The sequence below is a fragment of the Gammaproteobacteria bacterium genome (assembly GCA_016705365.1).
In the GTDB taxonomy this organism is placed as follows: Bacteria; Pseudomonadota; Gammaproteobacteria; order Pseudomonadales; family UBA5518; genus UBA5518.
The window spans coordinates 1891325-1948995 of record JADIYI010000008.1 but is presented as its reverse complement, the minus strand read 5'-3'; the positions used below and the strand labels follow the sequence as shown (position 1 = coordinate 1948995).

The 57671-nt window shown below is 63.3% G+C and carries 55 protein-coding genes, 1 tRNA gene and 1 pseudogene (2 of these 57 running past the window's edge); 20 read left to right on the top strand and 37 right to left on the bottom strand.

Annotated features, from left to right (window positions below):
• From IPF49_16555 to IPF49_16530, 6 genes are all read left to right on the top strand, one after another.
• On the top strand, positions 1–391 hold the 3' end of the coding sequence (locus IPF49_16555; protein MBK6289211.1) for a U32 family peptidase. It extends 608 nt beyond the left edge of the window; only the last 391 of its 999 coding nucleotides appear in the window; the start codon falls outside the window, past its left edge; its stop codon occupies positions 389–391.
• A gap of 13 nt (positions 392–404) precedes the next feature.
• Positions 405–1331, top strand: coding sequence for a U32 family peptidase (locus IPF49_16550; GenBank protein ID MBK6289210.1), 927 nt, complete (start codon positions 405–407; stop codon positions 1329–1331).
• On the top strand, positions 1328–1834 hold the full coding sequence (locus IPF49_16545) for an SCP2 sterol-binding domain-containing protein (protein ID MBK6289209.1): 507 nt from the start codon (positions 1328–1330) through the stop codon (positions 1832–1834). Before IPF49_16550 ends, IPF49_16545 begins: the two co-directional genes overlap by 4 nt.
• Positions 1835–1932: 98 nt before the next feature.
• Positions 1933–2379 (top strand): hemerythrin domain-containing protein, encoded by a 447-nt coding sequence (locus tag IPF49_16540; GenBank protein MBK6289208.1) that lies wholly within the window; start codon positions 1933–1935, stop codon positions 2377–2379.
• The gene (locus IPF49_16535) at positions 2376–2627 is read left to right on the top strand and encodes a DUF2249 domain-containing protein (protein ID MBK6289207.1); all 252 of its coding nucleotides are present in this window, start codon (positions 2376–2378) and stop codon (positions 2625–2627) included. The genes IPF49_16540 and IPF49_16535 overlap by 4 nt, the downstream gene beginning before the upstream one ends.
• A complete protein-coding gene (locus tag IPF49_16530) occupies positions 2624–3898 on the top strand; it encodes a hypothetical protein (GenBank protein MBK6289206.1) in 1275 nt (424 codons plus the stop codon). Before IPF49_16535 ends, IPF49_16530 begins: the two co-directional genes overlap by 4 nt.
• A gap of 7 nt (positions 3899–3905) precedes the next feature.
• On the opposite strand, the gene IPF49_16525 is transcribed toward IPF49_16530, so the two are convergent.
• Both IPF49_16525 and IPF49_16520 read right to left on the bottom strand, forming a co-directional pair.
• Positions 3906–4511, bottom strand: a complete 606-nt coding sequence (locus IPF49_16525; GenBank protein MBK6289205.1) for a hypothetical protein — start codon at positions 4509–4511, stop codon at positions 3906–3908.
• Positions 4512–4771: 260 nt separating this feature from the next.
• A complete protein-coding gene (locus tag IPF49_16520; GenBank protein ID MBK6289204.1) occupies positions 4772–5065 on the bottom strand; it encodes a hypothetical protein in 294 nt (97 codons plus the stop codon).
• Positions 5066–5475: 410 nt separating this feature from the next.
• Between IPF49_16520 and IPF49_16515 the strand changes: the two genes are divergently transcribed.
• The 4 genes from IPF49_16515 to IPF49_16500 all read left to right on the top strand — a co-directional run bounded on the left by IPF49_16515 (position 5476) and on the right by IPF49_16500 (position 8960).
• Complete coding sequence (locus tag IPF49_16515) at positions 5476–6363, top strand: MOSC N-terminal beta barrel domain-containing protein (protein MBK6289203.1); 888 nt, start codon at positions 5476–5478, stop codon at positions 6361–6363.
• Between the two features lie 15 nt (positions 6364–6378).
• Positions 6379–6786, top strand: coding sequence for a RidA family protein (locus tag IPF49_16510; GenBank protein MBK6289202.1), 408 nt, complete (start codon positions 6379–6381; stop codon positions 6784–6786).
• Between the two features lie 313 nt (positions 6787–7099).
• On the top strand, positions 7100–7609 hold the full coding sequence (locus IPF49_16505) for a response regulator transcription factor (GenBank protein MBK6289201.1): 510 nt from the start codon (positions 7100–7102) through the stop codon (positions 7607–7609).
• Positions 7610–7991: 382 nt separating this feature from the next.
• On the top strand, positions 7992–8960 hold the full coding sequence (locus tag IPF49_16500) for a phosphotransferase (protein ID MBK6289200.1): 969 nt from the start codon (positions 7992–7994) through the stop codon (positions 8958–8960).
• Positions 8961–8987: 27 nt separating this feature from the next.
• Here the strand turns inward: IPF49_16500 and IPF49_16495 are convergent, their stop codons facing one another.
• From IPF49_16495 to IPF49_16475, 5 genes are all read right to left on the bottom strand, one after another.
• Positions 8988–9644, bottom strand: a complete 657-nt coding sequence (locus IPF49_16495) for an OmpA family protein (protein MBK6289199.1) — start codon at positions 9642–9644, stop codon at positions 8988–8990.
• Positions 9645–9864: 220 nt separating this feature from the next.
• Entirely contained in the window at positions 9865–11022 is a 1158-nt protein-coding gene (locus IPF49_16490; protein MBK6289198.1) for a capsular biosynthesis protein, read from the bottom strand.
• A gap of 60 nt (positions 11023–11082) precedes the next feature.
• A complete protein-coding gene (locus IPF49_16485; protein MBK6289197.1) occupies positions 11083–12231 on the bottom strand; it encodes a cytochrome P450 in 1149 nt (382 codons plus the stop codon).
• A gap of 6 nt (positions 12232–12237) precedes the next feature.
• Entirely contained in the window at positions 12238–13332 is a 1095-nt protein-coding gene (locus tag IPF49_16480; protein ID MBK6289196.1) for a tellurite resistance/C4-dicarboxylate transporter family protein, read from the bottom strand.
• A gap of 151 nt (positions 13333–13483) precedes the next feature.
• The gene (locus IPF49_16475) at positions 13484–14935 is read right to left on the bottom strand and encodes an MmgE/PrpD family protein (protein MBK6289195.1); all 1452 of its coding nucleotides are present in this window, start codon (positions 14933–14935) and stop codon (positions 13484–13486) included.
• A gap of 318 nt (positions 14936–15253) precedes the next feature.
• Between IPF49_16475 and IPF49_16470 the strand changes: the two genes are divergently transcribed.
• Positions 15254–17779 carry a hypothetical protein gene (locus tag IPF49_16470; protein MBK6289194.1) on the top strand — a complete coding sequence of 842 codons (2526 nt, stop codon included), beginning with the start codon at positions 15254–15256 and terminating at the stop codon, positions 17777–17779.
• Positions 17780–17907: 128 nt separating this feature from the next.
• On the opposite strand, the gene IPF49_16465 is transcribed toward IPF49_16470, so the two are convergent.
• The 10 genes and pseudogenes from IPF49_16465 to IPF49_16420 all read right to left on the bottom strand — a co-directional run bounded on the left by IPF49_16465 (position 17908) and on the right by IPF49_16420 (position 24603).
• Positions 17908–18903, bottom strand: coding sequence for an enoyl-CoA hydratase/isomerase family protein (locus IPF49_16465; GenBank protein MBK6289193.1), 996 nt, complete (start codon positions 18901–18903; stop codon positions 17908–17910).
• A gap of 164 nt (positions 18904–19067) precedes the next feature.
• Positions 19068–19331 carry a Txe/YoeB family addiction module toxin gene (locus IPF49_16460; protein MBK6289192.1) on the bottom strand — a complete coding sequence of 88 codons (264 nt, stop codon included), beginning with the start codon at positions 19329–19331 and terminating at the stop codon, positions 19068–19070.
• Positions 19328–19570, bottom strand: coding sequence for a type II toxin-antitoxin system Phd/YefM family antitoxin (locus IPF49_16455; GenBank protein MBK6289191.1), 243 nt, complete (start codon positions 19568–19570; stop codon positions 19328–19330). Before IPF49_16455 ends, IPF49_16460 begins: the two co-directional genes overlap by 4 nt.
• Positions 19571–19770: 200 nt before the next feature.
• Entirely contained in the window at positions 19771–20052 is a 282-nt protein-coding gene (locus IPF49_16450; protein ID MBK6289190.1) for an XRE family transcriptional regulator, read from the bottom strand.
• A 27-nt stretch (positions 20053–20079) separates the two neighbouring features.
• A pseudogene (locus IPF49_16445) lies at positions 20080–20394 on the bottom strand (type II toxin-antitoxin system RelE/ParE family toxin).
• Positions 20395–20888: 494 nt separating this feature from the next.
• Positions 20889–20978 (bottom strand) — tRNA-Ser (locus IPF49_16440).
• 107 nt (positions 20979–21085) lie between these two features.
• A complete protein-coding gene (purC, locus tag IPF49_16435; GenBank protein MBK6289189.1) occupies positions 21086–21799 on the bottom strand; it encodes a phosphoribosylaminoimidazolesuccinocarboxamide synthase in 714 nt (237 codons plus the stop codon).
• Positions 21800–21831: 32 nt separating this feature from the next.
• A complete protein-coding gene (locus IPF49_16430; protein MBK6289188.1) occupies positions 21832–22587 on the bottom strand; it encodes an MBL fold metallo-hydrolase in 756 nt (251 codons plus the stop codon).
• A complete protein-coding gene (gene bamC, locus IPF49_16425; protein ID MBK6289187.1) occupies positions 22587–23696 on the bottom strand; it encodes an outer membrane protein assembly factor BamC in 1110 nt (369 codons plus the stop codon). The genes IPF49_16430 and bamC overlap by 1 nt, the downstream gene beginning before the upstream one ends.
• Before the next feature lie 16 nt (positions 23697–23712).
• Positions 23713–24603 carry a 4-hydroxy-tetrahydrodipicolinate synthase gene (locus IPF49_16420; GenBank protein MBK6289186.1) on the bottom strand — a complete coding sequence of 297 codons (891 nt, stop codon included), beginning with the start codon at positions 24601–24603 and terminating at the stop codon, positions 23713–23715.
• 175 nt (positions 24604–24778) lie between these two features.
• Between IPF49_16420 and IPF49_16415 the strand changes: the two genes are divergently transcribed.
• Positions 24779–25279, top strand: coding sequence for a DUF3806 domain-containing protein (locus IPF49_16415; protein MBK6289185.1), 501 nt, complete (start codon positions 24779–24781; stop codon positions 25277–25279).
• A 108-nt stretch (positions 25280–25387) separates the two neighbouring features.
• Here IPF49_16415 and IPF49_16410 read toward each other — a convergent pair whose 3' ends face one another.
• From IPF49_16410 to IPF49_16400, 3 genes are read right to left on the bottom strand one after another with little or no spacing between them, the layout of a single operon-like run.
• Entirely contained in the window at positions 25388–26149 is a 762-nt protein-coding gene (locus IPF49_16410) for an SDR family oxidoreductase (protein ID MBK6289184.1), read from the bottom strand.
• 29 nt (positions 26150–26178) lie between these two features.
• Entirely contained in the window at positions 26179–27081 is a 903-nt protein-coding gene (locus tag IPF49_16405) for an alpha/beta hydrolase (protein ID MBK6289183.1), read from the bottom strand.
• A gap of 31 nt (positions 27082–27112) precedes the next feature.
• The gene (locus IPF49_16400; GenBank protein ID MBK6289182.1) at positions 27113–27817 is read right to left on the bottom strand and encodes an EthD domain-containing protein; all 705 of its coding nucleotides are present in this window, start codon (positions 27815–27817) and stop codon (positions 27113–27115) included.
• 319 nt (positions 27818–28136) lie between these two features.
• On the opposite strand from IPF49_16400, the gene IPF49_16395 reads away from it, so the two are divergent.
• The 6 genes from IPF49_16395 to IPF49_16370 all read left to right on the top strand — a co-directional run bounded on the left by IPF49_16395 (position 28137) and on the right by IPF49_16370 (position 39428).
• Complete coding sequence (locus IPF49_16395; protein ID MBK6289181.1) at positions 28137–29942, top strand: thiamine pyrophosphate-binding protein; 1806 nt, start codon at positions 28137–28139, stop codon at positions 29940–29942.
• 87 nt (positions 29943–30029) lie between these two features.
• Positions 30030–32201, top strand: a complete 2172-nt coding sequence (locus IPF49_16390; protein MBK6289180.1) for a TonB-dependent receptor — start codon at positions 30030–30032, stop codon at positions 32199–32201.
• Positions 32202–32212: 11 nt separating this feature from the next.
• Positions 32213–33034, top strand: a complete 822-nt coding sequence (locus IPF49_16385; protein ID MBK6289179.1) for a hypothetical protein — start codon at positions 32213–32215, stop codon at positions 33032–33034.
• The gene (locus IPF49_16380) at positions 33031–33852 is read left to right on the top strand and encodes a hypothetical protein (protein MBK6289178.1); all 822 of its coding nucleotides are present in this window, start codon (positions 33031–33033) and stop codon (positions 33850–33852) included. The genes IPF49_16385 and IPF49_16380 overlap by 4 nt, the downstream gene beginning before the upstream one ends.
• Entirely contained in the window at positions 33849–34808 is a 960-nt protein-coding gene (locus IPF49_16375; protein MBK6289177.1) for an ABC transporter substrate-binding protein, read from the top strand. Before IPF49_16380 ends, IPF49_16375 begins: the two co-directional genes overlap by 4 nt.
• Before the next feature lie 24 nt (positions 34809–34832).
• A complete protein-coding gene (locus tag IPF49_16370; GenBank protein MBK6289176.1) occupies positions 34833–39428 on the top strand; it encodes an EAL domain-containing protein in 4596 nt (1531 codons plus the stop codon).
• A 43-nt stretch (positions 39429–39471) separates the two neighbouring features.
• On the opposite strand, the gene IPF49_16365 is transcribed toward IPF49_16370, so the two are convergent.
• The 16 genes from IPF49_16365 to IPF49_16290 form a co-directional block, all read right to left on the bottom strand.
• Positions 39472–40245 (bottom strand): glucose 1-dehydrogenase, encoded by a 774-nt coding sequence (locus IPF49_16365; protein ID MBK6289175.1) that lies wholly within the window; start codon positions 40243–40245, stop codon positions 39472–39474.
• A gap of 211 nt (positions 40246–40456) precedes the next feature.
• Complete coding sequence (locus IPF49_16360; protein ID MBK6289174.1) at positions 40457–41899, bottom strand: M48 family metalloprotease; 1443 nt, start codon at positions 41897–41899, stop codon at positions 40457–40459.
• A complete protein-coding gene (locus tag IPF49_16355) occupies positions 41896–42540 on the bottom strand; it encodes a hypothetical protein (GenBank protein ID MBK6289173.1) in 645 nt (214 codons plus the stop codon). Before IPF49_16355 ends, IPF49_16360 begins: the two co-directional genes overlap by 4 nt.
• Positions 42541–42614: 74 nt before the next feature.
• Positions 42615–42803: a hypothetical protein gene (locus IPF49_16350; protein MBK6289172.1), complete on the bottom strand. Its 189-nt coding sequence runs from the start codon at positions 42801–42803 to the stop codon at positions 42615–42617.
• Complete coding sequence (locus tag IPF49_16345; protein ID MBK6289171.1) at positions 42800–43630, bottom strand: undecaprenyl-diphosphate phosphatase; 831 nt, start codon at positions 43628–43630, stop codon at positions 42800–42802. The genes IPF49_16350 and IPF49_16345 overlap by 4 nt, the downstream gene beginning before the upstream one ends.
• Before the next feature lie 2 nt (positions 43631–43632).
• A complete protein-coding gene (locus tag IPF49_16340; GenBank protein MBK6289170.1) occupies positions 43633–44391 on the bottom strand; it encodes an SDR family oxidoreductase in 759 nt (252 codons plus the stop codon).
• Positions 44392–44558: 167 nt separating this feature from the next.
• Positions 44559–45716 (bottom strand): L-lactate dehydrogenase, encoded by a 1158-nt coding sequence (locus tag IPF49_16335; protein MBK6289169.1) that lies wholly within the window; start codon positions 45714–45716, stop codon positions 44559–44561.
• Positions 45717–45883: 167 nt separating this feature from the next.
• The gene (locus tag IPF49_16330) at positions 45884–47077 is read right to left on the bottom strand and encodes a sulfotransferase (GenBank protein MBK6289168.1); all 1194 of its coding nucleotides are present in this window, start codon (positions 47075–47077) and stop codon (positions 45884–45886) included.
• Complete coding sequence (locus IPF49_16325; GenBank protein MBK6289167.1) at positions 47067–48203, bottom strand: DUF1214 domain-containing protein; 1137 nt, start codon at positions 48201–48203, stop codon at positions 47067–47069. Before IPF49_16325 ends, IPF49_16330 begins: the two co-directional genes overlap by 11 nt.
• 55 nt (positions 48204–48258) lie before the next feature.
• On the bottom strand, positions 48259–49206 hold the full coding sequence (locus tag IPF49_16320; GenBank protein ID MBK6289166.1) for an NAD(P)-dependent oxidoreductase: 948 nt from the start codon (positions 49204–49206) through the stop codon (positions 48259–48261).
• Positions 49207–49322: 116 nt separating this feature from the next.
• A complete protein-coding gene (dmpG, locus tag IPF49_16315) occupies positions 49323–50345 on the bottom strand; it encodes a 4-hydroxy-2-oxovalerate aldolase (protein ID MBK6289165.1) in 1023 nt (340 codons plus the stop codon).
• Positions 50346–50505: 160 nt separating this feature from the next.
• Positions 50506–51420 carry an acetaldehyde dehydrogenase (acetylating) gene (locus tag IPF49_16310; protein MBK6289164.1) on the bottom strand — a complete coding sequence of 305 codons (915 nt, stop codon included), beginning with the start codon at positions 51418–51420 and terminating at the stop codon, positions 50506–50508.
• Positions 51421–51475: 55 nt separating this feature from the next.
• Entirely contained in the window at positions 51476–52261 is a 786-nt protein-coding gene (locus IPF49_16305; GenBank protein ID MBK6289163.1) for a fumarylacetoacetate hydrolase family protein, read from the bottom strand.
• On the bottom strand, positions 52258–53085 hold the full coding sequence (locus IPF49_16300; protein ID MBK6289162.1) for an alpha/beta fold hydrolase: 828 nt from the start codon (positions 53083–53085) through the stop codon (positions 52258–52260). Before IPF49_16300 ends, IPF49_16305 begins: the two co-directional genes overlap by 4 nt.
• A gap of 37 nt (positions 53086–53122) precedes the next feature.
• Positions 53123–53536, bottom strand: a complete 414-nt coding sequence (locus tag IPF49_16295) for a hypothetical protein (protein ID MBK6289161.1) — start codon at positions 53534–53536, stop codon at positions 53123–53125.
• Complete coding sequence (locus IPF49_16290; protein MBK6289160.1) at positions 53529–53927, bottom strand: TM2 domain-containing protein; 399 nt, start codon at positions 53925–53927, stop codon at positions 53529–53531. Before IPF49_16290 ends, IPF49_16295 begins: the two co-directional genes overlap by 8 nt.
• A 116-nt stretch (positions 53928–54043) precedes the next feature.
• Here IPF49_16290 and IPF49_16285 point away from each other — a divergent pair, with 116 nt between their 5' ends.
• Positions 54044–56737: a GNAT family N-acetyltransferase gene (locus tag IPF49_16285; protein MBK6289159.1), complete on the top strand. Its 2694-nt coding sequence runs from the start codon at positions 54044–54046 to the stop codon at positions 56735–56737.
• A gap of 26 nt (positions 56738–56763) precedes the next feature.
• On the opposite strand, the gene IPF49_16280 is transcribed toward IPF49_16285, so the two are convergent.
• Positions 56764–57246: a thioredoxin family protein gene (locus IPF49_16280; protein MBK6289158.1), complete on the bottom strand. Its 483-nt coding sequence runs from the start codon at positions 57244–57246 to the stop codon at positions 56764–56766.
• 103 nt (positions 57247–57349) lie between these two features.
• On the opposite strand from IPF49_16280, the gene IPF49_16275 reads away from it, so the two are divergent.
• Positions 57350–57671 carry the 5' portion of a nuclear transport factor 2 family protein gene (locus tag IPF49_16275; GenBank protein ID MBK6289157.1) on the top strand. Its footprint extends 71 nt past the window's final position, so the window shows 322 of its 393 coding nt (coding positions 1–322); the start codon lies at positions 57350–57352; its stop codon lies off the right edge, out of view.

Sequence of the window (57671 nt, the reverse complement as noted above, 5' to 3'; positions counted from 1 at the left end):
AACACCCGAGGGACTGGAGTCGCGCCTCAACGGCGTATTGATCGACCGCTACTCGAGCGGCGAAAAGGCGGGCTATCCCACCCTGTGCAAGGGGCGTTTCGATGTCGGTGATGATCACGATTACTACGCCATCGAGGAACCCACCAGCCTGAACACACTGGAATTGCTGCCGCAACTGCAGAAGATGGGGGTGCGCGCGATCAAGATCGAAGGCCGCCAGCGCAGCCCGGCCTACGTGGCCCAGGTCACCAGGGTGTGGCGCGAGGCGATCGACCATTGCCTGGCGAACCCGCATCGCTACTCACCCAGGCCACAATGGATGAGCAACCTGGACATGGTAGCCGAAGGCCAGCAACACACCCTTGGCGCTTATCACCGTCCCTGGAAATGAATACGATCGCAGCATGAAAATTTCCCTCGGCCCATTGCTTTATTACTGGCCACGAGAAACCATCCTCGAATTCTACGAGTCGATGGCCGCTACCCCGGTGGATCTGGTGTATCTCGGCGAAGTGGTGTGTTCACGCCGCCACGAGTTGAAGCTGGCCGATTGGCTGGGCATCGCCGCGCGTCTGCGGGAAGCCGGAAAATCGGTGGTGCTGTCGACCCAGGTCTTGCTGGAGTCCGGCGCCGAAGTGAGCACCATGCACCGCATCGTCGAGAACGGCGCATTCGAGGTGGAGGCCAACGACATGGGCGCCGTCAGGTGCCTGGCGGGCAAGCTGGCGTTCGTGGCCGGTCCGCACCTCAATATCTACAACCAGCCGACGCTGCAATGGATCGCCTCGCTCGGCGCCAGCCGCTGGGTGATGCCGCTGGAAATGAATCGTGACGACCTGGCGCTGATGCAGCAGGACAGGCCACCCGGCCTGCAGACTGAAGTTTTTGCCTGTGGCCGGATGCCGCTCGCGTTTTCGGCGCGCTGTTTCACTGCGCGCCATCACAACCTGCCCAAGGACGATTGCCGCTTCCGCTGTATTTCGAACCCGGACGGTTTGCTGCTCAAAACACGTGAGGACGAGGAATTCCTGGTGCTCAACGGCACCCAAACCCAGTCCGCGCGGGTCTACAGCCTGGTGGACGCGCTGGGCAATATGCAGGACCTGGGGGTTGACGTGGTCCGTCTGAGCCCGCAATCGAGCAACATGGCGCAAATCATTGGCGTGTTCGACGCGGCACGATCGCAGGCGCTGGCGCCGCACGAGGCCGTTGCGAGTTTGCAACCCCTGCTGGCCGGCGACACCTGCAATGGCTACTGGCACGGCCGTCCCGGACTGGATCAGGTGGAGCTTGCCGCCGTGCGCGGCCCGGCCGCAAGGAGCATCCCGTGAACCCATCGCCACATTTCCTGCTGCCGGCCCCGGTGGGCGATTTGCTGTCGCGACTGCCCGAGTACCCCGGCTCCCTGATACTGGCGAGCGCGCTCAACCGCCTGCTGGCGCCACTGCTGCCCGCCGATGTGCGCGCGTTGCTGAACGGAAAGAACCTGCGCATCCAGGTACGCGATGCACGTTTGGTCTTTGATTTCAGCTACACGGGCGAACGTTTCGTGGCCCAGACAAGACAGCCGCGCACCGATCTGATCATCAGCGCCAGTGCCCAGGATTTCCTGCGTCTGGCGCGGCGCCAGGAAGATCCGGACACGCTGTTCTTCAGCCGGCGCCTGTCGATGGAGGGCGACACCGAGCTGGGACTGGTGGTGAAAAACACGCTCGACGCGCTGGATCTGCCGGTGTTCGACTGGGAACAGTGGAAGCCTGCCCGCGTGCTTGCACGACTTGGCCCCGCAAACACTGGCACCGCGCATCGTCACGAACCGGGAGACCCCGGATAAGCAAAATCGCGCGGCTTCAGGATCCGCCGCGAAGCCGCTCGGCAGCGAACGCCAGGAGGCATTTCGACATTTCCGCCTTTTTACCAGCAGGAGTCATCATGACCAGTATCCGCGATTTCATGAGTGACGATCACCGTCGCTGCGACGATATCTTCGCCGCCATCGAGCACGCGCTCGGCAACGCGCAACCGGCCGAGGCCCGCGCCGCCTTCGCCCGCTTTCGCAGCGCCATGCTGGCGCACTTCGACAGCGAGGAGAGCACCCTCTTCCCCGCCTTCGAGGCGCGCACCGGCATGAGCATGGGGCCTACCCAGGTCATGCGCATGGAACACGTGCAGATGCGCTCGCTGCTCGACGATGCCGGCGAGGCGCTCGAGGCGGGCAATACGGATGACTATTTCGGCATCGCGGAAACACTGCTGATCATGATGCAGCAGCACAACACCAAGGAAGAAAACATGCTCTACCCGATGTGCGACCAGCACCTTGGGGGCGACGGCGCGCCAGTGCTCGCGCAACTCAGGTCGGAACTCGCCGTGCCATGAGCGATCGGCGCACGCAGCACGTCGTGGATGCGCGCTTCATGGCGCCGCCCGAGCCCTTCGAGGCGGCGACGGCGATGCTCGACACGCTGCAGCCGGGCGACACGATGCTGTTGCGGCTCTATCGCGAGCCGCACCCGTTGTACAAGGCGCTGCTCCGCCAGGGTCACAGTTACCGGACCGAACTGCTGCCCGACGGCACTTTCGATATCCTGATCACCCGCGGGACCGCCACGCAGCCGCCGGCATGAAGGCATTGCTGTCCTTCGACAAGGCACCGCCGTTCGCGGCACCGCTGCGTTTCTTTCTGACCGCACCGCTGTTCGGAGTGATGGCCGGCATGCTGCTCGCGATCGACTCGGGTGCGGCGCTCGGTTCGCGCTGGACACCATCGGCACTTGCCCTGACTCACCTGCTGACCGTCGGGTTCATGCTGCAGATCATGTTCGGGGCGCTGATCCAGATCCTGCCCGTGGTGGCCGGCGCCAGCCTGGCGCGGCCGCTGCTGGTGGCGCGGGTGGTACACGGTGGCCTGACGCCAGGGGCCCTGCTGCTGGTCGCGGGTCTGCGCTTCGGTCAATTACGGCTGCTCGAATGGGGTAGTTTGCTGCTCGCGGCAACGGTGCTGGTATTCCTGGTCGCGGCCGCGCTGGCGTTGTGGCGCGTGCCCTCCACCAGCCCGAGCATCCGCGGCTTGAAACTGGCGCTGGGAGCGCTCCCGGTCGTGGTTGGGCTGGGGCTGCTGCTGGCGTTCACGCTCGCCCGTGGTTGGCCGCTTCCCGTGCGCGAACTGGCCGATCTGCACGCCGGCTGGGGCCTTGGAGGCTGGGCCGGTGTGTTGCTGGCGGCCGTGGCCTTCGTCGTGGTGCCGATGTTCCAGCTCACGCCGGGATATCCGGCGCGCCCCGGCTGGCTGTTCCCGCTGGCGATCATGCTGACCTTGCTGGTGTGGAGCGCCGCGTTGCTGTTCGATCTGCCGGCGCTGGTTCGCATGGCGCAACTCGCCCTCGCCGCCTCCGGCATCGCCTTTGCGCTGCTGACCCTGCAGCTGCAATCCAGACGGCGACGGGCGCGTGCGGATACGACCTTTCGCTACTGGCAGCTTGGCCTGATGGCAAGCGCGCTCGCCCTGCTGATGCCGTGGCTCGCGGTGGCATTTCCTGTCCTCGCCGCGCGGGCGGCGTGGGCACCGTCATTCGGCATTCTGCTGATTGTCGGCGGATTCCTCTCCTTCATCACCGGCATGCTGTACAAGATCGTGCCGTTCCTGGCCTGGCTCCATTTACAGCAACGGGCACAGACCAAGGTGCCACCGATGAACAGCTTTCTTGCCGAAACCGCCATGCATCGGCAATGGCAGGCCCATCTGGCCGCGCTGGTATTGCTGCTGGGCACGCCGCTGTTGCCGTGGCTGGCGGTCCCCGCAGGGCTGGCGAGCGCGCTGGCAAGCGCCTGGCTGGGATGGAACCTGTTGCAGGTCGTACGTCGTTATCGCCGTCTGGTGGCGACTATCCCGCGCTGACTTTGGTTCAATGAAGGATCTCGAATACCGCCGGATCGTCGGCGTGCTCGAGCAGCAATGCGCGCACGCGAGACTGCCACAGCGCACGAAAGCGGTTGGCCTCCTCGGGCGATGCGCTACCGTCAAGACAGCGGGGCATCAGTTGCGAGGTGTGCGGATCACCCGGCACGCGATCGAGGCGCGCCGAGGCATCGACGGACTCGCCGCTGTCCAGACGGGTCAGGCGCATCTGCGCGGGAATGTCGGCGCCGAAGAACAGCAAGCCGCGACGATCGAAGTGCCCACCGATGCCCTTGAAGCCGGTGTCTTCGGTGGCACCGGTCAGCAGGGTCAGCACGCTGGCAAATACTCCGTTCACGCCCTCGAGCCGTGCGCCGCGCAACTCGACGCGTATCGAGCCACGCTGCGCCAGCGCCTGCGGATACAACGCCGCCAGCGCCGCGCGGGTCAGCAGGAAGGCCGATGCCACGGTCGGGCAGGAATGCCCGGCCAGCTTGACCACATCGGCATAGACGTACTCGAACACGCCGTCCTGCGCGGCACCGAGGAAATCGGCCAGCGGGTCGAACACGCGCAGACGCGGACTGGCTGCGAAGAATTCCGGCAAATGCATTTGCATACCCACCTCAGGTCCTGTTGCGCACATCGCGAGTCAGCACCACCTGCCGCGCACACCATCGAGCGCGGCAAACCGGCGAGTTCCCGATCCAATGCCGACGCAGGCCGTCTTGAACACCGATCGTCATCAAATTACCGAAACATGCATCGGCGGCCATTGATATCGATCAATCGCCAGGCGAGTCAAACAGCGCGATGATCGCGCGGGTGAACGGCGCAACCCGATACCGGGATAGGCGCCTCAGCGCATTTCGATCAGGCGTCCAATGATTGCGCGGGGCACAACAACTGTTCGGTGACGAACAGCTTTGCCTCGACCGTCAGATAATTCCTTTGCAACCACCAGCAGCCGCCCACCTGCAATGAATGGGAGCCACGCCGCTCCGTTGCGAGGCCTCCGCTTTCTTCTCCCGACGCAGCTGCGTCAATACGATCGGCGCGGCGCTTGCCCATGGCGCGCGGATCGTCAAAGATCGACTCGAGCGTGGCGGATTTCGGTTCCTGCTGGACCGGGAATTGAACAGACTGCTTGCGCATACTCATCGCCATGTGATGTCTCCGCTCGAATTGGTTCGTGAATCATGGTTGCTCGGCATCGCAGGCCCGGAACCGGCTGTGAGAGCTCCGCATCAGCATCGCCACAGCCTTGTAAGCAAGCGATATGCCAGCAATAAATATTAATGATAATCAACAGGTTGTAGCAATATAGGCAGTGAAGCTATCCCAATCTGTAAGATTTTCCGGCGCCCCGGACCGGACAAAGAGTCAATGCATGTCATGACCTGTTCTTGCGAGCGCGATGCCGCAGAGCAGCGCCTCATTGATCGCTGGAGGCCGGCGGCCGGCACACCAGGATCGTTGCCAGATATATTGCCGGTGTATTTTTTGGATGCGTGGAATTCCTGCGCTGGCATTGGTTATCATGGCCAACGATCCATTGCCACGGACCGGATTCGATCATGCATGTTGGCACCGTTGTCGAGATCTGGCGCTACCCCGTCAAGAGCATGGGCGGCGAGCGACTCGATGCCGCCCTTGTTGGCCGCAGCGGCCTCACCGGCGATCGCCACTGGGCGGTGATCGATACCCCGACGGCAGAAATCCGCAGCGCCAAGCGGTGGCCGGAATTGCTGCGCTACAGCGCCAGCTTCAGCGGCAGCGGCGTTCCCGGTGCCGATGACTACGACACGCAGGTGCAGGCGGTGACGATCACGGCCCCCGACGGCCAGTCGTTGAGCAGCGAAGCGTCCGGGCGCGATCGGCAACTCGGTGCCTGGCTTGGGCGCAGCGTGACGCTTTGCCGACGCCGCCCCGCCAGCGAGCGCGACCACTACCGCCTGGCGCGGGTCCGTACCGAGGAATCCATCGCCGCCGAAATAAGCCTGCTCGAGGGCGAGGCACTCCCGGACTACAGCGACATGTCGCTGGAAGTCATGAGCACCCTGGCCGATTGCGTCACCCCACCGGGCGTCTATGTCGATGCTTTTCCGTTGCACCTGCTCAGCCGCAACGCTTTGGACTGGCTGGCGCAGTGCAGCGGGCTCGATACCGATGCGCGACGTTTTCGCCCCAATTTGCTGGTCGAGGTGGACGGCGCCGGCGCCCGTGCGGCGGAGAACGATTGGGTTGGCGCGCGCCTCGGCATCGGCGAGGCCATTCTGCGCGTGGATTCGCGTACCGTGCGCTGCTCCATGCCGGGTCGTACCCAACCCCTGTCCGGTCTCGAGGAGCAGCCCGGCCTGGTACGCGCCATGGTGGATCACAGCCAGCGCCGTCTTGGCCTCAACATCGTCGTTGAGCGACCAGGCCAGGTCCGTGCCGGCGATCCGATCATCCGTCTCGACTGAAGCACAGGAGTCATCATGCCAGCGATCGAACACATCAACCCGCCAGGGCTTTTGCAACTCGATGCCTTTAGCCAGGTCGTGGTGGTCAGCGGCGGACGCACCGCCTACATCGCCGGGCAGGGCGCCTTTGACCAGAACATGAAGCTGATTGGACCCAATGATCTACATGCCCAGACCGTGCAGGCATTCCGCAATCTGCGCACCGCTCTTGCCGCATTGGGCGTCGGGCCGGAGCGGGTGGTTTCCAGCACCATGTACGTGGTGGATCTGGATGATGCCAAGGCCGGAATTCTTGTTGCGGCGATGAACGTGGCTCTCGATGGCGCGGCATTTCCGCCCAACGCATCCACCCTCGTGGGCGTCACGCGTCTCGGCATGAGCGGCATGCTGGTGGAAGTTTCGGCGGTGGCACTCCTCGACTAGCGATGTGCCCGCGCGCCGGCATTTCCGCTGCGTGCGCGTGCTGCCACCTGCGCGTGCCCGGGATTCCACTGCCGTGGTGATCGGCCTGTGACGCGGTGAAACCCGGCACCGCGCCGCCGCCGGAGTGATCCGGGCAGCTGCCCGGACCGGTCAATTGGTCATTTTTGCGCAAATTCAGGGAGCATTTTTTGCGCGAGTGCTGCACTCTTTGATCCAGGTCGGACTGCGGGTCGCGGCCGGATGGTAGAATTTTCGGCAACACAGGGGGGAACCTGCCCGTGTTGTGTGCAATGACAGGTAACAGGAGATACGCATGAGTGCAACAATTCCCGCGGTTCTGCTGGTTGACAGGGAAGGGATGATTGCCTCGCAGAATCTCGCGGCACAGGTTCTTGTTGGCCGGGCGAAGGGTCGGATGTGTTGGCAAACTGTCGGCACTCTTGCCACTTGCCCCCACCTGCCCTGCGCTGTTGATTGCGTGCAGAGACTGCTGGGCAGGGGTCTGGAAGGCGTGCAGCCCACCTATGTCACGATTGCCGGCCAACGCCATGAAATGACCTGTGTTCCTGCGGACAATCACGTCGTCTGCACCCTGCGTCATGCAACGGGAAAGACGCCGGACGGCTGGGAGGCTCTGACCCGGCGCGAACGCGAGGTGCTGGGTCATCTGGCTTGCGGTGACACCACCACATCCATTGCCAACAGTCTGGGCGTCAGCGAAGCTACCGTGCGCACGCACGTCGAGAAGATGCGCCTCAAGCTCGGTGTTGCCACCCGGGCCGCCTTGGTCGCCAAGGGTTTTCAACTGGGTTACCTGGACTGAAGCCCATATCTGGTTGCGCCGCCGACCCCTGCCGCAGTGTATCAAGGACGGCACGGTAACCGGGCAAATGATACGCAACGAAATGTTGCTGGATCCTGTTCGCAAGGACGCTCCCGGTGTACTGAGCAAGGTACCGCCCCTGGCTGCGATCCATCCAGTTTGCCATCCACGGGCTATCACCATGAGCTTCCCGAAGATCCCGGGCGACTCGTGGCGCCACTGGTGTTGGCAATCCCGGTCGCCCTGTTCTTGATTGCGGGCGCAACGCGGCGACACGATCGCGATCGAGAACCGGTGCGCGTACGAGGAGACCTGCCACGTCCATGGTGCACCCAAGGTCCATACACCGCAGGTTGATCGAGTGGTACAGCCGGAGTGTTTCTTGAAAAGACTGTTGCGAGAGGTCATGGAGGATTATTGCCGTGGCACCCGCTCCCGCGAAGACTGGGTGCGCGTGGGTTCCCCGCGGGTACGCAAGACGGCGCATGTCTACCGTATCCGCTCATCCGCGTTTCCCACCGACGCCGCGGTCAAGATTTTTCTGTGCAAGGAGAAGGGGCACCAGCACGCACGGCGCTTGCACCGTGCTCTTGAACGTTATTCCCCCTCCGACACGATCATGCAACACGTGGCAGCGCCCTATGCGCTTGTCGAGAATCGGCGCGCGGTCATCATGGAATGGATCGATGCTCCGCCCCTGCAACGTGCGATCCACGGGTTTCCCGGCGAGCGGATAGGGCGCCACGAAGCTGTCAAAAAAAGTGCCGAATGGCTGCGGTGGTTCCATTTGCGCGATGGCATCGCGAACAGCCCTTTCGACGCCAACGCGGCACTGCACAGGATTGACGCGCTGTTCGCGAGGATCCCGGCGGAGAGAAGGTGCGCGACTTTCGAGGCTTCCTCCGCTCTGCTGTACCGTCGAGCGGATATCGTGCACGGGCAAGCCGTCATGCACGGTAGCGTGCACGGCGACTTCACGCCCTACAACATCATGGTTTCGCGCGCCACGGCGGTGGGTATCGATTACCTGGCCAACAAGCAGGTCGCCGTCGTTGGCGACGTGAACCGGATGCTGATGTACCTCTTTGCGCACCGATACTTTCCGGTGAGCAGGCGCATGCTGGGTCCGCAGGGCTGCACCCGGGAGGATTGGACGGCCTTCACGCAGGGATACGGAACCGGGATTCTGCCTGCCGGCGAACAGACCTTTCTTTATTTCCAGTTCCTGGAAGTCATGCGCCGATGGGGTTCCTTGTTGGCGGAAACCGAGCCTCCGAGCATCCTGTTCAGGTACATCGAAACGAACCGCGTGCGCACAATGGCGCAACATATTGCGCATTTGCTGTCCTGATCGCAGCCAGGCAGCGCGGGAGCGCGATCAACTCGGCGAGGGTTCCGCCACGAAGATCTCCACGCGCCGGTTGCGCGCCCGCCCTTCCCGGGTGTCGTTGCCTGCGATGGGCTCATGGGAACCACGGCCGTCGATGCTGATACGGCTCGATGCCACGCCGCGCGCCGCAAGATAATCGCGGGTACTCGACGCCCGGTTGAACGACAGGGGATCGTTGATGGCGTCGCTGCCGGTGCTGTCGGTGTGCCCGACGATCGTGATCCGGGTCACGGGATTCTCTCCGAGACTGGTCGCAAACCGGTCGAGGATCATTTGAAAGTCAGGCCTGATATCGTAGCGGTTGCTGTCGAAGGAAATATCGTTCGGGATTTCGAGCTTGAGGCGATTGTCCTCGGTTTGCGATACCCGCACCCCGGTGCCCGCGGTCGCGGCCTCCATGTCCTGCTTCTGGCGCTGCATCTTCTTCGACCAGACGTTACCGGCGATCGCGCCACCGACGGCACCGATGGCCGCGCCCCGGGCAGCGCTCTCACGCGAGCCGCCGACCATGGCGCCGATCACCGCGCCCGCCCCGGCGCCGATACCTGCGCCCTTGGCCGTATCCTGTTGGGTCTGGTCCATGTTCGTGCAACCACCAAGCGGCAGCAGCGCCGCGACAACCAGGGCAAACCACGGATTCTTCATCAAACATTTCCTCTTTGCAGATAGCAATACACACGCGACAGGAATCGCGCAATTTTGTCTGCCCTGTCGACCACGATCCGCGCCGTTAGTTGCAATCAAGCAAACAAATACACAGAACCGCCGACACTGTCCAGGTCTCGATGTTCAGCGCGCTGTTGCAATGGTTGCGCGCGGCGACCAACACCTGCAGCGCTGGTGCGCAGCGGGCCGAGCTGCGGCTTCAAAGCGCCAGGCCACGCTCGACGACGTTTTCCAGGCGCTGCTCGATGCGCCGACAGTGTGCCGCGTCCGGTGCCCGCCAGCTGCCCGGTATGCAGTACACGGTCTCGAGCCAGCCGAGGAACTGGTGCCGCAGCCCGGTATCCGGCTGCCAGTCAACGAGCGCGTCGATGGCTGTCACGAGTTCGTCTTCGTTGCCGGCGCGGAGCACGAGCTCATCGATCGCATAGAACGCGCTGCCGATCACGATCACGCGTCGCTCGCGCAGCAATGCTTCCAGGCCGACCGTCGAGTTCACCGTGATCACCGCCTCGGCGCCATCGATCAGCTCCTGCGTGGAATTGCCGTTCGCAAACAGGAACCGTGGACCAAGTGTCGTGCGTTGATCATCGTAGCGAAACGTGCAGGACGGATGCTCCTTCACCACGATCGACAGCTCCGCATCGCCGACGCGCTCGATGACGGTCCGCAACACCTGCAGCAGCTGGTACATGTCGCGGATCCACGGCGAGTTGAACACGATCTGCGTGTCGCGGTTCATCTGCAGCGGCACGAACAGGTAGCGCCGCGGCAGGGTGAGCGGTTGCGCGCTGCATCCGCGCACGGGTTTTCGTGCCACCAGCGAGGTCCGCGTGAGCGGTGGCATGGGCGCGAGCGCGCGGTAGAAAGCGGCGGCGCGCGGCACCGCATTGTGGTAGTTGATTCCGCGCGGATCGAAGGTCGTGGTGTCGGGAAGCAACCCGTTTTCGCAATAGAACACCGGGATCGCGAATTCCCGCGCGGCACGGATCGCGGCCTGGAAAAACCAGTGTCCGCCGTTCCAGACCGCAATCGCATCGGGCCGTTGGCGCAGGAACGCGCGGTGAAAGCGGGCGCAGGCAAGAGCAGCGAATACCGAATGCATGACCCTGCGCAGTGCGCGCAGCGGGCGTAGCCGGTTGTGGCGTCCGAACGTGAGGCGGTCGATGTGGGTCGCGGCGAGATTGGCAATATCGGCCTGCCACAGCCACGCGAGATCGGCCAAGGTGATGGCGGGCAGATCCTCTTTCGAGAACGGCACCATCTCGAGGCTGCTTTGCGTGGCCAGGGCGCGGAAATAACTGGCGTGATGACTGAAGCGCCAGATCAACAACACGCGCACGGATACGGTCCCTGTCACGGCCTGAGCCGCCGATTGCTCAATGACTACGGGCCAAGAACGGCATCCATTGGCCATACGCTACGACAGTTTCAGTGGCAGCGACGCCCAACCATTGGCAGGGTAAACAGCGCGGCGCGGGGTGTCGGCCAGCTCGATTTTCCCGCAATGCCCGAGTAATTCTTCCACCGCGACGCGAAGTTCGAGGCGGGCAAGCGGCGCGCCCGGGCAAATGTGGATACCGGCGCCGAACAGCAGATTGGGGCGCGAATCCCGCTCGACACGGACTTCGTCTGGACTCTCGAAGACGGTATCGTCGCGATTCGCCGCGACCCAGAACACTGTCACTCGCTCACCGGCCGAGATATGGCGGCCACCGAGAACGACATCACGGGTGGCGCGCCGCCGATTGCTCACCAGCGGGCCACAGGCTCTCAGGATCTCCTCTATGGCCGCCGGTATGAGGACAGGCTCGGCTCGCAAACGTGCCTGCAATACCGGCCCGGCCGCGAGTTGCCCGGCTATGATGCCAATTCCCGAGGCGAGGCTGCCGAGTTCGCCAACCGTCCAGTTGCGCAGGATGCTCGCGATATCGTCATCCGCGAGTTGAACACCGTTGACGGTTGTCTTCAACAGGCCGCCAATGACGTCGTCCGCCGCATCGTTGCCCACGCGGCGGCGCGCATCGAGTACCGCTCCGACCTGCATGCGGAACTCCGAAGCAATCTCGGCCAATCGCTCACTGTCACCACGGTGGCGCGCCTCCCGGCTGCGTTGCGCCCAGTCACGAATCGAGGCCGCACCCTGCCTCGGCCAGCCGAGAAACGCGCACTGGGAGTGCAACGAATAAGGCGTCGCAAAGCTGGCGATCAGCTCAACGGGTTCGGTCGCCGGAATGTCCGCCAGCAAGGCACGTGCGGTGGCACGACAGACCGGTTCGAACAGGCGCAGGCGATCCGCATCGAAATACGGCTCGATGGCCTCGCGATAGGCGGTATGCTCGGGTGGATCCATGCCGTTCGGCACGGAGCGGTAGGAGGACGCAACATTACTGAAGGTTTCGTGATCCAGGAGAATCCTCATGACGTCGGCATGGCGGAATACCGACCAACCGAGATCATTGCTGTAGGCAACCGGACAACGACGCCGCATCGTGTCGTAGGCATCACACTGGTTGCTCTGGACATCGTCCGCTGCGGGGTCCCAGTCCGGCTCGGGTTGTTTCTTCATCATGATTCACCTGCTGAGCATGGAGGAAAAGCCTCGCTGTAGACGCCGCGCGAGACCGAAAAAGACCGTCAACCAGGCGATCAGGGCCACTGTCAGGATCACGGGTGGCAGAAAGCCGAGGAAGTCGAAACCCATCACGACGATCAGGCGCCCCGTGCAGGCGGCGTACATGCCAAGCGGGAACACGGCACCCCAGTAAAGCGGATCGTACTCAATCGGGAATCGCTTATAAACATGTCGCCAGACACCGAGAATCAGCAGCATGGGAATCCACCAGGTACCCGTTGCCCAGTAAAATACGGTGAAACCCTTCAGAAATGGCAGCAGGGACTGCAAATACGGGGCTGCGGGTGCGTTGCTGATCAGTTGCGCGCCCGCAAGGGTGGAGATGGCCATCGCGCCCATGTTGATCCAGTATGGCGGCGACAGATCGCCCGGCAGGAATTTGAAGAATGTATAACGGTAGAAAATCAGCGACATCATCCAGATGTAAAGCATGCCTCCCCACAACCACATCGACAGCGCAAAGAAATTGAACTCCAATCGGTGCGGCTGGCCCTCATGTACGGCGAGCAATGCACTGAGCACGGCAAGAGACTGCGTGGCGACCACGGCGAGCAGCCAGGCGCCACTGATTCCCTCGTCCAGGGTCGGCTTGTTCTCCTTGACGGTAAAGGCCGCGAAAATCGTGTAGGTCAACCCGATCCAGAGAATCAGCGTGATCAGCCACAGCACCTTGCCGACACCGATGGCTCCTGCAACGATCACGAACTGGCTGCCGAGGATACCGGTTGCGGCTACCGTTGTCAGAAAGCCGGGTCCGCGCTGATGATCGATCATGTCACCGAAAAAGCGTGCCGGAAATCGCACCATGCGCAGAAGCGTAAGAAGCCACAGCCATGCGTAGCACGCAATATTCAGGCAAAACAATGCGCCGGCGATACGTGTCAATCCGGACATGTGTGCCGCGAGAGAAACGATGCCAGTCGCCATGACCATGCCGAAGTAAGCGGGTGACAGTTCCCGAATATTGATCAGCACGGCTTTTGTCGGCCCGTCGTCGCGACGAATCACTTTGCTGGTGGTGCGCCCGTTTGTCATTGTGGAATGGTGGTGCTGTTTGTCGTCAGCGGCGCCCGCATCCTGCACAGTCCAACCCTGTTTATCTGCCGCGACGCCCCCAGGCAGACGGGAAGTTGCAGTGCGCAATACCGGCGAAGAAATCCTGTCATGCCGCAGGATTCAACCGGCTTCATGGGACGACCAGCAGGTCTATCTCGTCACGAAAATGCGTGATTTGATCCAGGTCGCGAAACTGCCCTGCCAGTCGGTCTATCTGCTGTGGTGACAGCAGATCGTGACAGAACTGCCGGAACTTCCCGGTCACCGAGTCCCAGTTAGCGCGCGTCGCGTCTGACCAGGGGTCACCAGCAACGTATTCGATGCTGCGCCGGTATTCGTTGCCTCGGGCTTTGACCAGGATCGATGCGGGAGTTTTGCGAAAGCGTCGTATCTTCTCTCCCAGCGCCGCGACGATCTCGCGCTGGCCCTGTTCATCCGGCGCCACCTTGAAACGGCTGGCGAGCGACCACACCTGCGGGTCTTTCAATGATTCTTCACTGTACCAGCCGGGTCCCGGTCTGCGGCCGAGCGCCGCGAGCGCCATGACATAGGGAATATTGAAGGCACCGCTCGATGGCGCGCAATGGTCGATGTCCAGAGACTTGGCGGGCTCACGAAAAAACAACAGCGCATAACCCATCGGGTTGATGAAGATGGTGCTTTCCTCGATGTCATCGGCCTTCAGTCCTTCCTCGGCCATCAAGCTGGTCAGCATATCGATGGGGCCGTGCGTGTAGCGGCAGGATGGATAGAACTTTATCGCGGTTTCCGTAATCCACCACTTCCTGCCGAGATCCTCCAGCAGCAGTTCATCGACACTGGCCAGGCATCCTTGGGCACGGATGAAGGCGGCGGCGTCCAGGCAGCTCTGTTCGGCGTTGTAACCCTGCCCGGCCAACATGGCGGACATAACGCCCGCAAAAGCGGTTCCCGAATAGTTCGCATATTTGAAACTGTGGTGCTTCCTGCGGGCGCTGGTCGTGTTAACTACCGGATTGGGTGCCGCGTAGGATACAAGCCCCAGGGCATTTCGCATCTGTTCCCGGTCAAGCCCGCGCAACACACCGGAAGTCACGGCGGTGCCCATGGCGGCAAAGCCCATGCCCTGCAATTCTGCCCACTGCAATTCGCCATCTTCGTTCTGACGGATGACCTCCGATGCCAGGTTGATGCGGGCATTGATATCGAAACCCAGCACGACGGCAAGAACCAGATCTTTTCCCGACGCATTGCTGCGCTCGGCTTCAGCCAGGGCCGTTGCCACGTTGAAAGCGGCGAAATGACTGCTGGTAAAGAACGTATCGTCAGCGTCGAGGCAGTTCATGATCTCTGCATTGGCCATGCTGGCAAGCGCTGCGGGGTAGCGCCGCCGGCTCCCGAACACCACCGATTCTTCCTTGCCTCCGAACTCATCCAATAGCCGATGCATCATGACCGTACGTGGCATTCTGCCGGCGGACAGACCGCAGATCAGCGTATCCAGAATGAGCAGTTTTGCATAATCGACAACATCGGAAGGAAGGTCTTCAAAGCGCGTGGAGGAAGCGAAGTCCGCGATTGTCTGCGTGATATTCTTGCTCATGTCGGGGAAATCCGTTGAGGGACAAGGAGTCGTTAAGCGGATCCTGCGTGATCCGCGTACTCGTCCTGTCCCGAATGATACAAATGGACGGACAGAGATTATAAAAGGCCTGGTTGCCGAAAGTCGCGCCGTTTCGTACTGCTCGAACGCACCGGCATCGATCACGGTGACCCTGCTCTTGCGAATCAACTGTGCCTCGGGGTCGGTGCGCAAGACACCATCCCCCGGCATGGCCGGGAAATTTCCCGTTCTGGCGAGATTCCGTGGATAAACACTCACGCAAGGTATAGTGGGCCCTGTCCTGCCTGGAGATTTCTGTTGAATCAGATTCTGACTGATGGTGCCAAACACCTGGCGTTGGTGGTAGCCGCGGGGTTGCGCATCGCTTGCCTGGTCGCCCTAAGCGTGAGCGGGACGGGTCATGCGGCGGAGAAGTGGCCGGTGAAGCAGTTCGAACTCGTCGAGACAATCCCCTGGCACGACGATGTGGTGGTTGGTGGGTCGGGCGCGGCAGCGATTGCCCGGGCGTTCGGGCTCAACCCGGAGACGCCCACCCCGACCAACGCGAAACTGAGCCCGGAGTTGAAGCGTGAGGTCGAACTTTACCTTGCCCGCATAGCGCAACAGTTCGAAGCCTGGGGTTTCCCGGCGCCGGATCTCAATCCTGTCGTCCAACTCGATGATGGCCGATTGGCATACCGGGTTTATTACGTCGACCTGGTTTCGGGACGTAGTCGGTACGAGAGCAACTCCTGGATTCTCGAGCCGCTTGCTCCCAGCGAAAACATCATTTTTTTCCACAACCGGAATCTTCTGCAGAGTGGACGTTTGAGCCAGTCCGGAAAATCCACTCTCGCGCATGAACTTTTTCACGCCGTACAGGGAGCCACGAAGCTGCGTCAGGACTATCCCGGAAAATTGGGCTCATGGATCGTGGAAGGACAGGCCAGCGCCGTGGGTTATGACACCGAGCGTTTGCTCGCGGGCGGCAACGGCAACTTGCCAAAGGACTCCGGCCGATCCTGGTGGGGATTGCGTGACTATTCCAGGGCGCTTCCGGTGCCACGTGGTTCTGGCGAGTCGGCTCCCGATATTGCCTATCAAACCAGTTCCTTCTGGCGCTATCTCGCGGAGCTCGATTACTCCCGGGGACACAGGGAGCTCGATGCGTTGCCTGGCCCCATGCCGGCACCATATGACTACCGTTACCTGAATTATTTCCTTGCTCAGACGGTGCCTGAAAAAACGCTGGCCGGCGAAGTCGCCTGGCTTGACGGGGCGCTGCGCAATTACCACCGGTTCCGCTTTCCGTTGAATCGGGTGTACGCGAACTTCATCGCGGCCTACGTGGAATATGGCCGGTATCGTGCCGAGACGCCGAATTTTCGTGGCAGCGATGCCGACGCGCTCCTGTGGGTTTACGAAAGCTTCCCCGATTGCCCCGCTGAAACGCTGACCCCCACGCAACGAAAAGTGAGCATGATTGTGGATCTGGCCCAGGCAGCGACCGCCTGTCGGGGTATCTATGCAGAAGGATTCGCGCCGGAGGTCAGCGCTGATGTGCAGCTTGCGGCGGATTCACAAGCCCTGCTAGAGCAGCTTGCGGTGGTGTTCGATGGTGGTCAACGGGTGGTTGTTCCTTCGTCCATCGGTGTAGACAATGCCGCAGGCAAGGCGCGCGCGCGCTGGAGTATCCGTCTTCGCGAAAAGCCGGCCGCCGTGTCCATTGGCGGCTTCTTGCCCAACAATATTTTTGTACTGAACATCGCGAGAATCGCCCGCGACACGAAACGTCAATCCGTGGAACTGACGGTTTCCATCGGCGGATCAGAGGTGTTGCAGAGCACGCCCGGTCCTGCAGAACCCGCTGCGGCTGAACAACCGTCCCGGGAAGACAAGCGAACCGGGAAGCCGGATGAAGCCGGCCCTGCCGGCGCCGCCAAGGCTGCCGATGGAAGGAGGCAGCGCGCCGCGGACAAGGTCACCAGCAACGGCCCGCTCGGGCAACGCATTGAACGCGAGAACGCCGAGCCCATGATGAAGATCCACTTGCGCTCGGTGCCCGACGAACTGGCGGTGCTGGGCGAGGTGAATGGCACAGGCGGTTTGATGGAACAGATCCTGGCGAGCGCCGGGGTAGTCGAGCGCGCGGGCCCGGCAGGCTTCGTTGGCGGTGTGACTCAGGCAATCGTCGATCGTACAGAGTCGGTCGAGTTGCGCATTCCGCGCATCGACTACGGTTTCACGGGAACTTTCAGGAACGCCGAAATCCTGCTGTCGCGGCCGGCCGCCTCAACCCTCGAAGCACGCGGACCGGTGGATGCGGATCCGGGGGCTTTCGTGGAATTCCTTCCCTCGGGCAGTATTACGATTGATGAGTACCGGCCCGAGTTTCTCAGCGGTACCTTTGTTGGCGATCTCATCGACCGCAGCGCGAATCCGGTTCACAGCCGGGACCGGGTCGTCACGGCGAAAATCGAACGCCGGGTTCAGGGGCGGTTCTGGATCTCGTCTCCGTGGCAGGGTGATGATCGTATCGAGCCCGTGCTCAGCAGCGGCCTGGAAGCGGACTTTCGCTCGGATATGCTGCAGCGCCTGCCCGCCGAACTGGCACCTGTAGCAGCAGGGGGAAGCTTTGGCGAATCGAGCGGGAACCAACCGGGGGAATCTCCTTCTTCCAGCGCGAATTCGGGTGGCTGCGACTGTTCCTGCGCGGCGAAGGCCCAGGTCACAGCCACCCTGGATGCCATCGACGATGACAAGGGGCCAAGCGGCGATGAATTGCAGGCAGTGGGCTGCATGATGAGCTGCATGCAAACTTACGCTTCATGTCCGGGAGACTGACATCCCGGTGCAGCTGAGAACGAAGCAGATTTGTCGAACTGGCGGGCCCGAATTCCACCCTTGCCTCCGCTCATCCAGTAGCCGATCCGCGGAAGCTCGTGGCTGCTGCTGTTGCCGTGCTGTCGGGCTCAGGTGTTGAACCGCGGCTTGCGCTTCTCGATGAACGCGCGCGTGGCTTCCTTGAAATCAGGCCCCTTCATGAGGCGCTCCTCGACCTCTGCTTCACGCCACAGCACCTTCTCGCTGTCCGTCTCGCACATGTTGTCCCACACCAGCTGTTTGGTAGCCAGGAGCGAGGAATTCGGATGCGCGGCAATCTCCTCGGCCAACGCAACGGCGGTATCCATGAGCTGATCGTGTGCGACCACCTCGGTGACAAGCCCAATGCGCTCGGCCTCGTGCGCATCGATGCGCCTGGCGGTCAGTTGCAGGCGCAGCGCATGCGCCAGCCCCACGGTCTGCACCAGAAGACGGCTGCTGCCCATGTCGGGCATGAGCCCGACGCGCACGTGGCGCTCCTCGAACTGCGCGCGCTCGGAGGCGATACGAATGTCGCAGGAGAGAATCACCGTAAGCCCCCCGCCGACGGCGAGCCCGTTGACTGCAACCACGACGGGCTTGGAACGGCGCATCATCTCCAGCCAGCGCAGTTGCGAGCGGTAGCTTGTCGGCTCGCCGTCATCGCCGGGTTCAGGATCCTGCCAATCCTGGACATCGAGTCCGGCGCAGAAGGCACGGCCTTCACCCGTAAGGATGATGACACCGATGGCCGGGTCTTCGTTCAGGCGTTCAATGGCATCGTAGAACTCCTCCAGAAGGGGCATGCTCAGCGCGTTCAGGCGCTCGGGGCGGTTGAATTTGACGATGCCTATGCGGCCCCGCCGCTCGGTGAGAATGTATTGGTAATTCATGCGGTATTGGTACCTGCCCAGCTCTTTGGAGCAAGAATCACGGGGCTTGTTGTCGCCGTCGGAAGACGGCGGCTTGCTGTTGTTGCAGCTGTTCCTGGCCAATCTGGCTTCGAGCTCCTGAACGCGGACGGACAGAGAGTGAACTTGCCTGAAGAGCGCAGCGATCAGTGCGCCGCTTTCCGCTGCACGCAACCTGCCCGGAGCGGACTCCATCGTCGGTCACAATCATTGACCCGATCCCCATAAAACGCAAATCGGGCCGGGCAGTTACATTCGCTTAGCAAATACCCGCCAAATCGGCGGGTCATGCCGCCATAATGGCGGTGGTTGCAGTCTGGCTGCCTTGAATGATGAGGAAGCAGTGCCAGGGTCATCTATTATTCGTAGTGCGTCCACAAGCGCAGGACCTTGACGACGCGTTCGCTCTGCAACACCTGATATACAAGTCGGTGCAAAATGTTGATCCGCCGTGAATACGCGCGAGCAAGATCGCCTACCAATTTTTCAAATGGTGGCGGGTTCTGGAACGGATCGTTCTCGAGGATCTCGAGCAACTCCAGCGCCTTGGGCTTCAATCCTGACGAGGCGAGTTTCTGGGCATCCTTCTGCGCTTGCTTCGTGAAGACGACGCGCCAGGTCACCAGTCGATTGCCTTGGCGCAGTCATCAACCGATTCGTTCATGCCCTCCTTGATGGATTCGCGCATTCCCGGGACGGACAGCAGGTGAAGGGTTTCCTGAATGGCCGCCCAGTCTTCGGCAGATACCAGAACCGCATTGGCTCGCTTGCCGGCAATGACGATCGGCTGATGCGACTCGGCCGCCTCATCGATGAGCCGGTACAAGTTCGCCCGCGCATCACTGGCGGTAAGGGTTTGCATGGCTGAATCCTCGTATTGTGGCTTCAAAGCCAAGCGTACGTTATTACGTACGTTTCGGCAACGGGCGCCGAATCTGGCGCCGTTCGATCGAGTCTTGCTCAGACTGACGGATCTTTGTGTCACGCCGACACGCCTCAGCAAGGTCGCCGTGGTATTCAAACCCGAGACCCTGCTTCGTTTTCACGCAGCATTGGACATCTTCAGTCGCCCAGCTCCAACCGCAGCTGTATTCCTAGTGCGACACTTGCGCGAGAGAGCGTCGCCAGCGTGACACTTGTGTCATTTGCATCCAGCAACCGATTTACCACCATGCGACTGGTGTGCATACGGGCCGCCATTTCGGTCCTGGTGACGCTCTTGGTATTCATGGCTTCCGTCAACTGCCAGGCAATCACCCGATTTATCGCCGCCGCAGTGACCTCTTCCTGCAGCCCGTCTTCAGCCAACAGATCATCCAACTTGCCGCCGATATGCTTGTTCATCGAGCCCCCTGAAGTTTTCGCAGCCGTCGCCTTCGCGACGGACAATTCTGACACGGGTGTCTTCTGTGCCTTCTTGACGAATGCATGCAAGAGCACCATCTGTCTTTCTGACACTGTGAAGAGCACACGAACAATGCCGTTTGCAATGTCGCTGCGAACCTCCCACAGTCCACGGTCAAGCTTGCGAACCAGCGGCATACCCATTGGCCAACCAAACTGAACCGTCTTGAGGTCCGTCCCGATAGCCTTGCGATCCCCCACAGCAAGCGCTCGCAGGAACTCCCGCACCCGCTCCTTGCCTGTGTCGGTGACGAAAAACACGACAGACAGGAGCGGTTCCATTGACGCAACGTATCAAAAAAGATACGCATGAGAAAAGCATTCACGCGCATAGGTCGATGCGGTGTAATGGCCGGAACTCGTCGCGGTCGCCTCATTCATGTTCGAGATCTCAGTCGGGCTGCCATCCAGCCAAACTCGGCGCTGGTACGGCTCATCAGTTTGCTCACGTAGAGCACTTTCGACGATGTGTACGAGTACGGGTTTCTGTGCCGGATTCATGGCCGATACCCACACACAGATACGAAAAAGCCCGCAAATTGCGGGCATTTTTCGCCATATTGCCTGCCGATCTCCGCTTAACCGGAGACGGAGCAGACTGCTTGGCGGAGAGGGTGGGATGAATCAGAACAGCCTGAGGACTGTTCTGACCCTTCGGGCTTCGCCGCTGCGCGGCTCGTTTCAAAATGCTGTGCATTTTGTCGAACCGGCGGGTTCGTCCACACCACCGCCTTCACCAAAACGAAAAAAGACCCCGGTTGGGGCCTTTTTCGTTTTGGCGGAGAGGGTGGGATTCGAACCCACGGTAGGCTTGCACCTACTCTTGATTTCGAGTCAAGCCGATTCAACCGCTCTCGCACCTCTCCAAAACACGTTACGTACTTCAACAACCCGCCGCTCTGCGAGCGGCCTACTCTTGATTGACTCGCGCCTGCGGCGCTCGCCCTTCGGGTCGGCCTTCGCGCGCCCAGCCCTAATCGAAACTCAGACCAAGACGACGACCGACGATCTCGTAGGATTCCACCACGTTGCCGAGGCTCTGGCGGAAGCGGTCCTTGTCGAGTTTTTCGCGGGTCTCCGCGTCCCAGATGCGGCAACCGTCCGGCGTGAACTCGTCGCCGAGCAGCACCTTGCCGTCGCAGACACCGAATTCGAGCTTGTAGTCTACCAGCAGCATGCCGTGATCGAGAAACAGCTTTTTCAGGACATCGTTCACTTTGTAGGTGAGCTCTTTTGCGATAGCCACGTCCTCGAGCCGCGCCCACTTGAACGCGACGATGTGGGATTCGTTGATCATCGGATCGTGCAGCGGATCGTTCTTCAGAAAGAGTTCGAAAGTCGGCGGTTCGAGGTCGATACCCTCCTTTACGCCGAGTCGCCGGCAGATGCTGCCCGCGGCGATGTTTCGCACCACGCACTCGATCGGCATCATCTTCATGCGCCGCACCAGCGAGTCGTGCGCGTCCAGACGCCTGACGAAATGCGTGGGAATCCCGGCCGCTTCGAGTTTCTGCATGATGAAGGCATTGAACTGGTTGTTCACCCGCCCCTTGCGATCGAGTTGCTCGATCTTCTCGCCGTCGAAAGCCGAGGTGTCGTCGCGAAAATGCATGATGCAGTGGCCCGGATCGTCCGTGGCGTACATCGATTTCGCCTTGCCCTTCACAATCAGATCGCGCTTTTCCATGGTCCGGTCCCGTTGTAATTGATCAATGGGGATCAGGCGATGCCGAGCCAGTCGAAGCCCGATGCCTGATCCGCAAGGCGCAGCCCCTGCTCGCTCCCCAGCGCCTGCGAGAGCGCTGCCCAGGCTTTGCCGGGGGCGTTATTCTGTTCGCTGAGATGCGCCGCGACAAGATGCTGCAACGCCGATTTTTCCACGCTGTCGAGCAATCCCGCGGCTTGCGCATTGCTGAGGTGCCCGAACTCTCCGCCAACCCGCCGCTTCAGCGGATACGGATAGGGACCGTTGGCCAGCATTTCCTCGTCATGGTTGCACTCGAGCACCAGCGCATCGCAGCGCTGGTAGTGCTCGCGCACCAGCTTCGACACACTGCCGAGATCGGTGAGCACCCCGAGCCGGTGTGCGCCGTGACCGAGCACGAACTGGCAGGGCTCGCGGGCATCGTGGGGAACGGTCACCGGCAGCACATCGATGTCGCCGATGCGCTGGCTACGCTCCGACACCAGCACGGCGTGTTCGAGCTCGTGCAGGCGCGCGGCCTTGGCGGTACCGGCGCTGCTGTAGACCGCGATGCCGTAATGGCGCGCCAGTGCCGCAACGCCGCCGGCATGATCGGAGTGCTCGTGGGTGACCAGGATGGCGTCGAGATCGCGCGGATCCATGCCCCGCAGCGCCATGCGTCGCTCGAGATCGCGTCGTCCGAAGCCGCAATCGATCATCACGCACGTCGTGCGGCTGCGCACCAGCAAGGCATTTCCGGCGCTGCCGCTGCCGAGTGAGCAGAATTCCACTACGCGAGGTGCGCCTTGATCAGCCCGAGCAGAAACTCCGCCTCGCCGTCCTCGAATTGCTCCCCGTCGCCGCGGCGCACCTCGATCAGCACGCCATCCGCGGCTTTCTTCACCTCGACGCGATAGTCGCGGCCGATGGCGGGATTGTCTTCCTCGTCGTCGCCCCACCAGTTGAACAAACCCGAAAAGAACCCGCGTTTCTCCTCTTGCGTTTCGTTCGCCCCGAGCCCCGCATCGGGTGCCGGGGTCTTCCCGGGTTCGTATTTCACGAAATAGACCCCGGCATCGTGATCGAGATCCCGGACGGTGAATTCGGCATGCTCCAGTGCGCGCCCGAGCGAGGCCCAGGCCCGTTCATAGGGAAGCCGCAAATCGATTGCCGGCAGGTTCTCGGCGTCGCGCACGATGTACACCTTGTTCACGGTGCTGATGCCTTGTGCCAGCAGGCTCACCGAGGAATCGTCACCGGTATCGGCGAGGTATCCGGCGAGTTCCTTGACCATCCACGTTTCGCGCTCGGGATCCATCGAGCCGGTTTTCCAGTCCGGTGCGCGCGGTTCCTCGCCCTCGAGCTTGGTATAACCCATCTCCTGCACATAGACCTCGGTGCTGTTGCGCTGAACGCCCTGCTCGACCCGGTAACGGTATTTCTCGCGCCTGGTGCTATCGCTCTTGAACGTCAGCCACGCGGTTTCCATCACCCCGGTAGCGGCGTCCTCGCGCTCGATGCCGATGTGGTTCGAGATCAGGAACGCGCGGATGCGCGGCCACACTTCACCGGGGGCGCCATCGAGCAGAATCCACTGCTCCTCGCCGAGCTTCTGGATACGCACCACGTTTTGCTCCGGGTCACCGACCAGCGGCGCCGGCTTGGGCACCTCGAACTCCTTGCCGAGCAGCACGTCGGTGCGCTCGACCGGTATGGCATAGAGGTCTTCGATCGCCTCGGAATTGCTGCCCTCGGGAAGCTTCATCTGCGGGATGGTGCGGGCCTTGCGATACTCATCGCTCCGATCGCGGAATATGCCATCGTCACCCGTCAACCAGCCGCAACCGGAAACGGCCGTGCTGGTCAGTATCAACAGCATCATCGTCGGCAAAAATCGCATCGACTCTATCTCTCCACTAGGCTTCGCACGAGGCGAGCAAACCAAGATCGGCCAGGGCCGCGCGCACCCGCGCATGGAATTGCGGCGACAGGGGTGTGAGCGGCAACCGGATACCGGGCCCGATGAGGCCCATTTCCAGCAACGCCCATTTCACCGGGATCGGGTTCGACTCCACGAACAGGGCGCGGTTGAGCTCGGCGAGTTCGCCATCGAGCGCGCGGGTTCGCCGCGCATCGCCAGCGAGGGCCGCGCCGCAAAGCGCGGCAACCCGCGCCGGCGCAACATTCGCGGTCACCGAGACATTGCCCCGCGCCCCGCACAGCATCAGTTCCGCCGCCGTGGCATCGTCGCCCGAATACACAACGAACTCCGGCGCACAACGGGCCAGGATCTCCCGCCCGCGCTCCAGGCTGCCGGTGGCTTCCTTTATGCCGACGATATTCGGAACCGTGCTCAGGCGCAGCACCGTGTCGGGCAACATATCGCAGGCGGTACGGGCCGGCACGTTGTAGAGAATCTGCGGTATGTCGACGGCTTCCGCAATCGCACGGAAATGCCGGTACAGGCCCTCCTGGGTGGGCTTGTTGTAGTACGGCGTTACCAGGAGACAGGCGGCCACGCCCATTTCACGCGCCGCACCGGTGAGCTCGATGGCTTCCTGCGTCGAATTGCCGCCCGTTCCCGCGATTACCGGCAGCCGACCGGCGGCGAATGCCACGGTACGACGCACCACCTCGCAATGCTCCTCGACGTCGATGGTCGCCGATTCACCGGTGGTGCCCACCGAGACGATAGCCGCGGTCGAATTGGCGACGTGGAACTCCACCAGGCGCTCGAGTGCGGCCCAGTCGACACTCCCCGACTCGTGCATCGGGGTGACCAGCGCCACGATACTGCCCGAGATCATCTGAACACCCCGCCACGGAAAAGGCAGCAAGCATACTTTTGCGGCCGGGCAAGCTCAAGCAAAAAGCCGGAATTCCCGGCAATGCCGAAAATTACCGTTTTTGCGCCGCGCGCAATGCAGCGCGGCAATTGGCTACACTGCGCGCGGGTCATGATCGGGCGGGGAAAGAATCGGCATGAAGTGGTTCTGCTGCTTGCTGCTCGGTGTTGCCGTGCTGGCGCGGGCCGCCGGGGACGTGCACGTCGGCGCGCTGCAGGCAGGGGACGAAGCGCGGCTGCGCGAGCAGCGCCAGCTGATCGGCGACCTCGCGGCACTGCATCTCGGGCGCGGCCTGAACGGCGAGCGCGAGCGCGATCTCGACACGCTGCAACAACTGCTCGACCGGCGCATCCTCGGCCCCGGCCAGACCGCGGAACTCCAGGCGATGGGCGTCGTGATGGGCGATCTGCTGGCGCACGAACTCGATATGCACTGGGTGATCTACCGCGACGACGAGGGACGCAGCCGCGCGCTGCAGCTCGGATCCTCGGCGAATTTCCTGTTCCCCGTCACCATGATCTCGCGGCGGGTGGATGCCGGAATCCAGGTCAGGGTGCGCGAGGTCCACGATGCGGCCGTGGCCGAAATGAAACCGTGGATCAACAACCGTTACGCGCGACCGGCCACATCGCGCTAACAATCGCTGGCCTGCAAATCATTCGCGGCGGGCCCGGAGCCGCGCTCGACCGCACGCCGCGCAAGCGTCCTCCCGTCGCCCGGCGGCCGTGCAGCGATGCACGAAGGCTCAGAATTGCGCGGGGCGCAGCAGCGCGTCATGACCTCCATCGACAAAAAGGATCGAACCGCAGACAAACCGGGATTCCGCCCCGAGCAGAAAGTCCACCGCGGCGGCGACGTCGCACGGCTCGCCGATGTACCCGACCGGCACCGTGGCCGCGAACGCCTGCATCGCGGCGCCGTAGCGCTGGTCGGCCGCCACCCCGGTGCTCAGCGCGGTATTCACGATACCCGGCGCCACCGCATTCAGCCGTACGCCCTCCTTCGCCCAGGCCGGCGCGTTGCCACGCACCCAGCGCGCCACGCCCATTTTCGAGCCGGCATAGGCCACCTGGCCGTCGCATTTGTCGACATGCACGGCAGCGCCCTCCTCGTCACCCGCCAGCAGCAGATCGACAAATGCCGCATCGGCACTCATGGGCGCGGAATTCGACGAAATCACGACGACCGAGGCCGCACGCGCCGCCAGTGCATCGCGCAGACCTTCGATCACCTCGACCGCACCGAAGTAGTTGACCCGCGCCACCCGTGACGGCGGGTCGACATTGGGGCCGAGCCCGGCACACGCCACAAAGCCATCGAGCCCCTCCGGCGCGGCGGCGCGAATGCCAGCCACCGCGGCCCGGCGCCCCTCGGCGGTGCCAAGATCAGCAACCACCTCGGCATCACGGATATCCGCCACGATCATGCGATCGCCGCGCGCCTGGATCCGGTCCCTGATCGCGGCGCCAATTCCCGTGGCACCACCGGTCATTGCAAATACAGCCATGAATTCTCTCCCGCTCAGGATATGGTGAATCAGCCGAACGCGGCGCGCAGTTCCCCGGCAACCAGCAATTGCGCGGCGCGCCCGTCGTCGAAGACATCGGCCATCGAGACAAAGCCGTGGATCATGCCCAAGTAACGCTGCAGCCTCACTTCAACGCCCGCCGCACGCAGCCGCCCGGCATAGACTTCCGCCTCGTCGCGCAAGGGGTCGTACTCGGCGGTGATCACGGTTGCGGACGGCAACCCCGCCAGGCTCGCAGCATTTTCCGGGCAGGCATAGGGATCACGGCCCTGCTCCATGTCACCGAGATAATGCGACCAGAACCAGCGCATCGCGTCGGCAGTCAGGAAATAGCCCTCGGCGTTGTCGCGATAGGACGGCGTATCGAAGGCACAACTGGTTGCCGGGTAGATGAGCGTCTGGTGCCTGAGCGCCGGCCCGCCGAGATCGCGCGCGCGCAACGCGGTGACCGCCGCCAGGTTACCACCCGCACTGTCCCCGGCCACGGCGATTCGCGTGCCATCGGCACCGAGTTCCGCCGCATGCGCGGCGCACCACTCGAGTGCCGCATAACAATCGTCCGCCGCAGCCGGGTAGCGCGCCTCCGGCGCCAGCCGGTAATCGACCGAAACCACCACCGCCGCGGTATCACGGCACAGCGCACGGCACAACTCATCGTGCGTCTCGAGGCTGCACAGCACGAATCCACCGCCGTGAAAGAACATCACCAGCGGCAGCGGCCCCGACGCCTCCGGTGTGTAGATCCGTATCGGTATCTCGCCTCCCGGCCCGGGTATGCGCCGGTTCTCCACATCACCGACCGCCGTGGGATTCTCCGCCAGCGGTGCCAGCGGCACCTCGCGCATGGTCGAGATTTCCATCGCCCCGGAACCCGAAATGCCGGCCATGGACTCGTTGAGCAGTTCGATCATCGGCAAAACCTGCGGATGCAGCGGCATCGATCTATCTCCCCCTCCAGTTGTATTCGCTGGTCGGCACCACATCGATCTTGTCGAAATCGATAAAGCGCTGGCAGCTGTCGACCATGGCCTTGAGGTTGGCCGCGTATTTCGAGTCGTCATCCCCGGCGGCATAGAAGGCATGCGGGGAACTCATCGCGGCCACCGGAAAATTTTCCTCGATGATTGCATCGTAGTGGGGAGCGGCATAGCTGAGTGCGCGCACCACGACATTCTGCCGGTAACCGAAGGTCGATTGTGTATCGATCGCAACCCGGGTATGGCTGCCCTGCCATATCGTGATCCAGTCCGCGTAGCTCAGGCGCGGGGGTTTCTGCAGAAACACCACCTGGCACATGCCCTCGAGCCGCTCGCCGTCGCCCGGCAACCTCGCATCGGCCACGATCGGCTCCGATTCGCACACGAGGTAGGCGCTGTAACGGCCCACCTGCTCGCGGAACACCGCCAGGTAGCGCTCGCGCCACACCGCGCTGTCCACCCATACCGAGAGCATCGCGTCCATCGCCGGTCCGCTGTTCTGCTGGCGCAGGCTGGCCGCCGGCGCCACAGCGGCATCGACCACGCTGATCCGCAGGCGGCGCGCTCCGGCCTGCAGCAGTCCCTGGGCGACCGGACCGAGCAGGCGCTCGCGGAAGGCCTCAGAACCATCATCGGAGCGCTTCCACAACGGGAATATCATTTTTTCCATGAATAGCCTCCAGCGGCAGTCAAAGAGTGGAGCGGTATCATGACACCGGTAACGCGTGCTGCGAAGCCGCCACCCCTTCATTGTTGCCAAACTGCAATATACGCATCATGCCCTGCGCTTGGGGCAGACGCTGGAGTTTCAGCAAAATTCCCCCTGCATTATAGATTTAGGCATCTATACTGAGGTACTACGTGAGAATGCGGCGCGGAGTCCTCGCGGGCAGGGTTGCGCCATGGAAAGTCACGCAAAGCAATAAGGAGTCCCGCCCTTGAGCGCCCAGATCCATCCGCTGCGCTACCCGCGTCAATCCGAGTCCGTCCTGGTCCCGAGCCCTTTCGAGGGCGGCGATTTGATACTTGGTTACCTCGAACAACTCGGTGTCGAGTATGTGTTCGGGATCCCGGGTGGGGCGATCGAACCGTTCTACAACGCGCTCGCCCGCAGCGAGCGCCGCAACAGCATCCGCGCCGTGGTGGCACGCCACGAAACCGGCGCGGCGTTCATGGCCGAAGGATACGCGAGAAATACCGGGCGCCTGGGGGTGTGCTGCTCCACCACCGGCCCTGGTGCAACCAACCTGATCACCGGCGTGGCCTCGGCCTACGAAAACCAGATACCGATGCTGGTGATCACGCCGCAGACCGCACTCAGCCATTTCGGGCGCAAGGCACTGCAGGAATCGAGCGATACCGCGATCAACACGGTCGGCATGTTCCAGCACTGCACCCATTACAACACCCTGATCAGCCATATCGATCAGCTCGAGCACAAGCTCGCCTCCGCGATCATGACCGCCTTCAACTCGAGCGGCCCGGCGCATATCAGCATCCCGATCGATGTCCAGCGGGCGGCATTCGCGAACACCGAGCCCAGCTACAACCTGTCCACCCTGCTCACCCGCCCGGCCTGGAAGGACGAGACCGCGATCGATGCCTTCCTCGACCTGCTGCTCGGTAGCCGCCAGACGGTGTTCGTGCTCGGCAATGGTTGCCAGGAAGCGGCCGGGCTGATCCTGCGCGCCGCAATGACCCTGAATGCGCTGGTCGTCACCACACCCGACGGCAAGGGCCTGATCAGTCCGTTCCACCCGAGCTACCGCGGCGTGTGTTCCTTTGCGGGTCACGAAAGCGCCGACCAGGCCCTGCGCGACCCCAAGGTGGACCTGGTGGTCACAGTCGGCAACATGCTGAGCGAGTGGGGCAGCAACAATTGGGACCGCGAAACACTGCTCACCGGCCAGCTGGTGCACGTCGACTCCAACGAGGGCAACCTGACTCGTTCGCCGATGGCCCGCCTGCATGTACGCGGCAGCATCGACACCATCTTCGAGACCCTGGTGGCGGAGCTCGGCAGGCACGGGCGTCATGTGGGCAGCCTCGACCGCCAGGGCGCGGAGGACAGCGTGGTTGTCACCGCCAGCGCCAACAACGCCACCTCGATCCTGCCGTTCGAGGTCTCCGATTTCGAGAAATGCCTGGATACCTCCTGCCCGATCAAGCCGCAGTGGCTGATGACCAAGCTCACCCAGCTGTTTCCGCCCAACACCCGCTATCTGGCCGACGCCGGCAACAGTTTCGCCTGGAGCACCCATTATCTGCATCCCTTCGACCGTCGCGTCCTGGAACGGCGCAACAAGGAGCGTGGCGATCGCGGCCGGCGCAGCTCGCGCGGGGGGCTGTTCCAGGCCGGGTTCGAGTTCGCACCGATGGGCTGGGCGATCGGCAACGCGGTGGGCACCGCGCTGGCAAGCCCCGGCGACCCGGTGGTCTGCATCACCGGTGACGGCAGCATGCTGATGAGCGGACAGGAAATCACAGTCGCCCAGCAACTCGGGCTGCCGGTCGTTTTCATCGTGCTGAACGACGCCAGGCTCGGCATGGTCGCGCACGGTCAGCGACTGGGGGGAGCCGAAGAGATCGGTTGTACCCTGCCGCAGGTCGATTTCCGCCGCCTGGCCGAGTCGATGGGCATCCGTGCGTATCTGATCCAGACACCGCAGGACCTGCTGAATCTCAACATTCCGGCCATCTGCCAGCAGCGCACCCCCACGCTGCTCGATGTGCGCATCGACGCCCGGGAAACACCCCCTATCGGCAGGAGAATACAGGTATTGCAGGACATGTAATGCGGGCTGCATGTCCGGCCCCGGGTCGAGGCGACTGGCGCGACTCACCGGGACGACCGGAACGACCCCGTCAGCGGAACCAATGAAATGAGCAGACATCTTCCCGTTGCTTCTCTCGCGATGGCCATCGCCTGCAGCGCCAATTGCCTGGCGGCTTCCTCCGAAGAAGATTTGCTGCTGTCCTTCGGCGAGGAAGAGTTCGTCAGTATCGCCACCGGCCAGAAGCAATTGATCGCCAAGGCGCCGGCCGTCGCCTCGGTCATCACCGCCGAGGACATCGAAACCCTTGGCGCGAGCACCCTGGAGGAAGTGCTCGAAACCGTGCCCGGCGTCCACGTTTCGCTGTCCAGCACTTATCTTTCCCCGATCTATTCGATCCGCGGAATCTACACCGACAAGAACCCCCAGGTGCTGATGCTGGTGAACGGTGTGCCGTTGACCAACGCGCATTTCGGCGACCGCGGCGGGCGCTCGAGCTTCCCGGTGCGCGATATCGCGCGCATCGAGGTGATTCGTGGTCCGGGTTCGGCGGTTTACGGTGCCGACGCGCTGGCCGGCGTGATCAACGTGATCACCAAGAGCGCCGACCAGATCGACGGCACCGAGTTTGGCGTGCGTGCGGGCTCCTTCGATACCACCGAGGGCTGGCTGCTGAACGGCACCCAGTGGGGTGAACTCGAAGTCGCATTCTCGCTCCAGGCGCTCAGCACCGATGGCGACGACCGGCGGCGCGTCGGCTCCGACGCCCAATCGGTGTTCGATGCGGTGGCCGCGGGATTTTTCGCGCCTGTATCGCGCGCACCGGGACCGCTGGAAACCGGCAACCCCGAGGCCATCGACCTGCGTCTCGACCTGAAGTACCGCGACCTGCAACTGCGCGCCTGGAACTGGCGCCAGGACAACACCGGCGTCGGACCGGGGCTGGCACTGGCACTCGACCCCAAGGGTGGCGCGGACGGCGACAATTACCTGTTCGACCTCAGCTACCTGATACCCGATCTTGCCCCCGACACCACGCTCGAACTGCGCGCCGCGTACATGGACATCAACATCAAGACCGAGCAGACGCTGTTTCCGGCCGGCGCGGTGCTGCCGATCGGCGACGATGGCAACCTGAACATCAGCCAGTTCTCGCTGGTCCGGTTCAGCGACGGTTATATCGGCAACCCCGAGTTCTACGAGGAACACACCCGGCTCGACGCCATCCTCAACTGGAACGCGCTGGAAAAGCACAACATCCGCGTGGCGGCCGGCTACAACCAGCAGCAGGAATCCGGTCGCGAAACCAAGAACTTCGGGCTGGGCGTGCTGGACGTGCCCAACCGCAGCTGCACGCTGGCGCTGTGCGTGGTCGATGGCACCCTGAGCAACGTCAGCAATACGCCCTATGTATTCATCGAGGACCAGGACCGCGATGTCTGGTACGCCTCGCTGCAGGACCAATGGCAGATCGCCAACGACTGGAACCTGACCGCGGGCGTGCGCTACGACGACTATTCCGATTTCGGCTCGACCGTGAATCCACGGCTCGCGCTGGTCTGGGATACCGGCACCGACCTGACCACCAAGCTGCTCTACGGACGCGCGTTCCGCGCGCCCTCCTTCGCGGAACTGTTCGTGATCAACAACCCGGTCGCGCTCGGCAATCCCGATCTCGACCCCGAGATCTCCAACACCTACGAACTCGCGCTCGATTATCGCGCCAGCTTCGATCTGCGTTTCGGTTTCAACGTGTTCTATTACGATATCGATGACCTGATCAAGTTCGTGCCGGGCGCCAACGGTGCACAGGTCGCGCAGAACGTCGGGCAACAGGAAGGCAGCGGCTTCGAGCTCGAGACCGAATGGAAGCCGCGCGAGAACCTGCGCGTGATCGCCAATTATGCGTTCCAGAAATCGGAAGATGCCACGCTGAACGAGGATGCCGCGCGCGCACCGGAGCAACAGGCGTACCTGCGCGCCGACTGGCGCTTGCGCCAGAACTGGTCACTCACCGGCGAGCTGCACTGGGTCGCGCAGCGCAATCGCGAACCCGCGGATCCGCGTGATGACATCGACGATTTCACCCTGGTGAACCTCAACCTGGAACGCAGGAACCTCATGGAGCGGCTCGACCTCGGCCTGCGCGTGCGCAACCTCTTCGACCAGAACGCCAGCGAGCCCAGCCCCACCGAGGCCGTGCCGGGCGGTTCCCTGATACCGGACGATTTCCCGCTCGAGGGACGCAGCGTCTACCTGACCGCCCGCCTGCGGTTCTGAGGACGCAACGCATGGAACACAGCCGCGACACGCGCTTTGCCGCGAGAGTGCGCACCCGCATCTGGGAGGAAGCCGCCGACCCGGTCAATCCCTACCTCGCCGCCAGCGCACGCTGTCACGGCTATGCGCTGGAGGATATGGTCGGGCAACTGGACTTTGCCGACACCCTGTTCCTGCTGCTGCGCGGCGAATTGCCCGACGCCGCCGAAGCGCAACTGCTGCAGCGCTTCCTGGTCGCATTCTGCAATCCCGGGCCGCGCCACGCGGCGACCCGCGCGGTCATGAATGCCGCCGCCTCCGGCACCCGCAGCACCAGCCTTGCATCCATAGGGCTCGCAACGCTCGGCGGCGATCACCTGGGCAGCAGCGAAGTCGAGCGCTGCATGCATTTTATCGCCCGCCATCGCGGCACCGACCCACAGGCACTGGCCGCCGCCCTGCCCGGCGTCGCACCGACGCCGGGTGATATCCGCGTTGCTCCCGGGTTCGGCACCCTGTTCGGCGATATCGATCCGTTCGCCGCAGGACTCGCGGAACTGTTCTGTGCCACGGCCGTGGCCAACGGGGCGCTGGATTGGGGCAATCGTTTTGCCGCCGCCGTGCGTCCCGGCGGCAGTGGCTGGCTGGTGCCAGGCGTGGCGGCGGCAGTCGCCGGCGAACTCGGATTCGGACCCGCCGCGGGCGGCATGCTATACCAGCTGGCCTCGCTGCCCGGCCTGATGGCCCATGGACTCGAAATGGCCGGACAGGGAATCGCCGCCATGCCGTTCGTTCCCGATCAGCTCTACACGATGCTGGCACCGGGTGATTCACCTGCGGGGGCGCGCCAATGAGCGATACGCGCTTCTGGGATGCACGGCACGGGCGCATTCTCAGCCGCAAGGGCGGCTGGCAGATCGGGCGTGGCATCCGCGTGCAGGGTTTTTCGCTGCTCGATGACCTGGTGGGCAAGCACGGGTTCTTCGAGCTGCTGTTCCTGCACGTGACGGGCAAGTTGCCGGAACGACGGCTGGCGCACTGGATCGAAGGCAGCTTCATGTGCCTGTCATTTCCCGACCCGCGTATCTGGTGCAACCAGGTCGGGGCGTTGGCCGGCAGTGCCCGCTGCCCACCGACTGCCGCGATCAGCGCCGGCGTGATGGCCAGCGAATCCGCGCTCTACGGGCCCGGCGCCACGCGGCTGGCGTGCCTGTTCCTGCTCGAGACCCGCGCGGCACTCGTCGCGGGCGAGAGCCTGGAACGGTTCATGAGCCGCCGCACCACCCGCGCGGGGCGCGTCCGGGCGCCGGGTTTCTCGCGCCCGATCGCCAGTGGTGATGATCGCGTCGAGGCCCTCGCGCGCCTCTCGCGCGATCTCGGCTTCGAGGATGGCGAGCACCTGCAACTCGCGTGGCGGATCGATGGCTGGCTGCGCGAGCGCGGCGACAATGCCCTCAACATGCTCGGCTACGTGGCGGCGTTCCTGCTCGATCGCGGCATGGACATCGAACACGGACAGCGGCTCTACAGCCTGTGCGTCAATGCCGGTGTGCACGCCTGTTATGCCGAGGCCGCCGACGAACCGGCCGGCGCGTTCCTGCCGCTCGCCTGCGCGGATATCGAATATATCGGCGTCGGCGCGCGCGTGCTGCCTCGGAGCGTGGCGCCGTGAGCCGGGTGTCGCGGTTGCGCCTCGTGTTCGCGATGCTGTTGCTCGGCGGCGTGCTGCCAGTATCCGCCGCGGGCGCACCGGAGGCGAGTCGCGCGCAGCCGACACGCATCGCGGTGATCTATCCCCACGTGCGCGAGCCGTTTCGCTCGGTGTTCCGCGCCATCGCCGATGGCGCGGTCGCGGAAAACCCGGGATCGACCGAGGTTTTCGAAGTCGACACCGAGGACAGCGCGCAGGCCATCTCCGCGCGCCTGCAAGGTTCGCAGGCCAGTGCGGCGATCCTGCTCGGCAAGTATGGCCTGACGCTCAGCCGCAGTATCGACCCGCGCCTGAACCGCGTGGTGGGCGCGGTGTTCGCCGCACCGGACGAACTCCCCGACGGGGTCTACGCGACCTCGCTGGCCCCGTCACCGGGCAGCCTGTTCGGCAAGCTGCGCGAACTGGCACCGGCGGTGCAGCACATCAGCGTGATCTACGGCGCCGATTCGAATGACTGGCTGATCGAACTCGCGCAGACCGAGGTCGCCGCCAGCGGCCATACGCTCACGCCCATCCAGAAGGAAAACATCCGTGACGGCGCCAGTGCCTACCGGGCGCTGCTCGAGCAGCTCGAGCCGCCGCTCGACGCCCTGTGGTTGCCGCAGGCCTCGCCGTTCCTTGATGAAAAATCGGTGCTGCAGATGATCCTGCGGGCCGCATGGGACCGCAACATCGTGGTGTTCTCGAGCAATCCCTCGCATGTGCCCAAAGGCGCGCTGTTCGCGCTGTTCCCCGACAACACGGAGATGGGGCGTCACCTGGCGCGGCTTGCCGCCGACAGCGCTCCCCGCAGCGGCCCGCGGGTCGAGGCACTGGAACAACTAAACACCGCGATCAACATCCGCACCGCCGATCACCTGGGCCTCGGCCTGAACGCTGCCGATGCGCGTTTCGATATGGTATTTCCGAGCCGCTAGGCATCGGGAACGGAGCACACACTCATGCTAAAACGCGGAAAATTCATAAGCTCGATGAGCCTGCAACAGCTCATCGGCATCAGCTTTACGGCCTGCGTACTGCTGCTGTCGGTCACCTCGAGCCTGGTGATCTCCAAGCAATCCGGCGACACGGTGCAACGGCGCCTGCAGGACGAGGGCATGCGGTTGGTCGAATCGCTGGCCGGCCAGAGCACCCTGGCACTGCTCTACGGCGACGCCGGCTCGGCCGCCGAAGTCGCGAAGAGCTTCCAGGATTTCCCCGACGTGCACGGCATCGAGTTGCTGAGCGTGGGCGGCACCCGGCTCTATGCCATCGGCACCCTGCCCGAACAACCGCTCGCACTCGCCGTTCCCCGGCGCCCGGCGCTGGTTGCCGAAGGCAGCAACGACTGGACCTTTGCCGCACCGGTGTACTCGGGCCAGGGCAATGGCGACTCGCCGTTCGCGAGCGCCACCAGCGAGGAGCCCGAATTGATCGGCAGCGTGCGCCTGGTCATGTCGCGCCAGACGCTCTCCAGCATGCAATCCGAGATCGTCCGCGCCAGCCTGCTGGTCGCGGTGATGCTCTCCGCGATGCTGCTGGTGATCCTGCTGGCGATCACCGCGCGTCTCACGGTGCCGATCCGTTCCCTTTCGGCGATCATGCGCCGCGCGCAGGATGGCGAGAGCGATGCCCGCGCCACGCTCGAAGGCACGCGCGAGATCGTCAACATGCAGCAGGCCTTCAACACCATGATGGAGGTGCTGCAGAACCGCGAGGAAACGATCGCAGAGGCGCGCGACCGCGCGCTCGAGCAGGAAAAGGCGGCGCAACTGGCGCGCGACCAGGCCATCGAGCAGGAAAAAGTCACACAACAGGCGCGCGACCAGGCCATCGAACAGGGCAAGGCGCTGAAGATCGCGCGCGACCAGGCGCTGGAGTCCGCGCGCGCCAAGGGTGAATTCGCGGCTACCGTCAGCCACGAACTGCGTACCCCGCTCAACGGCGTGATCGGCATGCTGGACCTGATCTCCGACATGGAGCTCAGCAACAAGCAGCTCGACTACGTGCAGACCGCACGCAGTTCCGCCGACATGCTGCTCACCCTGATCAACGACATTCTCGCGTTCTCGAAGATCGACGCGGGCAAGACGACGCTGGAAGTGGTGGAATTCGAGCTGCGCGACAAGCTCGAGGAAGTGCTGGCGCTGGTCACGCCACAGGCCCAGAACAAGGAGCTCGAGCTGGCCTACGTGATCGACGAGAACATCCCGCTCAGCATTCTCGGCGATGTGCACCACCTCGGCCAGGTGCTGCTCAACCTGCTCGGCAACGCCATCAAGTTCACCGAACGCGGCCAGATCGGGGTCAGCGTCACGCTCACCGAGGACGATGGCGTCCATCTGCACCTGGCCTTCGAGGTCACGGACACCGGGGTCGGTATCGATCCCGCCGCCCAGCAGCAGATCTTCGATGCCTTCTCGCAGGCCGACAGCTCCACCACCCGTCGCTACGGTGGCACCGGGCTCGGCCTCGCGATCTGCCGCGAACTGGTGCGGCTGATGGGCGGCGAGATCGGTGTCGAGAGCGCGCCGGGCGCGGGCAGCCGCTTCCATTTCGAGCTGCCGTTCATCCGCACCCGCCAGGATACGGTGCAGATACGCGCGGCCTTGCCGCTCACGCGCACGGTGAGCGTGCTGCTGTGCGATGACAACGCGATGGTCTGCCGCTCGCTGGCGAACATGCTGCTCGGCGAACGCGTGCAGCTCAGCACGGTCGGGACCCTGGAAGAGGCGCAGCAGGCGCTCGAACAGGCCGCAGGCGGCCAGCGCTTCGACATCGCGATCATCGACGATGCGCTGGTGGAAAGTCCCGCGCATGCGCTGGCCGCGGCGCTCGCCGGCGGCGCCCGGCATATCGTGCGCCTCGGTGTGCGGGCGCGCCCGGATCCGAACTGGATACCGCGCGTCAGCGTCGCCCAGGCGCTGGGCAAACCGCTGCGCCGCAGCGCGGTGCTGGATTGCCTGCGCGCACTGCTCAGCGAGGGTGGCGGCACACCGCGCCAGGTACAGCGCAACCAGGGCCTGCAGGTACGCGAGAATTTCCGCACTTCGCGGGTGCTGGTGGTCGAGGACAATCGCGCTAATCAGGAAGTCGCGCTCGGCATGCTCGAGCGCCTCGGCTGCACCGTGGAGATCGTCGCCGATGGCCTGGAGTGCATCGAGCGGCTGCGCGAGGCGCACTTCGACCTGCTGCTGATGGATTGCCACATGCCGCGCATGGACGGCTTCGAGGCGACGCGCAAGATTCGCGAGATGGACACGCCCTACCGCGATGTTCCGATCATCGCGATGACCGCCAATGTGCAGAAAAGCGCGATGGAACACTGCCAGGCCGTCGGCATGAACGATTACCTGTCCAAGCCGATCAAGCTCGGGGTGCTGCGCGATGCGCTGAACCGCTGGCTGGTATCCGAGGACCGCGACGCGTCGTCGCAGCCCGAGGCACCCGAGTCGCGCGCCGGAAACAGCGTGATCGACATGACCTTCCTCGCGGAACTGCGCGAGCAGATCGGCGATGCGGTCGACCGCATGATCTCGCTGTTCCTCGAGGACCTGCCCGGTTATATCGAGCAACTGCGCGCTGCCAGCGCGGAGCACGACGTGGCGACGATCGGCAACGTTGCGCACACCCTGAAGGGCGCCGCCTCGAACATCGGCGCCGGTCGCCTGGCGCAGAAGGCCCTGCAACTCGAGGAAGAGGCGCGCAGCGGTACGCGCGGCAGTTGCGCCAGCCAGGTGTCCACGCTGATCTACGAAACCAACCTGGTGCGTCACGTGCTCGACGGCAACGCGGGTCACGGCGGCTCCACCGGCACGGTTGCGGTGGACCGGCGCGCCAGCCGCGAGCAGCAGTCACGGATCCTGATCGTCGACGACGACCGCGGTTCGCGCTTTGCGTTGCGCGAAACGCTGCTCGGCGAGGGCCACTCGGTGATCGAGGCCACGAACGGCCAGCAAGCGGTGGAAATCTGCCGCCAGACGCCGCCCGACCTGGTGCTGCTCGACGGCATGATGCCGGTCATGGACGGGTTCCAGTCCTGCGCGGTGATACGCACCCTGCCCGGCTGCGCGGAGATACCGGTGCTGATCATCACCGGCATGCACGACGATGTCTCGGTGGACAAGGCCTTCGCTGCCGGCGCCACCGACTACATCACCAAGCCGATCAACTACGCCGTGCTGCGTCGGCGCATCGATCACATGCTGCAGGCGCGCACCGCCGAGCAGCGCGTGCATCAGCTGGCCTATGTCGACTCGCTGACCGGGCGCCCCAACCGCACCAAGTTCAACGAGCACATGGAATCGCTGCTGGCCGACACCGGGCGCCAGGACAAGCAGTTCGCGCTGATGTTCCTCGACCTCAATGACTTCAAGCTGGTGAACGACACGCTGGGACACGAGGCCGGCGACTTGCTGCTCAAGTACGTCGCCGAGCGCCTGATCGGCTGCGTGCGCAAGGGCGACCTGGTGGCGCGCTTCGGCGGCGACGAGTTCTGCATCGTGCTCGACAACATCCGCTCCTACGACGTGGTGCGCAGCATCGCCGAGAAGATCAAGGAGCACCTGCGGCGTCCGTTCGTGTTCCTCGGCCGCGAGATGCTGCTCAGCACCAGCATCGGCATCGCGGTGTATCCGGAGCATGGCCGCGATGCGAGCAGCATGCTCAAGGCCGCCGACATGGCGATGTATCACGCGAAATCGGCCAAGAAGGGCTACGAATTCTACGAACCGCATCTCGAGTCGGCGAACCTCGAGCGCCTCGAGATGGAAAACGAGTTGCGCAATGCCATCGCGCGCCATGAACTGGTGGTCTACTACCAGCCCCAGGAGGATCTGGCCACGGGTCAGATCAGCGGCATGGAAGCGCTGATCCGCTGGCAGCATCCCCAGCGCGGACTGGTCAGCCCCGCGGCGTTCATCGAGCTGGCCGAGGAAACCGGGCTGATCGGAGACATCGGCCACTGGGTGCTGTGCACGATCTGCGCCCAGCTCAACGACTGGATCGACCGCGGCTTCGAGGCCCCGCGCGTAGCCATCAACCTGTCGCCGCGCCAGCTCACCAACCCCAACCTGGTGGCAACCTTTCGCGAGGTGATCATGGATGCGCGCCTGTCGCCGGATCGCATCGAATTCGAGATCACCGAGAGCGCCATCATGAGCCGGCCCGAGGAGATGATCGAGATGCTGCGCGAGCTGAAAGCCATGGGTTCGCGCCTGGCCATCGATGACTTCGGCACCGGCTATTCCTCGCTCAACTACCTGAAGCGCTTTCCGCTCGACTACATCAAGATCGACCGTACCTTCATCTCGGACGTGATGAGCAACCGCATCGATGCCGATATCGTGCGCACGATCATCGCGCTGGCGCAGGCGCTGGAGGTAAAGGTGATCGCGGAGGGCGTGGAGACGCCGATGCAGCGGCAGTTCCTCAAGGACCAGAAATGCCACTATGCCCAGGGCTTCCTGCTCAGCAAGCCGGTGCCGGCTCCCGAGATCGAGCGCAAGTTCCTCAAGCGCACCAACAACGCCAACCTGGTGCATTTCCCCAAGCAATGAGCCTGGGTGCTGCGGACGGCGTGCGCCGCGGCGTATGGCGGCGTCAGGCCGGTGGCGGACCGACCACCAGCGCCGCGTTGTCGACCAGGATTTCGGCACCGTTCACATAGCGTGATTCATCCGAGACCAGGAACAGCACCACGCTCGCGATGTCCTCGGGCTCGCAGAAGCGGGTGCTGTGCTGCGATATCGATTCGATCTCGGCGCGGGTCGCCTGGTCCTGCCCGGTGGCCACCTTGACCACCATCGGCGTCCTGACGCCATCGGGGTGCACCGAGTTGCAGCGCACCTTGTTTTTTGCCTCGCGGCAGTGCACCGCCACCGCCTTGGTCAGGGAGCGCACACCGCCCTTGCTCGAGCAATAGGCCGCCACGAACGGCACCCCGTGCATTGCCGCGATGGAGGAGATGTTCACGATCGCACCGCCCCCGGCACGCTCGATCGCCGGCAGCGCGTGCTTGCAGCCGAGAAACACCCCGTCGAGATTGACCGCATGCACCCGCCGCCACTGCTCGAGCGTGGTATCCACCACGCTGCCAAGCACCATCATGCCGGCGTTGTTGACCAGCCCGTCGAGACGGCCAAAACGCTCCTCGGCCGCGGCCACTACCCGGATCCAGTCTTCCTCGCTGGTGACGTCATGGCTCAGGAACAGGGCCTCGGTGCCGAGCGATTCGGCAAATTCGCGCCCGCCGCGATCCACCACATCGGTCAGCACCAGCTTCGCGCCCTCGCGTGCAAACAGCACCGCATCGGCACGGCCGATGCCACCGAGCGCACCGGTGATGATAACGACCTTGCCCTGGACTCTACCCATGATCATTGGCTCCGCATTTGTTGGTGAGGCGCACGCCGTGCGCGAAACCGCGGCATTAGAGCAGTTGTCGAGCGGCAGCGGCAATCGCGCTTGCGCTCATCCGTTCCTGGCATCCCCGCTCAGCGCGGCGCTTGCGGAAATCGGCGGGCGCAAGCGGGCGTTGCAGAAATCCCGATCGGCATCGATCCCCCCGCGGCAACCTGGTCCGCAATTACCTGAAAACCTTTATCCATTCCCCCGGCTGCGGTTCACCGCGCGGATAGTAGCCATTCACCAGGCGCAGCGTTTCCTCCGGGTAGGGCTTTTGCGGGCTGATCTCGGCCAGCTTTGCAAAGCTGATGCCCTCGGGGGCGCGCAGGTAATGCACGTTGATGCCGAGCACCGCATCGCGATCGGCACCGCTCATCGGGCGAAAACTGCGTACCGAGGAAACGAACAGGGTGTCGTAGAAGGACGCGAGCGCTGCGTTCGCGGTGCGCCCTTCGAAGACATAGGCATAGGAACCGAAATACAGCACCGCGATACGCCGCGGCGGCGCTCCGCCCTGGCCCGGGTAGAGCGCGGTGTAGCCGGTGATCTCGTCCCCGGAAAAATCCTCCGCCTCGCGCGCCCCGCCCAGGTTCAGCATGCTGGCAGCGAACTCCGCCGGTTTCATCTCGGGCAAGGCGCGCTTCACCGACATCTGCAGGATGGTGTTGTCGCGGTTGGGTCCGGCGAGCACGGTACTCGAGCGCTTCACCACTTTCCAGTCGGTCGGGAATGCAACCGTAAACCCCATCTTTCCGTTGTAATAGCGATTGTCGATCACCGCGGCCGAGCGCGCCTGCTCGCTGAATTTCATGCCTTCGGTGGCGGCGCGGAAATCCTCGGCATGCGCATCGCGCACGACACCATCATCGAGCTCGCCGGCCGCGGCAACCACCTCCTTCAGACGTTCGTCATTGCGCGGATGGGTGGAAAACACGCCGTGGTAGGCCACCGCCTGCGTGCCCTCCTTCCTGGCGCGCGCGCGCATGAAACTCTCCTGCTCCTTCAGCACGCTCAGCACCTCGATCATGGCCTGGGGGTCATAGCCGGTCTTGTGCATGATGCGCGCACCGACCCGGTCCGCCTCGAGTTCCATGTCACGCCCGTAGCCGCGCACCATCGCCGTGCCGGCGCTCGAAGCCGCATCCTGGGTCACGCCACCGACCGCTCCACTGCCGGTCTGGACCGCGACCAGCACGCCGAGAATCGCCGAGCCCACGCCGCTCGCCTTCGACATCCAGTCCTGGCGCGAGGCATGGCGCTCGGTAATGTGGGCGATTTCGTGCGCGACCACCGCGGCGAGTTCGGCCTCGCTGTCGAGATAGGCAAGCAGCCCGCGGTTCATGTAGACGAAACCGCCCGGGGTGGCGAATGCATTGATATCGCCACTGTCGATCACGGTGAAGGTGTATTCGAGTTCCGGGCGATCGCCGTTTTTGGCCAGCTGCTGTCCGATGCGCGCCACGTACTGCGTTAGCGCGGCGTTTTCGTAGATCGGCATCTTGGCGAGTATCTCCTTGTGCATCTCGCGGCCGATCTCGATCTCCTTCGACTGCGACATGCCCCACGCCGCCATGGCCGTCCAGCCGAGTGCAAGCAGCAGGGCGCGCGACAAAAACCGGTTCATGGCGTCGCGAACAGCTTTTGCAGCTGGGTCGTCAGGCCGTCACAGGCAGCCGCCTGCACGCGTGCGATCAAAGGCACCGGCACGATCAGCGCCGGCATGTAGGAAGTGCCGGCTGCCTCGGCACTGATCTTCGCAATCGACTCCTTCGCGCGCACATCCCACACGCTCGCCTCATAATTGGATGCATCATCCCAGGTGCCGAAGCCGATGCATCCCGCGCCGCCCGGGCCGACCGCGCAGGAAATCGAGCCTGCCTTGTCGACGGTTTCGGTCTGACCGTCAACCCATACGATGTAATGCAGGTTCATTTCCCGGATGCGCGCGGCCACCTGCGGCTTTTGCATCAGCGCATCGAGGCGCTCCAGGCTCATCGGCGCGGTGCGCGGCTCGAACCACGGATAGAACGCATTCAGGAACTCGATCTCGGGAACCACATGCGCACCACCGGAGGCCACCCCGCGACCGATGCAGCGGATGAAATCGGGCTCGGTCTCGTAGTCGCTGCTGTGTCTGCGCCCCAGCACCACGATCGCATCGCCGCTGCCGACCGAGGCCGAGCCAACCCGCTTCTCGTCGATGGTGGTGGTGGTACACGCGACCGGCAGCGCCACGAGCAGGAGCAACAGGAAGCGCGATGGCAAACAGAACCGGATAACCACGAATATCTACTCCGATCGACCGTCATGCGCCCGGCCAGGGAAACCGGACGCATCAATCATACGGCGAAACCGCGCGCAACTGCCAACCGCTTACCGCGCGCACCACTCCGGCGACGTTGCTTCAGCCGGACGCGATGCGACACGGCGCCGAGCACCACGTCGATGATCTGCTGTTCGCCGAGGAGCGGGAAGGGTATCCCCGCCGTTTCCACCTTCGCAGCGGCGCGCGCGGCATGCTCGCTCATGGCGTGGCCGTCGACCAGTCGATTGCACCCAAGCGCCAGCTCAGCAGGATCATCAAGCCGAAGCCGATGCGGTACCACGCGAACACCGCGTAACTGTGGCTGGCGATAAAGCGCAGCAGCGCGCGCACCGTCAGCATCGCGACCGCGAAGGCGGCGAGGAAGCCGAGCGCGAACAGTGGCAGATCGGAGGCCTCGAACAGCGCGCGGTATTTCCAGCCCGAGTACACCGCCGCGCCGACCATGGTCGGCATCGCCAGGAAAAAGGAGAACTCCGTGGCCGTCTTGCGCGAGAGCCCGAACAGGATGCCGCCGATGATGGTCGCCGCCGACCGCGAGGTGCCCGGCACCAGCGCCAGGCATTGCGCGCAGCCGACCTTCAATGCCTGCGACCAGTGCATCTGCTCGACGGTCTCGACCGCCACCGCGTGAGTGCGTTGCTCGACCCACAGCATCAGCACACCGCCGACTACCAGCGCACACGCCACCGTGAGCGGGTTGAACAGCCAGGCGTGGATCAGGTCGGCGAACAGCACGCCCATCGTCGCCGCCGGCAGGAAGGCCACCAGCAGGTTGATCGTGAATCGCTGCGCGCCGCGATCGCGTGGCACTCCGCTCACGATCGCGATGATGCGCAGGCGATATTCCCAGATCACCGCGAGTATCGCGCCGAGCTGGATGATGATGTTGAAAGCCTGGGCGCGCGCGCCGCCGAAACCAAGCAGATCGGCCACGATGATCTGGTGCCCGGTACTCGATATCGGCAGGAACTCGGTCAAGCCTTCGACGATGCCGAGCAGCAACGCCTGCAATGCGGGCCAGGTTTCCATGCTCAGCGCATGAACGCCTGGCCGCCGTCGAGCGGCAACGAATGCCCGGTTATGTAACTGGCGTCAGGACCGCACAGAAACACCACCACGCGCCCGATGTCGGTCTCGCAATCACCCACGCGCCCGAGCGGTATGGTGCGAAAAAGTGCCTGCGCCTCCTTGGGGCGCGAGGCGATCCAGCCGTCCATCGCCGGCGACATCGCCAGCGGCAGGATGCAATTGACCCGGATGCCATCCCCGCCCCACTCGCAGGCGGCCGCGCGGGTCAGGGCGCGAATCGCTTCCTTGGCCGCGGCATAGGCACCGTAACCGATCGGATCCCAGCGAATCGATGACGAGGATCCGAGGTTTACGATGCTGCCGCCGCCCTTGAGATACCGATGACAGGCACGCATGAAGCGCAGCGTTGCCAGCGGCCCCGAGTCCATGCCTTCCTGGTAGTGCTCCTCGCTGACATCGAGCAGGTGCCCGAGCGGCACTACCTGGGCGTTGTTCACCAGGATATCGATGCCCCCGAAGGCGTCCACGGCAGCCTGCACGCAGCGTTCGATGTCGGCGGCGATCATCACGTCGCATACCACCGCCACCGCAGGCCCATTGCCACGGCGCTCGATCTCCGCCACGGTCTCCAGCAGCTTGCCCTCGGTGCGTCCCGCCACCACCAGCCGCGCACCTTCGCCGGCGAGCGCCAGCGCGATGCCCTGTCCCACTCCCTGACCTGCACCGGTTACCAGTGCCACCTTGCCGTCGAGAATCCCCATACGCTTGTGCTCCAAGTGTTGTAATGCCGGCATTGTGCCTCAGGTTCGCCCCCGAGGTGCAAGGCATGCGTGCCCGACCGCGTATCCTGCACTTTTTCATGCTGATGAAGCGTCTTACGTGCTGAAATGTGGACAGCGGTATTGCCGCCGACGCAGCGCATGAATGATCAGCCATCCAGCAGCCCGGGGTTGATCTGCTGCACACGGCTCACACCCATCAGCGCCATCGCCACCGCCATCTCGCGCTGGAACACTGCCAGCAAGGCAGCGAGGCCGGCCTCTCCACGCGCCGCCGCGGCCCACACCCAGGGTCGACCGATCTGCACTCCACGCGCGCCGAGCGCCAGTGCCCGCACGATATCGAGGCCGTTGCGTACGCCGCCGTCGACCAGCACTTCGCAGCGTTCGCCGACCGCCTCGACCACCGGGCGCAGCTTGCTGATCGCGGAAGCAACACCATCGAGCTGGCGGCCACCGTGATTGGACACGATCACCCCGTCCGCGCCCGCATCCACTGCGGCACGTGCGTCGTCGGCTTCGAGCACCCCCTTGATCAGCAGCTTGCCGTCCCAGATACCACGCAGCCATTCGATGTCGCGCCAGGTGACGGAGGCATCAAACTGCTCCCCGACCCACGTCCTGTATGCATCCATGTTCGTCGGGTCCGATACCATCTCGGCCAGGTTGCCGAACACATGGGGTTTGCCGCGTAGCCCCACATCGATTACCCAGGCCGGTCGCGTGCCGAGTTGCCAGGCCCGCGCCAGCCATGCGCGCGCGGAAGTGCCGCCATACATGCCGTTGCGCGTATCGCGGTGACGCATGCCCGGCACCGCGAGGTCGACGGTAAATTCCAGCACCGAGCAACCGCTCGCGCGTGCACGTTGCAGCAGTGCACGCACCAGGTCGCGATCGCGCAGCATATAGAGCTGGAACCAGAACGGCCGCGCAGAGGCGGCGCGCACCTCCTCGAGCGTACAGACCCCGACCGTGGACAAGGTGAACGGCACCCCCGCGGCCTGCGCCGCACGCGCGCCCTGCACCTCGCCACGCCGCGCCATCATTCCTGCCATGCCGACAGGTGCCAGCACCAGCGGCATCGCGCTGCGGTCCCCTGCGAGCGTGGTCGATGTGTCGATGCTCGACACATCACGCATCACCCGCTGCTTCAAGCGCACAGCGCGGAAATCGGCGACATTTGCCGCCATCGTCAATTCATCGTTGGCGCCGCCATCGATGTAGTCGAACAGGAAACGCGGCAAGCGTTTCTCGGCCAGGCGCCGGTAGTCCGGCGTGCTGGCCGGCTCCACGTTGAGAGTTCCCATCAGCTTTTTCTCCGGTGCCCGGCGGGCATTCAATCGAGTTTGTTGTTCGACTCCGCAAGTGGTTCGTGCGGTGGGGGGCGGCGCTGAAGTGCTTGTTCAACGATGAATTGACGGGCCATCGCGAACAGGAAGAGTGCTAGATCCGATCGGGTATGTGGCAGCCGGGTTTAGCCCGCACGCTGACTGAAAGGTAGCACATAAGTCTCACGATATTCTGCCAGCTCCTGGCGGATTTCCCGGGCATCGAAACCGAACTGCTCAAGCGTATACTCGTGCATCGGCCGCTGCTCGCGACGATTTTCCGCTACCCAAGAATTCATGCACTGCTTTGCTTCATGCGTAAAATCGATTCCGAGTCTCCCGTAGATGTATCCGATCTGTCCTATCGGATCCGACATCACATCCTTGAACCGGATATCGATGAAGCGCTCTGCCGGCAGTACGCGTCGCGCCTCGAGCAGCCGGGTGATTCGATGAGCCGAGGAGGTGCGCACATAAGCTGCCGCCTCTGTCGGAGCGACACTATCACTCGCCAGGCGCCTTAGCTCAAAGACCATGCTTGCGAGCGAGGGATAAATTTCCACTGGATCGCGGTGCGGTTGAATTACGGTAGCCTTGGGAAACTGTTCGAAGAGAAGCAGGAGATGACTCATGTGTTCCGGGGCCTTGAGAACCCATCGCCCTACCGCCTCACCACGATGTCTTTTCTGCCACTGGATGCAGCGCAACGCCTGCTTCAGGTACTGGTAGGCCGCCCGGTTATCATGACCGAGGTGCCATTTCAGGTAGGTCGGTATATTGCCGAGAGAGGCTGGAGCCGAGGATCTGAACGCATGTTCGAGAAGTATCGCGTCCTCGTCGGGGGCCTCCGCATCAAACGGGTGAACTGCCGCCAGATCCGGATTCCCCTCCAGCATCCGTCGCATCTGCTCCTTCGCATCGGCGATGCGCTGATCCGGCGTCCGAGCAGCGAGTGCCGGGGACCATCCTTGAAATGGAGCCGGATTTCGCGCTTCCCACCACAATAATGCCGTAGCCCGGGGATCACTGGCCATAAGGCGCTGGAGCATCGTGGTCCCGGTTCTGGGAAAACCGACGATCACCAGGGGATCATCGATCTGCTCTTCGAGTATTTCGGGGTGTTTTGCCAACCAGTACTGCAGTCGCAGGCGGTTGACCAGCAGACCGATGATTCTTTCCATCAGCGAAGTGCGACCAGCTACGGTAAGGCGTCCTTCCTCTTCGAGCGAGCAAAGGAGAATACCAAGCGGCTCCAGAAAATCCCTGCCGCCAAAGTCATCGAGTCCGGTTCGATTCGAAGCTTCGCGGAGTACCGCGCCGACCCGCAGTTCATCTTCCATTGGTCGCCGGCTTGATCTGATTCCCAAGCTCTGAAAGTTTTACCACGCGGCAGTCCGGGCGAGGAGGATTGAGCGCTGCGTTCCAGCGCAAACCCATGGTCCCGTGACTGTGGCCAGCCGTGTCGATCCAGTTGCGCACTCCCGGATCACGATGGGCAACAACGATGGTAAAGAAGCCATCGTCATCGCGGAACACACTATGCTTGTTCAATGTGATCCGGTGATAACGGTAGTCAAGCGACTCCATCCAGATATTGTTCACCTGAAAGTTCCAATAGCGGCACTCGGGCTCTTTCGCCGAGACCAGTAATGCTTCATCGGCTGCCAGAGTCCAATATCCATGGTAGAAAAACGGCTGGTTGGGGTCCATATGCGCGGATTCACGCTTCTCCAGCGGCATCAGGTTCAGTTCGTTGGGTCGCTTGATAAACATGTCCGTCCACCCGGCAAATATGCGAGCGGTTCCATTCACGAAAGCTGCGCTGTCTTTCAGTGCCTGCGCCAGGGTTGATGGATCAAGAGGAGCCGGCGGACCCTGTGCGTCAATCCGCTCGATATGCAGTTCGGCACGTTGCTCGTTTTCCCGATTCAGAAAAAACTGGCGAACGATGAGCGAGGAGGTTTCCGGCTCCATCGGCAGCCAGTTGCCTGCATGGGGCTTTGTGCTGAGTATGATCTCGAAACTGCCATCGTCGGCGATCTCGAGATCGTCACCTTCAATGTAGCCGCTGCGACCAGACGCTTCGGAACTGCCATAATTTCCGGTATAGGTGCCTATCCCCAGGTAAAAGACCGAATTTCGATTGCCCCAGAGCCGGTATTCGTGCTGCCCGCTCAAACACGCGTTTTGATAGTAGGCATCCGGATTGTCGGCGCCTATCTTGGCGTCTTCCCGGCTGAGCTGATACAACCGCGGTACCAGTGGGTCGTTGTTCTCGACAAATTTCTCCAATGCGAGACGGGTCAGACGGCTGAGGTAACGATAGCCTTCTGCCCTGTCGAACGCATTGTCGGCAGTGCTCTGGTCGAAAATAACGCTACGTGCGGCTTTGAGGCCATCACAAAACACGTCCCAGGCACGGCCATCCATGATTTCGTCGATTGATTGATCGCCGCTTTCGCTCACTCGCACGTTTCCCGCTGTATCGCAGTCAAACCGGCAACTCCGGTTCAAAGCTGCTTCAAATAATCGATATGGCTTGGGTCTCGGACAGGATCTCAATCCCGGGATGACGAGCGGCGATCATCCGCCGAATCCCGTCACGCCAATCCACCTTGCATGGACCAGTAATCCTGGCGCGTTTGGCCGGATCCGGCCGCAATTGCACAATGCCTTCAGGTGAGGATTCGAAGTGTGCTTCCCGACCTACCTGCTCAGCCATGAAGGCGACCAGTTCTCGTATATCCACGAGCTGGTCACCACCCCAATTGGTTATGACAGCAGGCACTGACGCCGCGGCCAGCAATCCGGGTAAATGATCAAAAATATCGGACTCATGAATCGGCAGGCATACGGTATTCGCGCCGTCGGACAATTGAATGGGGGCTTCTTGAAGAATGGCCTCCAGCAGCATGGCAGGTAAACCACCGTTATCGCCATATGCCACGTTCATGCGGGCAATGACCGTGGGCACGTTGAATTCCCGCGCGGCAAAACGGGCCACCGCCTCCTGCGCCAGCTTCGACACGGCGTAGGTTGCCGAATAAGGCTGTGGCAGTGCCGCCAAGGGATCGGTTTCGACAATATTATGGCGGGGGTTCTCTGGTACGGCATAGACCCGGCATGTAGACATCACCAGGCACGCACGGGTACTACGGAATCGACTCATCAGCTGCCCGGTCGCCTCTGCATTGACCTGAATGGCCCGATCATAGTCGTGGTCGGCGCTCACCCTGGCCGCAAGATGCAATACATAATCGAAACTGTCTGGCAAATCCGCCCAGTCGGGGTCCGCCAGATCGACTGAGCGTGTAACCACACCGACCGCGTCGACACGCTTGCGCGTTGCGGCATCGCTGAAACGGGCAATCCCCCATACTTCATTGTTTTCAGCCAAGCGCCTTGCCAGGGGAAAAGCGATCTGTCCTGCCGGACCGGTGACAAGGATTCTGTGATTGACAAGCTGCACGGTATCTCCTTTCGAATCTGTCGCCAATGCCAAGGCGCTTGCATTTCCTGAACGTAACTGCTCGCACCTCAAAATATCAAGCGGATCCGGTAGCTGCGTTATTGCCAAACGACCAATCAGCGCTGCGCGCGAGCCATATCGAGCGCCAGATCCTCGATCATGTCCTCCTGTCCGCCGACCGTCTTGCGCTTGCCGAGTTCGACCAGGATATCGCGCGAGCTGACACCGTATTTTTTCGCGGCGCGCCGGGCAAACAGCAGGAAGCTCGAGTACACGCCGGCATAGCCGAGGATCAGCGAGTCACGGTCGATGCGGATCACCTGGTCCATCATCGGCACCACCAGGTCCTCCGCCACGTCCATGATCCGGAACAGGTCCACACCGTGCTCGACGCCCATGCGGTCAAGCACCGCGACAAACACTTCGAGCGGGGTATTGCCGGCACCCGCGCCGAGACCGGCCACCGAGCCGTCGATGCGGTTGGCGCCGGCTTCGATCGCGGCCAGCGAGTTGGCGATTCCCAGCGCCATGTTGTGGTGGCCATGGAAACCGAGCTCGGTCCCCGGTTTCAGCTCGCGGCGCAGCAGCGCGATCCGCGCCGTCACATCGTCGGGCAGCATGTAGCCGGCCGAGTCGGTGCAATACAGGCAGTTCGCGCCGTAGCTCTCCATCAGCAGTGCCTGCTCGACGAGTTCCTCCGGCCCGATCATGTGCGCCATCATCAGGAAGCCGACCGTGTCGAGTCCCATCTCGCGACCCATGCCGATATGCTGTTCCGAGACATCCGCCTCGGTGCAGTGCGTCGCCACGCGAATCGTGCCGATACCGCAGTCACGCGCCATCTTCAGGTGATCCACGGTACCGATACCCGGCAGCAGCAGCGCCGATATCTTCGCGCGCTTCACCACGCCGACCACGGCCTCGAGATATTCCTCGTCGGTGTTGCACGGAAAACCGTAGTTGATCGAACGCCCGCCGAGCCCATCGCCATGCGTGACCTCGATCAATGGTATCCCCGCTTCATCGAGTCCGCGCGCCACCGCGCGCATCTCGTCGAGCGATATCTGGTGCTGCTTGGCGTGCATGCCATCGCGCAGACACATATCGTGCAGCGTTACTTTCCTGCCTTTGAGGTCCATGATCATTTCCTCATTTGTTTGCCGGGCTGCGACTGCCGCGCTGAGCGTTTTGCATTTTCCCGCCTTCTGGAAAACCTTCGGATCACACCAGCGCAGGCTCCGGGAGCCGGCACCATTGACACAATCCGTTTGCTCGATAGACCTCAGCCAAGCTGCGCTTCTACGCAGCCACCGGCTCCAGCACCAGCCGCCCGTCGATGATCTCCCGCGCGAACATTTCCGCGGTGCGCAATGCGGCGGCGGTCATGATGTCGAGATTGCCGGCGTAGCGGGGCAGGAAATCGCCGAGGCCCGCCACTTCCAGCCATACCGACACCCGCTTGCCGTCGAACACCGGACCGTTCTTCAGGGTGTAGCCGGGCACGTATTTCTGCACTTCCGCAATCATCTTGTGGATCGAACGGGTGATGGCTTCCTCATCGGGCAGGTCCTCGGTGAGGCAGTGGATCGTGTCGCGCATGATCAGCGGCGGCGCGGCCGGGTTGATCACGATGATCGCCTTGCCCTCGGCAGCGCCACCCACCTTCTCCACCGCGCCGGCGGTGGTACGGGTGAACTCGTCGATGTTCCTGCGCGTGCCCGGACCAACCGATTTCGACGCTACCGTGGCGATGATCTCGCCGTAGGCGACTTTCTGCACCCGGCTCACCGCGGCAACCATCGGGATGGTGGCCTGACCGCCGCAGGTCACCATGTTGACGTTCATCTCGCGCTTGCCGAGATGATCCTGGAGGTTTACCGGAGGAATGCAGTAGGGGCCGATCGCCGCCGGCGTGAGGTCGATCATCAGCGCACCGTGGGCATTGACCTTGGCCGAGTTTGCCGCGTGCACCTGGGCCGAGGTCGCATCGAAGCAGATCTGAACGCCGTCGGCGCGCAGCGTCGGCAGCATGCCGTCCACTCCGTCGGAGGTGGTTTTCAGACCCATCTCGCGAGCCCGCGCGAGGCCCGGCGAATCAGGCTCCACGCCGACCATCCAGACCGGCTCGAGCAGCGTCGAGCGCCGCGCCTTCATCAGCAGATCGGTGCCGATATTGCCCGGGCCGATGATTGCCGCCTTGATCCTGTTCGCCATCGCTTTCCCGTTGCATTGCATTTGAACAACCTCGCCCGCAAATACCCTCCCGGGTTCAGACGAAGTGGCAGTGTGCGCTGCCCATGCCCTGCACTTCGCAGCGCATCTCGTCGCCCGCCCTGACCGGCTCGAGCGGTACCACCGAACCCGAGAGGATGATGTCGCCCGCGAGCAACGGAATATCGTAACGCCCGAGCGTGTTGGCCAGCCACGCCACCGCGGTGAGCGGATTGCCCTGCACCGCCGAACCCAGCCCTTCGCTGAGCGGCATGCCGTTCTTGAACACCCGCACATGGAGCCTGGGCAGGTCGAATTTGCGCGGATCGGCCTCGGTATCGCCGAGCACGAACACGCCGCAGGAGGCGTTGTCGGCAACCGTGTCCTGGATGCGGATCTTCCAGTCACGGATACGCGAGTCGACGATCTCGAAGCACGGCATGATGCAGGCAGTCGCGGCCAGCACATCGGCCTCGGTGATACCCGGACCGACCAGGTCGCTTTTCAGGCGGAACGCGATCTCGGCCTCCGCGCGCGGCGCGACCAGGTTGCCCGCGACCGCAATCGCGGCGCCGTCAGGATAGTGCATGCGATCGGTCAGAAACCCGAAATCCGGTTGCCGCACGTCCAGCATGTCCTGTACCGGCTTCGAGGTGACGCCGATCTTCTTGCCGATGAGCTTCTCGCCATCGGCCAGCCTGCGCTGCAGAAAGCGCAGCGATATGCGGTAGGCATCGTCGATGGTGATCGCGGGTTCGCGCTCGGTGAGCGGAGCGAGCACCGAATGCGAACGCAGTGCCCGGTAGAGTTCGTCGCCCAGCCTCGTGACGGTTTCTTCGTTCATGTGCCGTGCGCCAGGAAGTCATGAGTCATGCGGTTGAACATGTCCTGGTGCTCGACCATCACCCAGTGCCCGCAATTCGAGACCAGCACCAGGCGGATGTCGGGCGTGTTCCTCGCCAGCTTCATGATCCCCGATTCCGGCATCATGCGCTCGTTCATGCCCCAGAACGCCAGCACCGGCGCCTTGATCCCGGGCAGACGATCGGTGAGCTCCGGCACCTTCATCGTGGCCATCACCTGGGCATTCATCAATTGCATGATCTCGGTGCGCTCGGCGATCAGGGCGTCGGTGGCGTAGCGTGGATCGTGCATCAGCGAGCCGGCAAACAGTTCTTTCATCACTGCCGGCGTGACGGCCTGGCCCGAAGAAAAAACCTGTGCCATTTTCTGCATGCCCGGCATCCGGAAATATTCTTCCTTCGCGTTCAGGCCACCCGGCGCCATCAGCACCAGGCGTTCGGTCAGCTGCGGATAGTCGAGCGCGAACTGCAGCGCGATGGCACCGCCGAGCGAGTTTCCGACCAGCGAGCAGTTGCTGACGCCGGCGGCAGCGAGCGTCTGGCGCAGGCATTCGGTGAAGAATGCCAGCGGATACTCGACATCGGCCGGCTTGTCGGAAAAGCCGTAGCCGATATGATCCACGACGATGCAGCGAAAACCGCGCTCGACCAGGTACGGATAATTGCCCTGGAAGTTGCTGTGCCCGCTGGCACCCGGCCCGCTGCCATGCAGGAACACCACCACGGGTCCCGCGCCGACATCGAGATAGTGCATGCGATAGCCGTTGGCACAGGCGGCAAATTTGCCCTTGGGCAGTACTGACATGGGTGTTACCTCCGTCGTCCAATCACACCGCGCCCGCCTACTGGATGATCGCGCTGCTGAACACCGGGGGATCGCCCAGCAGCGGACGGTGCGAGGGGGGCTCGCGCCCGTTGACATCGCGGATACCGTATTGCCGGGCCAGTTCCGCACCGATCCAGACCTTGGCACTGCGATCCATCAGGTGCGGGTCGCGCGCCAGCGCATCGATCACCAGACCGGTGAGTTGCGGCGTTTCCATGGTTTCGAGCAGGTGTTCGTAGTGACGCGCAAGCTCCGGGTCGGCCAGCACCGCCTCGGTTCGCTCGGTCTTCAGCAGACCCATCCAGATGGATACCACCGCCACGCCATGCGCGCGCAGTTCGACCCCCATGTCGTGGGCCATCTTGTCGACCGCCGCCTTGCCCGCCGTCTCTCCCTCGCGTAGCAAGCCAGGCTCGCCCTGCTCAGACATGGGTGTCGGCCAGTTCGTTGATCTGCTGGTTCAGGGTGAGGTAGTCATACAGTACGCCGACCAGGAAAAGACCGCCGGTCAACAGGTACAGCAAGCCGGTCAGCCATTTGCCCATGTAGAAACGATGCACCCCGAAGAAACCGAGAAAGGTCAGCAGGATCCAGCACACGTTGTAATCGACCGGACCGGGGTGAAAACGCCGTTCCGCCTCGCGGTCCATGCCCGGTATCAGGAACAGGTCGATGAACCAGCCGATGAACAGCAGGCCCAGCGTGAAAAACCAGATCACGCCGCTCACCCGCTTGCCATAATAGAAACGGTGCGCCCCCATGAACCCGAAAATCCACAGCACATAGCCCATGACCATCGAATGCGTGTGCTTTTCACTCATCTCCAGACTCCTTGCCGCTTGCCGACAGTGTACCCAATTCGATTCCGTTGCGCGTGATCAAACACGCGCAGTCGGCACTGGTTAAACTGCGCCAATTTGACCGTGCCGGACCTGCCATGACAATTCGCAATCTCGAGAAGCTGTTTGACGCTCGCAGCGTCGCGATCATCGGCGCCAGCGAAAGCGCCGGCAGCATCGGCAGCGTGATCAGCCAGAACGTGCTTCAGGGCGGCTTCACGGGCGAATTGTGGGCCGTGAACCCCCGCTACACGGAGGTGCACGGAATTCCCTGTTTCGCCGATATCGCGGCACTGCCCGCGGCACCCGACCTGGCGCTGATCGCAACCCCGTTCGCCAGCGTGCCGGACATCATCGCCGAGCTCGGCGCACGCGGCACGCGCGCCGCGGTCGTGATCAGCGCGGTTCTCGGCCACGGCGAGGAAGCCGCGGCGGCCCACGCCCGCATGCTCGACGCCGCGCGCCCGCACATGTTGCGCATCGTGGGTCCGAACTGCCTTGGCCTGATGGCGCCCTCGATATCACTCAATGCCAGCTTCTCGCACTTGCCCGCGCGCCGCGGGAAACTGGCATTCGTGACCCAGTCGGGCGCCATCGTGACCGCGATGATCGATTGGGCGCAGGCGCGCGACATCGGCTTTTCGCACGTCGTGTCGCTGGGCGACATGAGCGATGTCGATTTCGGCGACATGCTCGACTACCTCGCCAACGACGCCGATACCGGCGCGATCCTGCTCTACATGGAGGCCGTGACCGGTGCGCGCAAGTTCGTGTCCGCCGCACGCGCGGCAGCGCGCATGAAACCCGTGATCGTGGTGAAGGGAGGAAGGTTCGCCACCGGGGCACGCGCCGCGAGCACCCACACCGGCGCGCTGATGGGGCGCGACGCGGTCTACGACGCGGTGTTCGAGCGCACCGGAATGGTCCGCGTCTATACGCTGCAGGAACTGTTCAATGCCGCGGAAACGCTCGCGCACATCGGCAAGCTGCGCGGCGAGCAACTCGCCATCCTGACCAACGGCGGCGGCATGGCGGTGCTTGCCGCCGATGCGCTAGCCGCGACCGACGGCACCCTGGCCACGCTGTCAGAGGCGACGATCGAGGCACTCGACGCGCTGCTGCCCGCGAACTGGTCACATGCCAACCCGGTGGACATCATCGGCGACGCCGATCCCGAGCGCTTCGCGCGCGCTGCGGCAATCGTCGCCAGCGACCCGCGCGTCGATGCGCTGCTCGCGATTCACTGCCCCACCGCGGTCTGCCCGGGCGAAGACACCGCGCAAGCTCTCTGCGAGGCGCTCGGTTCCCGGCCTGCACCGGCCGTGCTCGCGAGCTGGGTCGGCGGCAGCGGCGCGCAGCGCGCGGACGATATATTCAGCGAGGCCGGCATCCCCAGCTACCCGACACCGGAACAGGCGGTGCGCGGCTTCATGCACGCCGTCAAGCATGCGCGCGGCCAGCGGACCCTGATGGAAACACCGGATTCCGCGCCCGAACTGCGCATGGCGGGCTACGCCGGCATCCGCGAGATCATCGCGACGGCGCTGGCTGGCGGACGCCCGTGGCTGAGTGCCGCCGACACCCGTGCGGTGCTGCACGCCTATGGCATCGAGCTGGTGAACGCGGACTATGTGCTGACCCCGCGCGAAGCAGGCGAGGTGGCGCAACGCATCGGCACCACGGTCGCACTGAAGATCCGCTCACCCGATATCCCGCACAAGACCGATGTGGGCGGCGTGGTTCTCGACCTGGTCGGCGCCCGCGCCACGGAAGCCGCGGCCGAGGCAATGCAGACGAACATCCGGGCGCGACTGCCGCAGGCGCGTCTGGAAGGCTTCAGCGTGGAACCGATGGTGCACCGCAGGGGTGCCTACGAGTTGATCATCGGCATGAGTTGCGACCCGCAGTTCGGGCCGGTACTGGTATTCGGCCAGGGCGGCACGGCGGTGGAAGTGATCGACGATCGCACACTCGCACTGCCGCCGCTCAACATGCAGCTGGCACGCGCAATGATCGGGGGCACGCGCATCGCGCGGCTGCTGGCCGGCGCGCGCGGTCTGCCCGGGGCGAATCTCGAAGCCATCGCGCTCACCCTGGTAAAGCTCTCGCTGCTGGTGGGCGACTGCGCCGAGATCGCCGAACTCGACATCAACCCGTTGCTGGCCGACGAAGACGGGGTGATCGCACTCGATGCGCGCATCCGCATTGCACCTTCCGCCGCGCGCGGCACCGAGCGTCTCGCGATCAAGCCCTACCCGCGCGAACTCGAGGAGGATGTGAGGCTTGCCGACGGACGGTGCCTGTGGCTGCGCCCGGTACGCCCCGAAGACGAACCCGCGCTGCAGCGTGCGTTCAGGAAACTCACCCCCGAGGAGGTCTACCTGCGCTTTTTCGCGCCGCTGAAAATGCTCTCGCACACGATGGCAGCGCGCTTCACGCAGATCGATTATGACCGCCAGATGGCCCTGGTCCTCACCGATCACGGAGCACCCGGTAGCGGCGAGATCCACGGCTCGGTCACCATCGTCTGCGACCCCGACATGCAACGTGCGGAGTACGCCATCCTGGTGAACCATGACATGACCGGCAAGGGGCTTGGTACGCTGCTGATGCGACGCATCATCGCCTATGCGCGCGGACGCGGGATCGGCGAGATATTCGGCGAGGTCCTGAGCCACAATACCGCCATGCTGGGTCTGTGCAGGACGCTCGGTTTTCACCTCGAGACGCACCCGAGGGACCAGAGCGTGGTCACGGTGCGCCTGCAACTCGCTGACACGGCGCCCGCATGAGCCGCGGACACAGGCCGCATCGTCCCTCAGCGCGACGCCGGCCCCCACTGGTGCACCAGCTCGCGGATCAGCGCGGTATCGTAGCGCGCATCCCCGATGATCACGTCGGCGTCGATCGATGCCAGCACACTGCCCGCGCTGTCGACGACGAAGAAATGCGGGAACAGGTGAAACTCCGGAAATCGGGCCAGGAAGTCCTGGTTGGTATTGTCGTCGCCGTAATAGACACGCAGCACCTCGAAACCGCCATAGAAAAGTCGTGCTGCCTCGGGGTCCATTTTCAGGTGTCTGTCGAGCAGGAAACACCACACGCACCAGTCGCCGCCCACCATCACCAGCACCCGGTGCCCGGCGGCGGCCGCGCCCGCCCGCGCGGCCACCAGATCGGCCTGGGGATCGCGCCCGGTATCAAATGCCGTGGCGTACGCGGGTAACGCCCGGAGCAGCTCATCGTCGGCGCCGGCCGCGGGCGAGGCAGCCAGTGTCAGCGCAAGCAGCGCGCAAGACACCAGGTGCCGCGCACATGCCAAAACTGTAAGCTTCGAAAGCATTCTTTTGCCCTTACAATCCACAGCGTGGATACACCAGCCAAAGCTCAACCGGAGACTGACCATGGCACTCGACATCCCGGACCGGCTCGCGATACAGGAACTGCTCGAACGCTACTGCCACAATGCCGACTACAACCCTCCCGAGCGCATGCGCGAGATGTTCGCCAGCGACGGCATATTCGAGGTCCCGGCGATGGAGCTGCGCTTCGAAGGCGTCGACTCGATCATCGCATTCTTCAAGTTGAGCCGCGAGAACAATTCCTCGGCGCGGCATGTTATCAGCAACATCGTGATCGAGGGAGACGGCGACCGGGCGAAATCCTCCTCCTATCTGCAGGTGCTGTCGGTCAAGGACGGCGTGATCACGCCGCTTGGATTCGGCC

Coding starts and splice junctions, on each gene's coding strand:
- IPF49_16380 (MBK6289178.1), top strand. CDS start 33,031: ATGAGCGATACGCGCTTCTGGGATGCACGGCACGGGCGCATTCTCAGC.
- IPF49_16330 (MBK6289168.1), bottom strand. CDS start 47,077: ATGGAAGATGAACTGCGGGTCGGCGCGGTACTCCGCGAAGCTTCGAAT.
- IPF49_16370 (MBK6289176.1), top strand. CDS start 34,833: ATGCTAAAACGCGGAAAATTCATAAGCTCGATGAGCCTGCAACAGCTC.
- IPF49_16520 (MBK6289204.1), bottom strand. CDS start 5,065: ATGGCGATGAGTATGCGCAAGCAGTCTGTTCAATTCCCGGTCCAGCAG.
- IPF49_16420 (MBK6289186.1), bottom strand. CDS start 24,603: ATGATCTCGGGCAGTATCGTGGCGCTGGTCACCCCGATGCACGAGTCG.
- IPF49_16400 (MBK6289182.1), bottom strand. CDS start 27,817: ATGGAAAAAATGATATTCCCGTTGTGGAAGCGCTCCGATGATGGTTCT.
- IPF49_16340 (MBK6289170.1), bottom strand. CDS start 44,391: ATGGGGATTCTCGACGGCAAGGTGGCACTGGTAACCGGTGCAGGTCAG.
- IPF49_16335 (MBK6289169.1), bottom strand. CDS start 45,716: ATGGGAACTCTCAACGTGGAGCCGGCCAGCACGCCGGACTACCGGCGC.
- IPF49_16505 (MBK6289201.1), top strand. CDS start 7,100: ATGAGTGCAACAATTCCCGCGGTTCTGCTGGTTGACAGGGAAGGGATG.
- IPF49_16345 (MBK6289171.1), bottom strand. CDS start 43,630: ATGGAAACCTGGCCCGCATTGCAGGCGTTGCTGCTCGGCATCGTCGAA.
- IPF49_16465 (MBK6289193.1), bottom strand. CDS start 18,903: ATGGAGTCCGCTCCGGGCAGGTTGCGTGCAGCGGAAAGCGGCGCACTG.
- IPF49_16450 (MBK6289190.1), bottom strand. CDS start 20,052: ATGAACAAGCATATCGGCGGCAAGTTGGATGATCTGTTGGCTGAAGAC.
- IPF49_16300 (MBK6289162.1), bottom strand. CDS start 53,085: ATGTCAGTACTGCCCAAGGGCAAATTTGCCGCCTGTGCCAACGGCTAT.
- bamC (MBK6289187.1), bottom strand. CDS start 23,696: ATGCGATTTTTGCCGACGATGATGCTGTTGATACTGACCAGCACGGCC.
- IPF49_16385 (MBK6289179.1), top strand. CDS start 32,213: ATGGAACACAGCCGCGACACGCGCTTTGCCGCGAGAGTGCGCACCCGC.
- purC (MBK6289189.1), bottom strand. CDS start 21,799: ATGGAAAAGCGCGATCTGATTGTGAAGGGCAAGGCGAAATCGATGTAC.
- IPF49_16455 (MBK6289191.1), bottom strand. CDS start 19,570: ATGCAAACCCTTACCGCCAGTGATGCGCGGGCGAACTTGTACCGGCTC.
- IPF49_16285 (MBK6289159.1), top strand. CDS start 54,044: ATGACAATTCGCAATCTCGAGAAGCTGTTTGACGCTCGCAGCGTCGCG.
- IPF49_16390 (MBK6289180.1), top strand. CDS start 30,030: ATGAGCAGACATCTTCCCGTTGCTTCTCTCGCGATGGCCATCGCCTGC.
- IPF49_16535 (MBK6289207.1), top strand. CDS start 2,376: ATGAGCGATCGGCGCACGCAGCACGTCGTGGATGCGCGCTTCATGGCG.
- IPF49_16310 (MBK6289164.1), bottom strand. CDS start 51,420: ATGGCGAACAGGATCAAGGCGGCAATCATCGGCCCGGGCAATATCGGC.
- IPF49_16510 (MBK6289202.1), top strand. CDS start 6,379: ATGCCAGCGATCGAACACATCAACCCGCCAGGGCTTTTGCAACTCGAT.
- IPF49_16405 (MBK6289183.1), bottom strand. CDS start 27,081: ATGATCGAACTGCTCAACGAGTCCATGGCCGGCATTTCGGGTTCCGGG.
- IPF49_16515 (MBK6289203.1), top strand. CDS start 5,476: ATGCATGTTGGCACCGTTGTCGAGATCTGGCGCTACCCCGTCAAGAGC.
- IPF49_16480 (MBK6289196.1), bottom strand. CDS start 13,332: ATGACAAACGGGCGCACCACCAGCAAAGTGATTCGTCGCGACGACGGG.
- IPF49_16305 (MBK6289163.1), bottom strand. CDS start 52,261: ATGAACGAAGAAACCGTCACGAGGCTGGGCGACGAACTCTACCGGGCA.
- IPF49_16410 (MBK6289184.1), bottom strand. CDS start 26,149: ATGGCTGTATTTGCAATGACCGGTGGTGCCACGGGAATTGGCGCCGCG.
- IPF49_16530 (MBK6289206.1), top strand. CDS start 2,624: ATGAAGGCATTGCTGTCCTTCGACAAGGCACCGCCGTTCGCGGCACCG.
- IPF49_16475 (MBK6289195.1), bottom strand. CDS start 14,935: ATGAGCAAGAATATCACGCAGACAATCGCGGACTTCGCTTCCTCCACG.
- IPF49_16495 (MBK6289199.1), bottom strand. CDS start 9,644: ATGAAGAATCCGTGGTTTGCCCTGGTTGTCGCGGCGCTGCTGCCGCTT.
- IPF49_16525 (MBK6289205.1), bottom strand. CDS start 4,511: ATGCATTTGCCGGAATTCTTCGCAGCCAGTCCGCGTCTGCGCGTGTTC.
- IPF49_16550 (MBK6289210.1), top strand. CDS start 405: ATGAAAATTTCCCTCGGCCCATTGCTTTATTACTGGCCACGAGAAACC.
- dmpG (MBK6289165.1), bottom strand. CDS start 50,345: ATGGACCTCAAAGGCAGGAAAGTAACGCTGCACGATATGTGTCTGCGC.
- IPF49_16540 (MBK6289208.1), top strand. CDS start 1,933: ATGACCAGTATCCGCGATTTCATGAGTGACGATCACCGTCGCTGCGAC.
- IPF49_16365 (MBK6289175.1), bottom strand. CDS start 40,245: ATGGGTAGAGTCCAGGGCAAGGTCGTTATCATCACCGGTGCGCTCGGT.
- IPF49_16290 (MBK6289160.1), bottom strand. CDS start 53,927: ATGAGTGAAAAGCACACGCATTCGATGGTCATGGGCTATGTGCTGTGG.
- IPF49_16295 (MBK6289161.1), bottom strand. CDS start 53,536: ATGTCTGAGCAGGGCGAGCCTGGCTTGCTACGCGAGGGAGAGACGGCG.
- IPF49_16350 (MBK6289172.1), bottom strand. CDS start 42,803: ATGAGCGAGCATGCCGCGCGCGCCGCTGCGAAGGTGGAAACGGCGGGG.
- IPF49_16485 (MBK6289197.1), bottom strand. CDS start 12,231: ATGAAGAAACAACCCGAGCCGGACTGGGACCCCGCAGCGGACGATGTC.
- IPF49_16360 (MBK6289174.1), bottom strand. CDS start 41,899: ATGAACCGGTTTTTGTCGCGCGCCCTGCTGCTTGCACTCGGCTGGACG.
- IPF49_16415 (MBK6289185.1), top strand. CDS start 24,779: ATGAAGTGGTTCTGCTGCTTGCTGCTCGGTGTTGCCGTGCTGGCGCGG.